At 64.4% G+C, this 57,671-nt stretch carries 47 protein-coding genes, 1 tRNA gene and 1 pseudogene (1 of these 49 running past the window's edge); 30 read left to right on the top strand and 19 right to left on the bottom strand.

Annotation, left to right across the window (positions count from 1 at the left end; translation table 11 throughout):
- The 5 genes from CFR71_RS08445 to bcsA all read right to left on the bottom strand — a co-directional run.
- Positions 1 to 1,558, bottom strand: partial view of an SGNH/GDSL hydrolase family protein gene (locus CFR71_RS08445; protein ID WP_239020319.1) — the 5' portion only. The gene continues 176 nt to the left of window position 1, outside the view; the window shows 1,558 of its 1,734 coding nt (coding positions 1-1,558); the start codon lies at positions 1,556 to 1,558; its stop codon lies beyond the left edge, outside the window.
- A 12-nt stretch (positions 1,559 to 1,570) separates the two neighbouring features.
- The gene (locus tag CFR71_RS08440; RefSeq protein ID WP_110530239.1) at positions 1,571 to 5,572 is read right to left on the bottom strand and encodes a cellulose biosynthesis protein BcsC; all 4,002 of its coding nucleotides are present in this window, start codon (positions 5,570 to 5,572) and stop codon (positions 1,571 to 1,573) included.
- Positions 5,573 to 5,659: 87 nt separating this feature from the next.
- Positions 5,660 to 6,820 (bottom strand): acyltransferase family protein, encoded by a 1,161-nt coding sequence (locus CFR71_RS08435; RefSeq protein WP_110530236.1) that lies wholly within the window; start codon positions 6,818 to 6,820, stop codon positions 5,660 to 5,662.
- A gap of 93 nt (positions 6,821 to 6,913) precedes the next feature.
- A complete protein-coding gene (locus CFR71_RS08430) occupies positions 6,914 to 7,585 on the bottom strand; it encodes an SGNH/GDSL hydrolase family protein (protein ID WP_110530043.1) in 672 nt (223 codons plus the stop codon).
- 128 nt (positions 7,586 to 7,713) lie between these two features.
- The gene (gene bcsA / locus CFR71_RS08425; protein ID WP_408891778.1) at positions 7,714 to 12,339 is read right to left on the bottom strand and encodes a UDP-forming cellulose synthase catalytic subunit; all 4,626 of its coding nucleotides are present in this window, start codon (positions 12,337 to 12,339) and stop codon (positions 7,714 to 7,716) included.
- Between the two features lie 952 nt (positions 12,340 to 13,291).
- Between bcsA and CFR71_RS08420 the strand changes: the two genes are divergently transcribed.
- From CFR71_RS08420 to CFR71_RS08370, 13 genes are all read left to right on the top strand, one after another.
- Positions 13,292 to 13,942 carry a TetR/AcrR family transcriptional regulator gene (locus tag CFR71_RS08420; RefSeq protein ID WP_165829161.1) on the top strand — a complete coding sequence of 217 codons (651 nt, stop codon included), beginning with the start codon at positions 13,292 to 13,294 and terminating at the stop codon, positions 13,940 to 13,942.
- Between the two features lie 434 nt (positions 13,943 to 14,376).
- On the top strand, positions 14,377 to 15,096 hold the full coding sequence (locus tag CFR71_RS08415) for a Crp/Fnr family transcriptional regulator (RefSeq protein ID WP_133251111.1): 720 nt from the start codon (positions 14,377 to 14,379) through the stop codon (positions 15,094 to 15,096).
- A 592-nt stretch (positions 15,097 to 15,688) separates the two neighbouring features.
- Positions 15,689 to 16,567 carry an aldose 1-epimerase family protein gene (locus tag CFR71_RS08410; RefSeq protein WP_110530230.1) on the top strand — a complete coding sequence of 293 codons (879 nt, stop codon included), beginning with the start codon at positions 15,689 to 15,691 and terminating at the stop codon, positions 16,565 to 16,567.
- A gap of 177 nt (positions 16,568 to 16,744) precedes the next feature.
- Entirely contained in the window at positions 16,745 to 16,939 is a 195-nt protein-coding gene (locus tag CFR71_RS08405) for a hypothetical protein (RefSeq protein ID WP_110530034.1), read from the top strand.
- 55 nt (positions 16,940 to 16,994) lie between these two features.
- Positions 16,995 to 17,771, top strand: a complete 777-nt coding sequence (locus tag CFR71_RS08400; protein WP_133251110.1) for a hypothetical protein — start codon at positions 16,995 to 16,997, stop codon at positions 17,769 to 17,771.
- On the top strand, positions 17,768 to 18,406 hold the full coding sequence (gene bluB / locus CFR71_RS08395) for a 5,6-dimethylbenzimidazole synthase (RefSeq protein WP_207781346.1): 639 nt from the start codon (positions 17,768 to 17,770) through the stop codon (positions 18,404 to 18,406). The genes CFR71_RS08400 and bluB overlap by 4 nt, the downstream gene beginning before the upstream one ends.
- Before the next feature lie 50 nt (positions 18,407 to 18,456).
- Complete coding sequence (locus CFR71_RS08390; RefSeq protein WP_110530028.1) at positions 18,457 to 18,888, top strand: hypothetical protein; 432 nt, start codon at positions 18,457 to 18,459, stop codon at positions 18,886 to 18,888.
- A gap of 134 nt (positions 18,889 to 19,022) precedes the next feature.
- A complete protein-coding gene (locus tag CFR71_RS08385) occupies positions 19,023 to 19,613 on the top strand; it encodes a hypothetical protein (protein ID WP_133251108.1) in 591 nt (196 codons plus the stop codon).
- A gap of 11 nt (positions 19,614 to 19,624) precedes the next feature.
- Positions 19,625 to 20,023: a GFA family protein gene (locus CFR71_RS08380; RefSeq protein WP_110530021.1), complete on the top strand. Its 399-nt coding sequence runs from the start codon at positions 19,625 to 19,627 to the stop codon at positions 20,021 to 20,023.
- A 198-nt stretch (positions 20,024 to 20,221) separates the two neighbouring features.
- On the top strand, positions 20,222 to 21,091 hold the full coding sequence (locus CFR71_RS16145) for a hypothetical protein (protein WP_133251107.1): 870 nt from the start codon (positions 20,222 to 20,224) through the stop codon (positions 21,089 to 21,091).
- Positions 21,092 to 21,252: 161 nt separating this feature from the next.
- Positions 21,253 to 22,209: a ribokinase gene (locus CFR71_RS08375; RefSeq protein ID WP_239020318.1), complete on the top strand. Its 957-nt coding sequence runs from the start codon at positions 21,253 to 21,255 to the stop codon at positions 22,207 to 22,209.
- 138 nt (positions 22,210 to 22,347) lie between these two features.
- Positions 22,348 to 22,551, top strand: a complete 204-nt coding sequence (locus tag CFR71_RS16140; protein WP_133251106.1) for a hypothetical protein — start codon at positions 22,348 to 22,350, stop codon at positions 22,549 to 22,551.
- A gap of 112 nt (positions 22,552 to 22,663) precedes the next feature.
- The gene (locus tag CFR71_RS08370; protein WP_110530222.1) at positions 22,664 to 23,002 is read left to right on the top strand and encodes a carboxymuconolactone decarboxylase family protein; all 339 of its coding nucleotides are present in this window, start codon (positions 22,664 to 22,666) and stop codon (positions 23,000 to 23,002) included.
- Between the two features lie 22 nt (positions 23,003 to 23,024).
- On the opposite strand, the gene CFR71_RS16135 is transcribed toward CFR71_RS08370, so the two are convergent.
- Positions 23,025 to 23,315 (bottom strand): hypothetical protein, encoded by a 291-nt coding sequence (locus tag CFR71_RS16135; protein WP_133251105.1) that lies wholly within the window; start codon positions 23,313 to 23,315, stop codon positions 23,025 to 23,027.
- Here CFR71_RS16135 and CFR71_RS08365 point away from each other — a divergent pair.
- The 3 genes from CFR71_RS08365 (at position 23,314) to amaB (ending at position 27,278) form a co-directional block, all read left to right on the top strand.
- A complete protein-coding gene (locus CFR71_RS08365) occupies positions 23,314 to 24,222 on the top strand; it encodes a DMT family transporter (RefSeq protein WP_110530218.1) in 909 nt (302 codons plus the stop codon). The two genes, CFR71_RS16135 and CFR71_RS08365, sit on opposite strands and share 2 nt — an antisense overlap.
- A gap of 212 nt (positions 24,223 to 24,434) precedes the next feature.
- Positions 24,435 to 25,721: an NAD(P)/FAD-dependent oxidoreductase gene (locus CFR71_RS08360; protein WP_110530215.1), complete on the top strand. Its 1,287-nt coding sequence runs from the start codon at positions 24,435 to 24,437 to the stop codon at positions 25,719 to 25,721.
- 42 nt (positions 25,722 to 25,763) lie between these two features.
- On the top strand, positions 25,764 to 27,278 hold the full coding sequence (gene amaB, locus CFR71_RS08355; protein ID WP_110530018.1) for an L-piperidine-6-carboxylate dehydrogenase: 1,515 nt from the start codon (positions 25,764 to 25,766) through the stop codon (positions 27,276 to 27,278).
- A 214-nt stretch (positions 27,279 to 27,492) separates the two neighbouring features.
- Here amaB and CFR71_RS08350 read toward each other — a convergent pair whose 3' ends face one another.
- The gene (locus tag CFR71_RS08350; RefSeq protein WP_110530014.1) at positions 27,493 to 28,416 is read right to left on the bottom strand and encodes a LysR family transcriptional regulator; all 924 of its coding nucleotides are present in this window, start codon (positions 28,414 to 28,416) and stop codon (positions 27,493 to 27,495) included.
- A gap of 342 nt (positions 28,417 to 28,758) precedes the next feature.
- On the opposite strand from CFR71_RS08350, the gene CFR71_RS08345 reads away from it, so the two are divergent.
- The gene (locus CFR71_RS08345; RefSeq protein ID WP_110530212.1) at positions 28,759 to 30,300 is read left to right on the top strand and encodes a carbohydrate porin; all 1,542 of its coding nucleotides are present in this window, start codon (positions 28,759 to 28,761) and stop codon (positions 30,298 to 30,300) included.
- 225 nt (positions 30,301 to 30,525) lie between these two features.
- Here the strand turns inward: CFR71_RS08345 and CFR71_RS08340 are convergent, their stop codons facing one another.
- The 6 genes from CFR71_RS08340 to rlmB form a co-directional block, all read right to left on the bottom strand.
- On the bottom strand, positions 30,526 to 30,966 hold the full coding sequence (locus CFR71_RS08340) for a hypothetical protein (protein ID WP_110530209.1): 441 nt from the start codon (positions 30,964 to 30,966) through the stop codon (positions 30,526 to 30,528).
- Positions 30,967 to 31,193: 227 nt separating this feature from the next.
- Entirely contained in the window at positions 31,194 to 31,628 is a 435-nt protein-coding gene (locus CFR71_RS08335; protein ID WP_165829159.1) for a CHRD domain-containing protein, read from the bottom strand.
- Positions 31,629 to 31,815: 187 nt separating this feature from the next.
- Positions 31,816 to 31,968, bottom strand: coding sequence for a hypothetical protein (locus CFR71_RS16480; protein ID WP_165832059.1), 153 nt, complete (start codon positions 31,966 to 31,968; stop codon positions 31,816 to 31,818).
- A 454-nt stretch (positions 31,969 to 32,422) separates the two neighbouring features.
- A complete protein-coding gene (locus tag CFR71_RS08325) occupies positions 32,423 to 33,445 on the bottom strand; it encodes an SDR family oxidoreductase (RefSeq protein ID WP_239020317.1) in 1,023 nt (340 codons plus the stop codon).
- A gap of 64 nt (positions 33,446 to 33,509) precedes the next feature.
- Positions 33,510 to 33,875, bottom strand: coding sequence for a RidA family protein (locus tag CFR71_RS08320; RefSeq protein ID WP_110530005.1), 366 nt, complete (start codon positions 33,873 to 33,875; stop codon positions 33,510 to 33,512).
- Between the two features lie 150 nt (positions 33,876 to 34,025).
- On the bottom strand, positions 34,026 to 34,901 hold the full coding sequence (rlmB, locus tag CFR71_RS08315) for a 23S rRNA (guanosine(2251)-2'-O)-methyltransferase RlmB (RefSeq protein ID WP_110530002.1): 876 nt from the start codon (positions 34,899 to 34,901) through the stop codon (positions 34,026 to 34,028).
- A gap of 109 nt (positions 34,902 to 35,010) precedes the next feature.
- Here rlmB and CFR71_RS08310 point away from each other — a divergent pair.
- From CFR71_RS08310 to CFR71_RS08305, 3 genes are all read left to right on the top strand, one after another.
- Positions 35,011 to 35,096 (top strand) — tRNA-Tyr (locus CFR71_RS08310).
- Positions 35,097 to 35,369: 273 nt separating this feature from the next.
- Positions 35,370 to 35,516 carry a hypothetical protein gene (locus tag CFR71_RS16475; protein WP_165832058.1) on the top strand — a complete coding sequence of 49 codons (147 nt, stop codon included), beginning with the start codon at positions 35,370 to 35,372 and terminating at the stop codon, positions 35,514 to 35,516.
- Positions 35,517 to 35,598: 82 nt separating this feature from the next.
- Positions 35,599 to 35,973 carry a hypothetical protein gene (locus CFR71_RS08305; protein WP_110529999.1) on the top strand — a complete coding sequence of 125 codons (375 nt, stop codon included), beginning with the start codon at positions 35,599 to 35,601 and terminating at the stop codon, positions 35,971 to 35,973.
- A gap of 120 nt (positions 35,974 to 36,093) precedes the next feature.
- Here CFR71_RS08305 and ctlX read toward each other — a convergent pair whose 3' ends face one another.
- Together ctlX and CFR71_RS08295 are read right to left on the bottom strand one after the other, a co-directional pair.
- Complete coding sequence (ctlX, locus tag CFR71_RS08300; protein WP_110529996.1) at positions 36,094 to 37,035, bottom strand: citrulline utilization hydrolase CtlX; 942 nt, start codon at positions 37,033 to 37,035, stop codon at positions 36,094 to 36,096.
- Complete coding sequence (locus tag CFR71_RS08295) at positions 37,032 to 38,072, bottom strand: ornithine cyclodeaminase (RefSeq protein WP_110529993.1); 1,041 nt, start codon at positions 38,070 to 38,072, stop codon at positions 37,032 to 37,034. Before CFR71_RS08295 ends, ctlX begins: the two co-directional genes overlap by 4 nt.
- Positions 38,073 to 38,202: 130 nt before the next feature.
- Here CFR71_RS08295 and CFR71_RS08290 point away from each other — a divergent pair, with 130 nt between their 5' ends.
- Positions 38,203 to 38,622 carry an Lrp/AsnC family transcriptional regulator gene (locus CFR71_RS08290; protein WP_110530202.1) on the top strand — a complete coding sequence of 140 codons (420 nt, stop codon included), beginning with the start codon at positions 38,203 to 38,205 and terminating at the stop codon, positions 38,620 to 38,622.
- Positions 38,623 to 38,805: 183 nt separating this feature from the next.
- Positions 38,806 to 41,103 carry a TonB-dependent receptor gene (locus CFR71_RS08285; RefSeq protein ID WP_110529991.1) on the top strand — a complete coding sequence of 766 codons (2,298 nt, stop codon included), beginning with the start codon at positions 38,806 to 38,808 and terminating at the stop codon, positions 41,101 to 41,103.
- Positions 41,104 to 41,240: 137 nt separating this feature from the next.
- On the opposite strand, the gene CFR71_RS08280 is transcribed toward CFR71_RS08285, so the two are convergent.
- On the bottom strand, positions 41,241 to 42,011 hold the full coding sequence (locus CFR71_RS08280) for a glucose 1-dehydrogenase (protein WP_110530198.1): 771 nt from the start codon (positions 42,009 to 42,011) through the stop codon (positions 41,241 to 41,243).
- A gap of 410 nt (positions 42,012 to 42,421) precedes the next feature.
- On the opposite strand from CFR71_RS08280, the gene CFR71_RS08275 reads away from it, so the two are divergent.
- Complete coding sequence (locus tag CFR71_RS08275) at positions 42,422 to 42,946, top strand: iron transporter (protein WP_110530195.1); 525 nt, start codon at positions 42,422 to 42,424, stop codon at positions 42,944 to 42,946.
- Between the two features lie 185 nt (positions 42,947 to 43,131).
- On the opposite strand, the gene CFR71_RS08270 is transcribed toward CFR71_RS08275, so the two are convergent.
- Positions 43,132 to 43,965 carry an FTR1 family iron permease gene (locus tag CFR71_RS08270; protein WP_110529989.1) on the bottom strand — a complete coding sequence of 278 codons (834 nt, stop codon included), beginning with the start codon at positions 43,963 to 43,965 and terminating at the stop codon, positions 43,132 to 43,134.
- A 3-nt stretch (positions 43,966 to 43,968) separates the two neighbouring features.
- Positions 43,969 to 44,334, bottom strand: coding sequence for a cupredoxin domain-containing protein (locus tag CFR71_RS08265; protein WP_110529987.1), 366 nt, complete (start codon positions 44,332 to 44,334; stop codon positions 43,969 to 43,971).
- A 97-nt stretch (positions 44,335 to 44,431) separates the two neighbouring features.
- On the opposite strand from CFR71_RS08265, the gene CFR71_RS08260 reads away from it, so the two are divergent.
- The 7 genes from CFR71_RS08260 to CFR71_RS08225 all read left to right on the top strand — a co-directional run bounded on the left by CFR71_RS08260 (position 44,432) and on the right by CFR71_RS08225 (position 56,093).
- The gene (locus CFR71_RS08260; RefSeq protein WP_110529985.1) at positions 44,432 to 44,953 is read left to right on the top strand and encodes a hypothetical protein; all 522 of its coding nucleotides are present in this window, start codon (positions 44,432 to 44,434) and stop codon (positions 44,951 to 44,953) included.
- 306 nt (positions 44,954 to 45,259) lie between these two features.
- Positions 45,260 to 46,441 carry a low temperature requirement protein A gene (locus CFR71_RS08250; protein ID WP_110529976.1) on the top strand — a complete coding sequence of 394 codons (1,182 nt, stop codon included), beginning with the start codon at positions 45,260 to 45,262 and terminating at the stop codon, positions 46,439 to 46,441.
- Between the two features lie 458 nt (positions 46,442 to 46,899).
- Positions 46,900 to 48,543 carry a carbohydrate porin gene (locus CFR71_RS08245; RefSeq protein ID WP_110529973.1) on the top strand — a complete coding sequence of 548 codons (1,644 nt, stop codon included), beginning with the start codon at positions 46,900 to 46,902 and terminating at the stop codon, positions 48,541 to 48,543.
- 652 nt (positions 48,544 to 49,195) lie between these two features.
- Positions 49,196 to 51,565, top strand: coding sequence for a TonB-dependent receptor (locus CFR71_RS08240; RefSeq protein WP_110529969.1), 2,370 nt, complete (start codon positions 49,196 to 49,198; stop codon positions 51,563 to 51,565).
- 38 nt (positions 51,566 to 51,603) lie between these two features.
- Positions 51,604 to 53,628, top strand: a complete 2,025-nt coding sequence (locus tag CFR71_RS08235; protein ID WP_110530193.1) for a phosphocholine-specific phospholipase C — start codon at positions 51,604 to 51,606, stop codon at positions 53,626 to 53,628.
- Positions 53,625 to 54,917, top strand: coding sequence for a haloacid dehalogenase-like hydrolase (locus tag CFR71_RS08230; RefSeq protein ID WP_110529967.1), 1,293 nt, complete (start codon positions 53,625 to 53,627; stop codon positions 54,915 to 54,917). Before CFR71_RS08235 ends, CFR71_RS08230 begins: the two co-directional genes overlap by 4 nt.
- A gap of 447 nt (positions 54,918 to 55,364) precedes the next feature.
- Complete coding sequence (locus CFR71_RS08225) at positions 55,365 to 56,093, top strand: aspartyl/asparaginyl beta-hydroxylase domain-containing protein (RefSeq protein ID WP_338042933.1); 729 nt, start codon at positions 55,365 to 55,367, stop codon at positions 56,091 to 56,093.
- A 185-nt stretch (positions 56,094 to 56,278) separates the two neighbouring features.
- Here the strand turns inward: CFR71_RS08225 and CFR71_RS08220 are convergent.
- Positions 56,279 to 57,568, bottom strand: a pseudogene (locus CFR71_RS08220) (OprO/OprP family phosphate-selective porin); the annotation flags it as partial.
- Positions 57,569 to 57,671 lie beyond the last annotated feature (103 nt).

Below are 57,671 nucleotides of genomic sequence, written 5' to 3'. Positions count from 1 at the left end.
TCATGTGGCTGTCGATCGCCTTCTGGATCTCCGCGCGCGGCGCGCCGGTGGTGTTCGCCTCCGCGATGATGACGACATGGAACCCCGCCGCCTTCAGCCGCCGCGTGATCTGCGCAAGGTTGCGCAGCGTCTCGTCCACCGGGATGTGGCTGTATGGCAGGTGGTCGTTCACCCCGCCGAACACCACCGCGACCCTGGACGACGCATTGCGTCCCGCCGCCTCCGCCGCGGGCAGCATGCCCACCATCTGCCGCGTCGTCGCCCCCGACACCCCGAAGTCATAGCTCTGGTACCGGCCGTGGCGCTGCATCAGGTAGGGCCAGTTGCGGCCATCGGCCAGCAGGTATCCCTCTGTCCGGCTGTCACCGATCGCAACGAACACCGAACGCAGCTGCGGCATGTAATCGCCCGCCACGGCGGCGGCGGCCTGGAACGCGCGGACCTGTTCGCGGCGCGGCGCGACATCGGCGATGACCATGCCCGTCCACTGCCCGGTGTTGCGGCCCTGGACAAACCATTCGCCCCCGTCGGCATTGTATCCGACATACCCGCCCGACAGCATCCCCGTGGGCATCGCGCCGCGCATGTACGTGCCGGTCGAATTGGCGGCATCGAGGTGATAGCCGTCATGATCGCCATACACGCTGACGGCGGCGGGGGAGTTCATGACCACAAGGTCCGTGCGGTGGTCGGGGTCCATCCCGTCGGCCACATGCGCGAACCCGTCAAGGCTATAGCTGCCGAAAAACAGCTTGAAGGTGTTCTTCTGTCCCGCCTCGCCCAGCAGGACGGGCACGGGAAATGCCGAGAACCCGGAATTGGAGGAGGCATAGGTCCCGGTCGTGCCGAAAAAGAAGCCATCGCCGCGCACCCGCACCCCGGCGGGCAGGATGAAGCCGCCGGGGCCGTTGGCCTCCCCCCACGAAATGGCGTCATGGCCCGCGATGCGGACCTCGCCCACATGCACGACATGCTGCGGCGTCGCCAGCAGGTGGTTGCCATGCCCCGACTGGTCATACACCCGCACGACATTGGCGAACGTCCCGCCGTCGCGCCGCGCCAGCGCCGCGCGCAGGGCGGCATGGTCCAGGTCCCCGTCCGCGCCGATGCCGATCGTCACCACGGCGGGCTGTCCGCCCTGCGTGACCTCCACATCCAGCGCGGGACCGTGATAGCCGGACACCATCCGCATCGGCCCGCCGGCGAACAGGGCATGCGCGCCGAACGTGTCGGCGGGGCGCGTGGGCGTCATGCGGGTCCAGCGCGCCTGTCCCGCCGTCACGGAGTCCGCCTGCCAGACCTGTCCGTGCGCCTGCCACAGGTCGCCCGCGCGATATCCCGCGCGCGCGTCGTCATGGGCGCCGGGTGCGCGGTCCATCCCGGCGGATGCCGCGTCGGTGGCGGGCATGCACAGGCCCTGCGTGCCGTCGCCCGCGTCGGGGCATGCCTGCGCCCACGCGACGCGCGGCAGCGTCGCCAGCGCAAGGGCGGCGAACAGGGTGGTCCGCCGGTGCGCCATCTTTTTCATCGCGGTGGCCTTTTTACGCGCGCGTGTCATGCAGCGGGCTCCTTACTGTCCGTCGAATGCGTAATGGAACAGTAGCATGCCATCCGATTCAGACCACGTTCCCGCACGGGTATATCCACCCTCCAGCCCGACGCGGAAACGGTGGTCCACCTGATAGACCACGCGCCCGCGCACGTTGCCCGCCAGTCCGCTGGCCCCGTACCCGCCATAGGAATTGGGGGCCGAGACCGCCGCCTGCAGCAGGGAGTTGGTCGGGTAATAGGGCGCGCCCTTGCTGTGGTAATTCTGGTATCCCGCCTCGCCCCGCAGGAACCACGTCCAGTTTTGGGTATGGCCCGACCATTCGACCGGCACCATCGCCCCGAAATAGTCACGCGGGGAGAAGTAGCCCCCCTGTCCCCATGTGAAGAAGTAGCTGTCGTGCTTGTAGCCGAAATACATCAGGTCCCCGCCGACACGCAGGCGCTGGCGACCCTTTTCCTCCCACACGGTGGCGCTGCCGCCGGCCCCGGCCTCGGTCTCGGTGTTGCCGATGACGTCATGCCCCTCCAGATAGGCAAAGCCGCCCCCGGCATAGGCGTTCCATCCCGCCTCGGACCATTCCAGCGCACCGTGGCCGAAGTTGCGCGTCACCCCGCCCCATGTCCGCCCGGTGCCGGGGTCGCGTTCCCCGGCATAGGACAGTTCGCTGTCGGTCACCATGCGCCGCCCGCCGCTGACACGCAGCGTCAGGTTACGCGTCAGGTGCGGGGCGAATTCCACCCCGCCCACCACGTTGGCGATGGGGAAGCCCAGCGGCGAGGACCCGACATCCGCGCTGAACCAGCGGTTGAAATAGCTGAGGTTCAGGCCCACGCCCTGCGTATAGTAATGATGGTATCCCCACGGCCGCGCGCCGTTGACCGCCACGGTCCCGAACTCCCGCGCAGAATTGGGGTTGCGCAGGGGGTCGCCGGTGAACAGCAGCGTCGGCGTCACGGAAAATGACAGCCGGTGGTCCCACGTCCCGAACGGGATGGTCCCGGTGATGGGAACGGCGAATTCCGTCAGCTGCCCCAGCCCGACGCGGCCGGTGCGGCTGCGCACGAAGGTGTTGGCGTCGATCTGCGGCGACACCGAATCCCGCAGGTAGACCATCTGCCGGGTGGTCGCCTGGATCTGGTCGTCCTGCTGCAGGTAATGGTACGTATCGGGCAGCGTCGCGCCACGCAGGTTGACATATTCGCTGTCGATGTCGGGCCAGCGGTAATCGGCGCGAAAGTTTTCATGCGGGGCGCAGTTCACGGTGCCGGGCATGTCGCACTGCTGTTCATGCACATGGTCAAGGTCCGCCAGCTGCGTGCGCGAATCGCGGTCGATGCGGGCCATTTCCGCGCGGATTTCCCACGTGACGGGGGCATCGGGCTGCAGGTCGGACAGATGCCGGGCATAGCCGCGCGCCGCCGCCACTTCGCCCGCGCCACCCGCGTCGCGCGCCGCCGACGCCAGCGCATAGACGTTGTTGGGCCGGATCGCCAGCGCGGCCCGGTCCTCGGCCAGCGCGCGCCGCGCCTCGCCCCGCGCCTGGTACACGCGGCCCATCGCAAGGTGCACGTCCACCGAATCCGGATACCGCGTCATCAGCGGGTCCAGCACCTCCTTCGCGCGGGCGGGATGGCCGTGATTGTCCATCTGGTCCGCCGTCAGGATCTGCGCCGCCAGCCCCAGCTGTTCACGCAGGCGCGCCTGGTCGGCGGTGATCTGCGCGCCGGGCTGCTGGCCCAGCCTGTCGAACGCGTCAAGGCAGCGCCGCGCGTCGGCAATGTCGTGTACCTGAAGGTACAACCCGGCATAGGACAGCATTTCCTGCGGCTGGGGCGCCTGTGTCATGCGCTCTTCCGATTGCAGCACCTCACGCACGGACTGGGGCATGTTGTGATCGATCAGGGCATTGCCGATCATCGTGCCGCGCACGCCGGTCGGGTCGGCGCGGTCCGCCAGCCCCATCAGCGCCTTGCGGTCGAAATGATGGGCCGCCTCGATATCGTGCACCTCCTGCGCAAGGTCGGCCTGCTGCGACAGCGCGTCGATATCCACCGTGCGCTGGCTGTCGGGGATGCGCGCCAGCAGGCGCTGCGCCGTGGCGGTGTCATGCTGGCTCAGCGCATAGATCACGCCCGCCTGCAACGCCTGCACGCCCGCGCGCGGCGGGGCGGTCAGGTCGTCCATGATCCGTGCGGCCTCCGCCCGGTTGGCGGCGTCTTCGGTGTTATACAGCGTCTGGGCAAGGCGCAGGCGCAGCCACGGGTTGCGCGGATCGGTCGCCACCGCGCGGCGCAGCAGGTCGATGCGCGCCGCGTCGGTGGGCGCGCGCGATGCCTCCGACGCCAGCAGCTCGGCCTGCAGGTGGTCGACCATCGTGCGATGCCCGCTGCCAAAGCGCGGCAGCATGGCGCGCGCCTCCTCGTCATGGCCGCTGGCGATCAGCAGGTCGGCAAGGTTGAACAGCGCGTCGGTATTGCCCGGCCAGCGGGCAAGGATCGCGCGGTAGGCCATCATGGCCTCCGCCGTGTTGCCCTCGCGCCGCGCCAGCGCGCCCTGCAGCGACAGCAGCGTCAGCGCGCTGTTGCGGCGACGCGCCAGGCGTTCCAGACCGGCATGCGCCTGGGCGAAGTTGCCCACGGCGATGTCATGGGCGATCCCCGCCACCAGCGGGTCGCTGCGCACGCCGCCGCCGGACATCTTCCAGCTGTTCAGCCCCTGGATCGCCTTCTGCCAGCGGTCGGCATGGTCGGGGTCAAGGCTCATCGCCTTTTCGAAATAGGTCCGCGCCTGGTCGCGCTGCCCGCGCGCCTGCGCCACGAGGCCCATGCCGCCCAGCGCGTCAACATCGTTGGGATCGACCGCCAGCGCCTTGCGGAACAGGGATTCCGAATCCCCGAACCGCCGCTGCGCCATGAGGGTATAACCCTCCATCCGGTCATTGGCCGCATCGAACGTGGCCTGCGTCTGCAGCGCCTTGATCAGGCGGGTATGCACCTCCTCGTCATCGGGGTGGATCGACAGCCATTCCTTGTACAGCGGGACCGTCTGGCCCACGATCGGCTCCCACAGCAGCGCCTCGCGCCAGGCGCGCAGGGCCTCGTCATGGATGCCGGTGGGGACATGGCCGTTGATCAGGCGCTCCAGCCCGGTCATCCCCTCGGTACGCGAGGTCACGCGATAGGTCAGCACCCGGTAATAGGTCAACGCCGCGTCAAGATCGTGCGGGTTGTGCGCGACATAGGCCGCAAGCTTGGTCCGCGCCTCCTGATAGCCAAGGATGGTCGCGCCAAGGACGCGGTAATATTCCAGCGCCATGTCCGGCGGCGGATCGCCGTTCTTGAACAGGGCCTTGTACTTGAACATCGCGGGCATCATCCTGCCCGACCCGGCCAAGGCGCGTGCCTCCGCCAGCAGCTTGGGGTCCACCGGACCGGCCTTGATCATCCCGCGCAGCTGCGCCACCTCGTCCGACATGCGGCCCGACTGCGCCAGCCGGTCCGTCAGCGCCTGCGCCTGCGCCATCTGCCCCATCGAAATGTCGATCCGTGCCTGCAGGTACAGGGCCTCGGGGCTGGTCGGGTCGATCTGCAGCGCGCGGCTGACGGCCTCGTGCCCGCGGCGCAGGTCATGATGCGTCAGCCAGTAACTGCCTTCATCCAGCAGCAGGTCGAACACCTCCGTCGCGTGTTCAAGGCGCTGCACGCTGGAATCGACCGCCTGCGTTTCCGACGGGCTGGACGGGGCCAGGTCGGTCGGCGGCGCGGCCACCGGCGCGTCGGCGGGTTCCTCCACGTCGGACACGGCATAGGGATGGGCCGCCTCCTCATCCTCGGGGGTGGGATGGGAAGCGCGCTCGATCGCCTCGTCCTCCGCATCGGTGGCGGGGGTGGCGGGCGATTCGACCGGCGGGGCGGCGGCGGGCTGCGAACGCGCCCACGCGCCATGCGGCACGCAGAGCAGCCCGACCGTCGCCACCCCCCACAGCGCCGTAACCCCAAGCAGGCCGGCGCGGCCGGGCATGGACCTTATGCAGGGCAGCCCTGTCATGGCTTTATGTTGCCGCATCATGTCCCCGCCCGCAGGCATTGCACGATAGAAAGATGTGTCTCAGTGAACACGCGAGATATACGAAACATAGGCAAGCACGCTGGCGAGCAGCCCGCAGGCCGCGACCAGCGCGACCGCGCCGCGATTGCGCACCGCAGGCGTCACCCTGCCTTCGTAATCAAGGAAGACACGTTCGACGAAAACGTAGCTCAGCAGGCTGATGACCATGACAAGGCCCAGCACGCCGGCCATCGTCGCGCCAAACACCTGGAACGACAGCAGGTAGTTCGCCATCACGATGGCGGGCCAGTGCCACAGGTAGATCGAATAGGAAATCACCCCCACCGGCGATACCGGCACAAGGGTAAAGCGCGCGACATCCGTCTGCGGCAGCATGATGATCCCCACCACCGCAAGGCAGGGGAACAGCATCATGTAGGACGGGCAGGCGAATTCCAGCACATAGAACAGGCACGACCCCACCAGCACCGCCAGCGCCAGCAGGTACAGCACGTTGGCAAGCGCGCGCGACAGCTGCGGGCGGGGGAAGATCCAGATCATCGTCCCCATGGAAAACTGCCACATGCGGTCAAGGATGTTGTAATATCCCTGCGTGTCGCCCATCACATGGCTGTAGATGCTGTAGCCCAGCGACAGGGCGAAGATGCTGCTGATCGCAAGCTTGCGATGCCGGGTGAACGGCAGCACCAGCGCCATGATGAAAATGATCGTATAGAACTGCATTTCCAGCGACAGCGACCATGTATGCAGGAACGGGTAGGCAATGGCCTGCCCCTGGAAATATCCCACATGGCCCGATGCCCAGAAATTGGACAGGTACACCAGCGCGTACGCCCCGTTGATCGCGATGTCGGCGCGGTCGCTCTGCAGCACCCACCACAGCATGCTGGCCGATACGATGGCGATCATGCAGAACAGCGCGGGTAACAGGCGGTACAGGCGCCGGCAGACAAAGCGCGCGGGCTGGAACGGCTGCTGCATCAGGGCGGAGCGCCCCATGAAATAGCCCGAAATGACGACAAAGATGTCAACGCCGACGAAACCGCCCTTCAGCCAGCCGGCATGAAACAGCACGACCGCGATGATCGCGAGCGCGCGCAGCCCGTCGATGTCGCGGCGGCGGTCCTTGGGAAAGAACTCATGCTGAAGCATGTGTTGCCATTTGCTCTGGGCGGGCATGACGGCTGTAGTCTGTTGCATCGGGCAGTTTTCCACGTGTGATGCCGCAAATACCATCGGCATCTGCGTGGCGGCATACCGGATACCGCCACGCATCTCAGTTCTATTGAATGATTACTGTGCCGCGGCCGGGGCCGCGTCCTTCATCTTTTCCAGTTCGGGGGTCGTCGCCTTGACGATCGCGTCACCCCATTCCTTGTAGCTGGCGGGCGTCGCATGGATGCCGTCGATGGTGTTGACGCTGCCCTGCTTCATCAGCTGCGTGCCATCGATATAGGTGCACGGCGCGACCTCGCTCTTGAGCAGCGTCGCCATCTCGGTCGCGCGCTGGTCGGTCTTGCCATAGCGGGGGCTGTACTGACCCCATGTCGGGCCAACCCAGATGCACGACGTCTTGCCAATGGCATAGGTCAGGGTCTTGACCTGTTCGTCCAGCCAGTCCTTGGACACCGCGTTCTGACCGTAGGAGGCCATCGTGTCGCCAAGGATGACCATGACCACGTTCGGATGCCACTTTTCAATCAGGCCGGTGACCGGCGGCGGCGACGCGGGCTTCATGTTCGGCGCGCCGATCGGCTCGTCACCGACGCGCTGCGCCGCGCCACAGCCGTTGTTCGGGTTCGGGACCACCCAGTCCGCCGCCGTCGACGAACACACGCCATAGGTCACGACCTTGGCGCCCTGCTTGGAAAATTCATCAGGCAGCACGGACAGGAGCGAGTCCTTGAAGGTGACATGGCTGTCACCAATAATCAGCAGCGTAAGGCCGGCAAGAAGTGCACTCATTTCTATAAAATCTCCATAAATACGTACGAATGACGTCAGTTCCGGCGGCAGCCATTTCTTCGGAAGTGGCAGGGATACTTACATCCCCGCGCCACAGTTCCGGTGGCATGCCGCCCCTGCACCGGTTTCTAGTCCGTCTCGGACGGGGTTTCCTTGATCTGTTCCCCCTCTTCCATCCGTTTACGGGCACGGCGACGCAGCATGCGCACCACGGCGGCGGCCAGCATCCCCGCGCCGGCAAGGCCAAGCACATAGACGGTCAGCGGACGCGTCCCGAGGTACCAGTCCATCCACATCCACCAAGGCAGCGACCCCATCGTATAGGTCGGCGCCGTGCGGTAGCTGGTCAGCTTGTCGCCGTTGCGCAGCACGAGGTCACCCTGGATATGCGGGACGTCGTCCTTGTTGCGCAGGCCCATGACAAGGTCATGCATGCGCGCGGGCGTGTCCCCCATCAGCGCCACGACCGAACGGTGCGACTGGAACGGCGACTGCGCGCCAAGCAGCACGCCCGCCCCCGCGATCGGCGCGTTCAGGTCGGCCTGCACCCCGTCCTTGATCCCGTTATGGTCATGATCCTGGAACAGGTACCAGATCCCCTGAAGGCCCATATGTTCGCCCACGCGGATGTGCCCGTCCGACAGGACATAGGGCGAGCGCGACAGCAGGTCGTCGAATTTCGGGGCGTTCGACGCGGTCGAAAGCACCAGCACGTCGCCATCGGGCGGGTGGGACGACACTTCGTCCACGTCCATCAGCTGCACGCCGGCGGCCGGATACCATGTCGTCGCGCCGAAAAAGCCCATCAGGTCCATGAAGGTGCCCGCCGTGCCCGCATCCATCTGGTGCGGCAGGACCATCGTGGTTTCCGACAGGTCGGCCATGCGGGTGAAGGGAAAGCCCGCCTCCGCGAAAAAGGACAGGTTCGGCAGCGTGGTGAAGTGATAGGCGCGGCGGAAATCCAGCGTCGAATCCGAATCCACGCTCATGTGGATGTCGCCGGGTGTGCGGCGGCAGACGCCACGGTCGATCGGACGGGCGTCAAAGCCGAACTGGACCTGGTTCTGACCGAACAGGAGCCATGACGGCAGGGAGGCCATATGCTCCACCGCGCCAGCATGCTGGTTGACCATGCGTTCGGACCACGAGGTCCACAGCCCCGGCGGCTTGAGGGTAAAGCTGGTGAGGTAGTTGTTGTTCAGGCTGACATCCAGGCGCGACGTCTCCAGGTCGACCACGGGGCCGCCCGGCGCGCGGATCCACAGGTCCATCGGGTACGGGCGGTTGCGCCAGGTATAGAGGTCCGGCGGCATGTGGAACGGCAGCGCCATGACCGGCGGGGCGAACCCGCCCGCCTGCAGGTCGCTTGCGGTCACAAGCTCACCAAAGCGTACCGGGCGGTTCGTGGGCACGAAGGCGGGCGCGTCATAGGGCTGGCGCGCCTCCAGCGTCACGTCGTTGACCACCTTGGTCCCGACCGCGCCCAGCGTATCGGACGCAAAGGCCAGCACGCGGGCCGCGACCTCGACCTCGGCCGCGTTGCGCCCCGTCACCACAAGGATGGTGCCCAGGCGGTCGTTGGGGTTTTCCACTTCCGACAGGGTCGGACCTGTCGGGCGGCTGTTGCGCGCGTTGATCGGCAGGTTCTCGCCAATCGCGATCGCGTTGCCCGATGCCGGCAGCGTGGTGGAAACGGGGAAGGACACCTTGCGGAAATCGGCCAGCTTGCCAAACCACGACGCCACCAGCGCGGACGCCTTCAGCGCGCCGTGCGAATTGGGATTGGGCAGGACCACCGGCACGCGCAGCGGCGTGCGCAGGTTGGGGTCATAGAACGGCGCGGGCAGGTACGACAGCTTGCGGTCGGGCGCGATGCGCGTGGTCGTCAGCGTCACGGTGGAAAAATCCGAGATCCGCGCCCACAGGACCTCGTTGTACAGGTCGTTGCAGTCACGGCGGTATTCGCCGGCGAAATGGAAATTCAGCTTGTTGTCGCCAGTGAAATACAGCGGGTCGACGTCAAAGGTGATCGGCCCGAAACGCGGATGTTCGGGATCGACCTTGATCGTGCCGACATACTGTTCATTCAGCGTGACGCTGACCGCGCTCGCCTCCGGCAGGAGGGACGGCGACAGCGCGCCCGACAGGGTGATCTTCGCATGCGTGACGACGCGGTTGGCCGGCACGATGACATCCAGCCCCTGCAGCGGGGAGAAGCCGCGCAGCGTCAGCGGCCCGGTGGACAGGCCAAGGTCGCGGAAGGTGGAGGTCCGGGTGATTTCGCCATCCGCGACGCGCGCCGCGTCCGCCGGGTCGATCGGGGGGGCACCCGGGTCGGCGGGCAGCGCGCCGGTATTGGTGTCGCCAAAGGGGGCCGCGGGCGACACCCCCGTCCGTTCGGACAGCCGTTCGCGCGCCTGCAGCGTCGCGGGGCCGGGCGGCAGCGCGACGGCGGGCGACGGGGCCGCGTCGGCGGGGGCGGGCGTCGCCGCGCCCTGTGCATCCCCGCCGCCCGTCGCAACAGGCGCGGCGTCCGGCGCCGCGGCCACGGGCGCGTCATGGGAAGGAACCTGCGCAAAGGAAGGCGCACTTGCGATCGGCAGTCCCAGCAGCACGATGAGGGAGGCCGTGGCGCCACATTGAGCGCCCCGTCGGACGGGTTTCAGCACGAGGCTCTTCTTCTCCAGTTTCTCTTCTTTGACTTGGGGGGCCGTGGACGGCGCTTCCTGCGGGGCCTGCCAGCGGAACGGCCTTTCGCCCCGGCGGAACAGGCCACCGATGCTGCGCAGGACCATCAGGAAACTGCGCAGGGGACGGTCGGGCTGGAAATCGTCCCAGTTGCTCCACGCATCGTTGCGGCCGAACATGAACTCGACGATCTGGCGTTCGACTTCCAGGTTGTCGACGCACCACTGCAGGTGAAGCTGGTCGGCCTTGGCAAACAGGATGACGGCCGGGATGCGCACGTCGATGCCATCCTTTTCATCATGGAACAGCATGGTGACGCGCGAATGCGGCGCCAGCGCGTGTTCCACCGACACATGCGCCGCGATGCCGCCAAGCGAGATGTCGCTTGTATGGGCGTGGTAATGCTTCCCGTCCTCGTCCACCAGGGTGATCGGCAGGCGGGCGCGCACGCGCGGCTTGTGGCGGATCTGGCGCGTCTCGCGCCCCACGGCGATGGAGGCGAGGACGATGATCAGGCTGATGGCCACCCACAGCGTGTTGAGGATGAAGGACTGCAGCGCCAGCTGGTCATGGAATTCCCAGAAGATGCCGCCGATCCCGCGCAGCAGCGCCAGCCCCAGCACCCCGGCAAGGAAAACGTTGGGATAGACCGCGTTCAGGTCGAAATACCCGCTCTGCAGCAGGCCGCCCTTGTCCGTCACGTTGAATTCCCCCTTGTGGGGGTTCAGCAGCGTCATGATCGTCACGCGCACGAGGAACAGCGCCAGCGTGGTTTCGTAAATCTCGCTCCAGAAGGAATAGCGCCAGCGTCCCTCGATCCGCGAAAGCGTCGCGATGGAGTGGTAGATGTGCGGCAGCGCATAGACCATGATCGCAAGCGGGGAGGCGGCGATGATGTTCTGCCCCAGGAACAGGTACGCCAGCGGCGAGGCGAGGAAGACCAGCCGCGGGATCGCAAACAGGAAGTGCGACATCGCCGACAGGTAACACAGGCGCTGTTCCCACCGCAGACCGGGGCCCAGCAGCGGGTTGTCCACGCGCATGATCTGCAGCATTCCGCGCGCCCAGCGCACGCGCTGCCCGATATGCAGCATCAGGCGCTCGGTCGACAGGCCGGCCGCCAGTGGTTCGCGCAGATAGGCCGTCCGCCATCCCTCGCGCTGCATCTTGAGCGCGGTATGCGCGTCCTCGGTCACGGTTTCGGTGGCGAACCCGCCGATGCTCAGCACCGCCGAGCGGCGGATCGCGGCGCACGACCCGCAGAAGAAGGTCGCGTCCCAGAAATCGTTGCCGTCCTGCACCAGCCCGTAAAACATGTTGCCCTCCGGCGGGACATGCTGGCCGGAGGCGAGGTTACGCTGGAACGGGTCGGGGGAATAGAAATGGTGCGGCGTCTGCAGCAGCGCCAGCTTGGGATCGGCCATCATCCAGCCGATCGTCTTTTTAAGGAATCCGCGCGTGGGAATGTGGTCGCAGTCGAAGATGACCACGAATTCCCCCTCGGTCACGCGCAGGGCGTGGTTGAGGTTGCCGGCCTTGGCATGGTTGTTCTGCGAGCGGATGATGTAGCCCGCGCCAGCCTCCATCGCGAATTCGCAGAAGCTTTTGCGGCGCCCGTCGTCAAGGATGTAGACGTTGAGCTTATCCTCCGGCCAGTCGAGGGCCAGCGCCCCCAGCACGGTCGAACGCACCAGCGACAGTTCCTCGTTATACGAGGGGACATAGACGTCGACCACGGGCCAGTCGGCGGTGTCCTGCGGCAGCTTCAGCGGCTTGCGCCCCAGCGGCCAGGCCATCTGGAAATAGCTGAGGCACAGCGTCATCAGCGCGTAAAGTTCCGCCAGCACCAGCAGCAGCGACAGCGCGGCCTGCAGCGGCGAATGCAGCTGCAGCGTGGAACTCAGCCGCCAGAACATGTAGCGCAGCGACACCATCAGCGACAGCATCATCAAAAAACAGGTGATGCCGCGTCCCTTGCGGCGGTTCAGTACAAGGAACAGCCCGACGGTGCCCACCGACACGATCGCCTGATGTCCGGGCGACATCGTGACGCCACCGACCATCATCAGCAGGAAGATCCCGCCCGCCATCAGCAGCGCCGTACCCCCGACAATCGCCAGCGACGAATGGGCCAGTGACTCAAGGTGCAGGCGTTTCAGGATCGCCTTGTACATCGTTGCGAAATTCCAATAATCCAAAACAGACGGACGCTCCCGGCCCATCATGGGGCTGGCTGCCGGCTTCCATGGCCGGGAACACCCCACATGGCGCCGGCGGCGCTTCCCGGATCAGCCAATAGACATCACGCTGGAATCAGGGACGATTCCATCACCAGAAATCTCAATTACAACAGGACGTCGAAACAGGTTGGGGACGTTCACGATCCATAATAAACGGTTGTGAACATCGTTAATATTGCACGCAAAATCATCTACCGATCGTCTCGAAACGTGTCAAGCACCAGCCCCCCAAAAAAGGCACCTTGGCCATAGTGTGAACACAATTCGTCATCATTCTGAAAGGTATCCCTGCGATGATCGCACCGCGCCGTGCCGGAGAGGCCGATGGTCGCGCATGGTGTGAGGAATATATTCCTCAATCCCCTCATGGACTTTGGGGTGATGACCATGCTTAAAGGATGAATAATTATGTTTCAGGACTTATCTCTCCCCGGCGCGGGCCAGGCTTCTCATGTTTTGTGATGACAGGATGTGCATTCATGGCCCCGCCTGCCACAATTCCGCCACGATATCCATCAGGAAAAGCATCTTGCATGCCACAGATCAAACTTAACCATTTTTTACGGGAGTAAGGCGTAGGAACCATGAGGTTCCCGACAGGCGACGGCCGCCCATATGCTGACATGGAAAATCAGGACAAGACGCAGGCAAACATCCGTCCCCGCAGGCGTTAAGAGGATACCCGGACGCGAGGTCACGCAAAGTTACCGACATGCAAAAATCCGCCGCCAGAGATGTGATATCTGAAAAAAGCCCGGCTTCGTCATGGCCGCGCCCGATGGCGCGCGCCTATCACAAGGGGAACGTGGCGGAAGATCTGCGGCTGACGACGCTGCGCATCCTGCAGACGGAACGGCTGGAGGACCTGTCGGTGCGCCGCCTGACGCGCGAGGTACGGGTCGCGCCGGCCAATTTCTACAATCATTACGATTCCCTGAACACGCTGCTGCTGGAAATCGCGGCGGACTGTCTGGAGGATTTCGCCACCACGATCGGCCATATCGCCCGCCGCAGCCCCAGCCGGCATGACGCCCTGAAGCGCACGGTGACGCATTACGTCGAATTCGCCTGCCGCCATACGCAGCTCTATCGCGTCACGTTCGGCTACCTGGCCGATTCGGCGCAGCACCTCCGTTACGACGCGGCGATGCGGCGCACCTTCGAGCGCCTGCGCGCGCTGGTGGCGGGGGATGAATTCCCCCACGTCGAATCGGACGAGCCGGAGCTGCCCGCCCGGGACACGGCCCATATCGGGCACTGCATTTTCGCCATGGCCCACGGCCTTGCGGGGATGATCGCCCACGGCCATGTCGACGTGCCGCACGAAACCGACACGAAAATCCAGGATTTCGTCGAACGGATCATCGACCTGTTCACCCATGCCCCCCTGGGCCGCCACCAGGCCACGGCCTGCGCGTTCGGCCACTGAGGGCCACGGGCCAGAGGATACCCCCGCAGCCGGTCCGCGCGGCCGTCGCCGCTGCCATTGCCACTGCCATCGCCACAGGCCGCGCGGCCTGATAATCGCGCGGATGTAACAGCACGTTACCGGGCGGAGGCTGGAAAAACGGCCTTTTTCTTAAAATCCGTTTTATCCGTTCAGGTATGTTCCGAAATCCCTTAAATAAAAATACATATTTTATTGACACATTACAGGCACGATGCTGATATCCAGAGGTCTGTCCGTGGTCGAATTTTTCCTTTTCCTGCCGCCAGTGGAGCGACAGGGCGGCCGGGACGGTTGCGATGTCCGGCATGGCGCGCCCCGCGGGTCCGCGCCATCCCACGACAGCAGGAACAGAAGACGCGCCACCGCCATGAAAGGCATGTTCCCCCTTTCCCTAGGCAGAAGAAGACAGCATCGTGACGCCTCCCCTTTCCCATCACCACTCCCCGGCGGATCACACCGGCCTGCCGTTGCTTTCCCCCATGCCTGACCGCCTGTGCCACGACATCGTGAATTTCTGCACCAAGCACCATGCCACCTGCCGGGAGGCACGCTTTGCCCCGCGCAGCCTCATCATCGAGGAAAGTGCCACCGCCCATTACACCTTCCTCGTGCGGCGCGGCACGGTGAAGCTGTCGAAATCCATGCCCAACGGGCGCAGCCAGATCGTCGGCTTTGTCGGCGCGGGGCACATCCTGGGCACCAGTTCGCAGGAACTTTACATGTTCCGGGCGGAGGCGATTACCGATGTCACGGTCAACCGGCTGAGCCGCGCGATGTTCGAGGACATACTGGTCAACGCGCCCGACATCCTGTCGCGCCTGCTGGAGGAAACGACGGCGCAGCTGGTGACGATCCAGGAACGCCTGCTGGCGCTGGGGCGCAAGACCGCGCGGGAGAAGCTGGCCTCCTTCCTGCTGCGCGAGGCCACGCGCAACAACGGCCCCAACATCCACCTGCCGTTCTCGCTCCAGATGTCGCGCGCCGACATCGCCGACTATCTGGGCCTGTCCACCGAGACGGTGTCGCGGCTGATGAGCATTTTCCATCAGGAAAAGATGATCCACCGCTCCCGCCAGGAAGTGCGGCTTCTCGCGCCCTCGCGCCTTGCCTCCATGGCCTGCACGATCCTGTAGCCAGCGCGGCCGCCGCGCGCCTGCCGGGCCGTCCACGAACACAGGTGGAACACCGCCGGGGAACAAAGCGGGAAATACGGCGCGACACCCGCCGCGATCCCCATGACCGACAAACTATGCACAAAGTTATCCACAGACCTCTCCCGGAATCTGTGGGAAACGGATGGGCGGCGGCTGGAAACGCGACTCTGAAAAATGGCGGAAAACAGCCATGGAATCGTATCGCCTACGAAAAAGCGAACGGTTATATGGCCTGACAGGTCAATAGACGAGTCCCCATTGTCAAAAAGAATCCACACCCATGGCGCGATGGCTGGCGGCGTGGCAACGACTCGTGATGGCAGCTATGTCCACCCCCTTTCGCGCGGGGTGAAAAACACGTGGCGCGCCACCCGTTTTCCCATCCCCTGCATCATCCCCCCGTCCCTGCCGCATGGTCCCGATGGCAGGGCCGGGGCACGCGCACGCCGCCCTTCATGCACGTCACCCCTCATGCACATCACCCCTGCCGCGACGGTGCTGGCGAGGGAACGGGGGAATCGGGCATCCTGTTCCCGACGCGCGGGATGCGCATGACAGAAGGAAACACATGATGAACCACGATGTCAGTCACAGCTTTGGCGACACCCGCCTGCGCGCCACGGTGAACGTGCATGGGGCGGAACTGTGCGCCCTGCGTGACGAGGTGGCGGGATGCGACCTGCTGTGGGATGCCGGGCCGGCCTGGAAACGCCATTCGCCGGTGCTGTTCCCCATCGTGGGGCGGCTGGACAATGACACGGCGATGTTCGATGGCCGTCCCTATCGCATCACGCAGCATGGCTTTGCCCGCGACATGGATTTCCGCTGGATCGAACGCAATGCCGACAGCTGCGTGCTGGAACTGTCGGACAATGACCGCACGCGCGCCCTCTTCCCGTCCGCCTTCAGGCTGAAGATCGGCTACCGCATCGCCAATGGCGGGCTGACGGTGACGTACCGCGTCATCAATCCCGACCCGACGCGCACGCTGTCGGCGTCGCTGGGGGCGCATCCCGCCTTTGTCTGGCCGCTGCGTCCCGGTGTGGCAAAGACCGACCATGTCATCGAATTCGACCATCCCGAACCCGAAAAGGTCCGCCGGATCAGCGGGGGCCTGCTGTCGCCCGACCTGTTCCCCACCCCGATCCGGGGCCGTGAGTTGCCCCTGTCGGAGGACCTGTTCACGGCGGACGCGCTGATCCTGGACCATCCCGCCAGCCATGGCCTGACCTATCGCATTCCCGGCGGCCCCGGCCTGCGCGTGACGTGGAAGGGATTCCGCCAGCTGGGCCTGTGGATGAAGCCGGGGGCGGATTTCCTGTGCATCGAACCGTGGTACGGCATGACCAGCCCGCAGGATTTCAGCGGCGAATTCGCGAAAAAGCCCGGCCTGTTCCACCTGCCGCCCGGACAGGAATGGCACGCGGAATGGTCTGTCGCCCCGGTCTGAAAATCGCTCTGAAAACCGGTCTGAAAAAGGGTCCGGCGACAGCCCTGCAAAAACATCATGGGACGGGGCTGATCGCTGCGAAAATATCATATTGCGCGGGGCTGAATCAGGCGTAGCGTCCGCCGGAGGAGCAGCTTGCGGCAATCGTGCCCGCCAAGGCTCATGGAAATCACTCAGATGGGTACTTTTCACCTTGTCCCCGCCACCGGCCTCCCCCCCGGCACGCAGCAGACCCGCCATGCGGGCGACAGCATCGCCACATGGTTCGCCGCCGCCTTCAAACGCCGCGGCATGATGGAAATCGCGACGCTCAACAGCGTCGCGGTCCCGGACTCCGCCCGCACGGAGATCGAGGCGACCGGACGCGCCTGAACGCCGCGTCCGGCGTCCCCGACGGGCACGCCGGCGCGATATGGCGCATCGGATAATGCTTTTCCCTGTCCATGATGCCATAATGGTGGCGGCGCAGCGATGCGCCGCCACATCTGTTTTTGCAATCTGCATCGGGGGAGGAGAAAACCGGCGTGACCGATCGACACAGGCACGGGCGCACCTGATGGGACAGCCCTTTCGCCACCGCCCCGCCGCGGGCGCGCTGACGCTGTTCATGGGAAGCGTCCTGATCACGGGCGCATCCATGCTCTGCCCCCCCCACGCCCGCGCGGCGAGCGAGATCCCCGGACTTGGCGAATATGCGCAGTTCGGGATGTCCGTGACCGGCAACGGGACGTTCGGGCGCTGCACGGTGCGCGTCAGCTTCGACGCCGGGCGCTTCGCCAGCAGCGCCAGGGTGCTGGACAGCATGGGCATCCTGGATAACGTCGATGCCACCCTGCTGCGGCGGCGGACGAATTACTACATGCGCGTCACGGCCGAGGAGCTTGCCCCCATCGTGGTTGACCATGCCTTTCAGCGTTTTGGCCATTCCGACCTCTGCCACTTCGAATTCGCCTCGCAGGACAGCTTCATGTACGGCGGGGGTCAGAAGACGATCTTCATGAAATTCGTCATCACCGGCCGCACCGCGACGCAGGTGGACTGGTACAAGGCCAGTTTCGACGAACTGCACGAGGTAGCGAGCGGATTCTGGGAAGATGCGGAGTTCACCGGCCCGGCCCCGACCGACCCCGCCCAGGGCGAGGAGACGCCCTATGGCCATCGCGGGCTTGCCGGGTCGGATCCGCTGCTGGGGATGCGGCCATGATCCCGTCCGGATTTTCCCCCGCCTTTGACGCCGAATTCCATGACCTGCTGCGCTGGCGGCGCGACGTGCGGCATTTCCGGCGCGACCGCGTCCCCGCCCCCGTCCTTGACGGGCTGCTGGCGACGGCCTGCCTTGCCCCGTCGGTGGGGCTGAGCGAGCCATGGCGTTTCGTCCGGGTAGACGACCCGGCGCGGCGGCGCGCGGTGCGTGACGATTTCGCGCACTGCAACGCCCGCGCCCTGGCCGCGCGCGCGGGGTCGGACGCCAGCGATTACGCGCGGCTGAAGCTGGCGGGACTGGACGATGCGCCGCACCATGTCGCGGTGTTTTCGGACAACGACCCGGCGCAGGGACGCGGGCTGGGACGCGGCACCATGCCGCAGACCACCACATGGTCCACCGTCATGGCCATCCACACCTTCTGGCTGGCGGCGACGGTGGCGGGCGTGGGCGTGGGGTGGGTTTCCATCATCGACCCCGCGCGCGTCAGCGCCATGCTTGACGTCGATCCGGGCTGGGAACTGGTGGCCTACCTGTGCGTGGGATATCCGCAGGACCCGTCCGATACGCCGGAACTGCAACGGCGCGGGTGGGAACGCCGCGCCCCCGAACGCCAGCACTGGATCGAACGCTGAACGCGCCGCGCACATGCCGCGCCCGACGTCGCGCCCCCTGTTCCACCGGCATGGTGTCCATCGGCGCCATCGCGGCCCTTGCCACGGTGCTGTCGGCCTGCGCCACCGCCGCGCGGGCGCAGGCGTGGGGGAATCCCGGATGGCCTGGCGCGGTTTCCTCCCCCATGGCGGGCATCATGCACCAGCAGTCGCAATCGGGCGCGGGCGCGTGGGGGGACACCCTGTCGCACATGCGCGCGCAACGTGACGGCGCGCGCGCGTCATGGGCCGCCGGGGCCGCCGCCGACCGCGCGGCCCGCGCCGACATGAACCGCCCCGCGCCCGAGCTGGAGGACCCGCACGCCACCGGCGCGGAAAGGCGCACGGAAGAGGGCGGCCCGGTGCAGCGGGGCGAGGACCCCTATGCCCGCGACTGGTCGCATTTCGAGCGGGAGGAGGCGCGCGTGCGCCAGCAGATGCAGGCGGGGCGTTCCGCGCCATGAGTGGGGGGTTTGGGAATAACCTGCTGATATGAATAAAAGTTTTTGGGTGTCGCCTTTTTCAAAAAGGTGACGTCTTTCGAAGCTTTTTGCAAAAAGCTTCACCAAAAACTTCTTTACAATATAGCGGATGTTTCATGGGCGACCGTGAAGCAATGCAGGTGGGCGCGACGCCATCGCATATCGATCACAGGTATGATACGCTGAAATGCTCGCGCCCGGCCCCCCGCCGGTCCTGCCCCAGCCTGGAGAGTTCCCGCGTGTCGGCTGCCGTTCCGTCCTGCCACCCGCCTTCATTCTCATCATCATGCCTGCCGGATGTCGCGGCGGTCTATGACAGGCGTCCCGCGCTTGCGGCGTTGCGGCGCAGCGGGGCCATCGCGGACGCGCACGCCATCACCGCCGAATTCTGGGCCACCGATTACATGATCGGGTTCATGGGCCGCAACGACCCCTTCATGGAACGCGACCCGCATGGCCGCACGACACATGATGGACCGTCCCGCAGCCGGCTGGGCGCGATCGAGCGGTACAAATACATCCGCGCCGCCATCGGTGGCCGGTGCGAGAAACTGCTGATCCTGCTGATGGTGGAGGGACGTTCCATGCCCGCCATCGCCAGCCATTTCGGCACGGAACAGACACATGTCGCCGGCGCGCTGGCGCTGCTGCTGGACATGCTGATGGACCATTACGATGAAATGCCCGGCCCCCTGTGGAAGGGATAGGACACAACGCCATGGCCACGACCATTACCGGAAGCTGCCTGTGTGGCGGCGTCGAATACGAAATCACCGCGCCGCCGCTGGATTTCGTGCTGTGCCACTGCAGCCGCTGCCGCAAGGCCAGCGGTTCGTCCTTTGCCGCCAACCTGATCGTCCGCCCCGGCGACCTGCACTGGCGCACCGGCGCGAAACAGGTGCAGCGATGGGACCTGCCCACGGCCCGCAGCTTCGCCACCGCGACATGCGCCACCTGCCACACGCCACTGCCACACCGCACGCGCGACGGAACGCGCATGATCGTACCGGCCGGTACTCTGGACACCGACCCGGGCCTGACGCCACGCCACCAGATCTTCACCACGTCAAAGGCACGCTGGTGCATCGACGTGGAGGACATCCCCGCGACGTCATGACGCGCCGTCAGCCGGCTGCGGGGATCGTGGCGTTCGCAGGCGGGGCAGCTTTGGCGGGGGTGAGCGGAATGTCCGGTTTGGTGCGAGGCTGGTCTAAAAGAGAATAACTGTTTAAGTGAACGAAAGACGTAGCGTTTGGGGCTCATGTCAATTTTCATTACATGAGTAATTTACTATTATAATAAATGAGAGTGTCATATGCCAAAATTCTCCTTATTTAATTTCGACAATCGAACACGCCGTCCATTAGAATTCGAAGATTTTATAGGGCTGGTAAAAGGAGGTCGCATATCTAGCGCGGCCGCGCGTAGAAAGGGTAGTAAAGGAGAAGATTTTATAGAATTCGGAATAAGCGAAATGTTTAATTTGAGAATTTCGACGTATAATAAGTCTCTTCAAGTAATGTTAATTCCTTTGTCAGCGCAGGAATTTCCTCCTGTTCAAATGAAAATTATAGAAGATGGAGAGAACGTCACTGCTGAGCTACTAGAACGTAGACTTCATAGTGTCCGACAAATATACGCTATTGCGTTATTGATCGAAAATGGGAAAGAGAACGAACTCTCCTCTTTCTTGGAAAAGAATAAATCCGGAGATATCGAACGAGAGTTAATACCAGAAAATGATAAGCTCTTAGTTAAAGAGGCTATCCCAGGCTCTCTATGGATCTCATTTATCGCCAAGTCAAAAGCCACGTATAAAGCTCTTTTATATGTTTGTGCTGTTCCGTATGCCCGAGGAAGAGATGCGCTCCTTGGCCGCCTAGAAGCAGGCACAGAATTGGCGCGCCTTGAAGTGGAAGCCAAAAGACAAGATCAAATTTTGAAAAACGCTCATAGCATGGTGGATCTAGCTCAAAAAATTAGTAAAATCAAAGATCCAGAGGCAAAAAGCTTAATTCTTTCTAGACTTGAATCTGACATGAAGTCACTTGTCGCTACTGACGGAAAGCATAATAATACACACCTTCTTGATAATGAAAAAACTATTCCAATACTAACAAACAAGCGTGATCCTAACAATTCAGTAAAAATCTTGCCCAATAATATCGATAATGGGAACGTGTGAAATTTACCTGTTTCTATCATGTAAATTACATCTACACACGAACAGTCCGCTTTCTGACCAAATGCGAAAGAGAGTGGTGTCCGGGATGAGGGCGCAAGCAGACATCCCTGCCAATGGTATATGATCCCCTATCCCCTTATCCCATGACAGGACCTTTTTTCATGACCATGTCCCCCATGGACGCGCGCCCGCCGGGCCATGTCGCCATTGTCGGCAGCATCAATGTCGATTTCGTCTGTCGCGTCGCGCATTTCCCCCACCCGGGGGAGACGATGCATGTCCGCGACACGACGACCGGGCCGGGTGGCAAGGGCGCGAATCAGGCCATTGCCGTGGCGCGTCTGGGCATGCCGGTCGAACTGGCGGGACAGATGGGCGATGACCCGCTGGCGCAGGTGGCGCGCGACGCCCTGTCGGATGCAGGGGTCGGCACCCGTTTCGTGCGGGTGCAGCAGGGGGGCGGGACGGGACGCGCCTTCATCACCGTCAACGACGCGGGCGAAAACCAGATCCTTGTCCATGGCGGCGCCAACATGGCCCTGCATCCCGATGACGTGCCCGGCCTTGCCCGCGTGCTGGATGGCGCGCGGGTGCTGATGGTGCAGATGGAAATCCCGGCTGACATCGTGGTGCGCATCTGCGATCAGGCGCGGGCACATGACATCATCATCATTGTCGATCCCGCCCCCGTCCCGCCCGATGGCATCCCCGACGCGCTGTTCACGCTCACCACCGTCATGACCCCGAACGAGACGGAGACGCAGGCCATGACCGGCGTGCTGCCCACCGATGCCGGCAGCGCCCGCGCGGCGGCGGATATCCTGCACGGCCGGGGCGTGGAATGCGCGATCATCAAGATGGGCGCGCGCGGCGTGTTCCATTCCACCCGCGACGGCGCATCGGGGTTCGTCCCACCCTTTGCGGTCACGGCCATCGACAGCGTCGCGGCGGGCGACTGTTTCGGGGCGGGGCTGGCGCGGATGCTGGCGGCGGGCGCGCCGATGGACCGGGCCGTGCGGTACGCGGCGGCCTGCGGCGCGCTGGCGACGACACGCCCGGGTGCCGCGGACGCCGCCCCCTCGGCGGATGAGGTGGAGGCACTGCTGGCGCGGGGATAGGCAGGCACGCGCGCCATGCGGCCCCACGGGTTGAGCCATGGGCCGAAGTCGCGGGCGGGTCGCACGCCAAAGTGAATTCCCCCTCCCCCCCACCGCCGATAGGCTTGGCGGGATGAAGCACGCACCCGCCGCATCCTGATGCAACGGACCGGACGCCCGATCCTCGCGCGTGGCGGTTACGTCGCCAGCCACGCCTGCCCGGCACGGGCGGCGGATGTGGGCAGGGCAGGCGTCCACTCCCCTTTCCCACGCAGGAACCGCCGGGATGCGCGGCATGCCGCATCGGTGGGCGGCGCGACGGCTGGCGACGTTTCCATTGCCCCGGCCGGACTGTCGCCATGATGGCGGCATGGCGGGAAACCGCCATGGACGTGCCTTAACGATGTCCCGCCCGGCCACGCGCGGGCGGGATCGCAACCACCACACCCCGACCACCAGAGGAACAAGCCCCATGATGATGGACTGGAACACCTATCGCACGCAGCTGGAACAGGGATTCGGCAAGGTCGCGACCCTGTCGCCCGGCACGGTGGAAGGCGTCGTCACCGCCAGCGAGGCCGGGGCGAAGACCGGGCACCTGGATGCGAAAACGCGTGAGCTGATCGCCCTTGCGGTCGCGGCGACGACGCGTTGCGATGGCTGCATCACCGTCCATTCGGCCGAGGCGGTCAAGGCCGGCGCCACGCGCGAGGAAATTGCCGAGGCCCTGGGCGTGGCCGTGGCGATGAACGCGGGCGCGGCCCTTGTCTATTCCGCGCGCATCCTTGACGCGGTGGACGCGCTGAAGGGCTGATGCCGCCGTCCTGAAAACCGTTTCAGGACAATCTGTCGATGAAAGTTTCCGGATGCCGCCCTTTTTTCAGGAAGGCGGCATCCTTTTCAGGAAACCGTTTGAAAACAACAAAAGTTTTTGGGTGTCGCCTTTTTTCAAAAAGGTGACGTCTTTCAAAGCTTTTTGCAAAAAGCTTTACCAAAAACTTCTTTACGACCACACGACGAACCGGCCGGTCCCGTCCTGCTATCACGATCGTGCGGGCATAAACATGGCGGCGGGCGCAGATGGCCGGTTGCCTGCGGGCGGGCGCGGGCATATCCCTGTACGCCATGACCACACGCCTCCGCCATCCCCGACTGGTTGCCCTGTGGGCCAGCGTGGCCCTGCTGTCATGGGGCAGCGCCTATCCCATCGTGCGCATCGTCATGCACGATATCGCGCCGGTTCCCCTGGCCGCCGTGCGTTACGCCATCGCCGCGCTGCTGTCGGTGGTGTGGCTGCTGGCAAAGCGCGCGCCGCTGCCGCGCATGGCCGACATCCCGCGCCTTGTCGCGTGCGGGGGCATCGGCATCAGCCTGTACAACGCGCTGTTCAATACCGGCGAGCTCAGCGTTTCCGCCGGGGCGGCCAGCCTGCTCATCAGTTCCGCGCCCCTGATGGCCGCCGCCATCGCCGTGGCGGTGATGGGCGAACGGCTGACGCCGTGGGGATGGGCAGGCTCGCTCATCAGCTTCGCGGGCGTCATCACCATCGCGGGGGGCGAACCGGGGGGACTGTCCTTCGGGTCCGGCACGACGCTTGTCCTTGGCGCGGCACTGGCAAGCGCGCTTTACACCACGATGCAGAAACGCCTGATCCAGACATATGGCGCGATGAACACGACGGCGTACGTGCTGATCGTCGGCGCGATTGTCCTGCTGCCGTGGCTGCCCCGGGCGCTGGCGACCGTGCCGCACATGCCGGTGATGGGAAAGCTCGGGATCCTGCAGCTTGGCGTCCTGCCGGCCTTTGTCGGGTACGCGGCATGGACATGGGTCGTGGGCGAAATGGGCGTCGCGCGGGCGTCGGGGCTGCTGTACCTGCTGCCGCCTGTTACGCTGGTGGAATCGTTCGTGCTGGTGCACGAGGTCCCGGAACCGCGCACCCTGCTGGGGGGCGGCGTGGTGATGGCGGGCGTGTTCCTTGCCAACACGCTGGGCCGCGCGCCGGTGCGACGGCTGCCGCCCGGGGGCGAATGACGCGCCCCGCCCGCAACCGACGGGCCGCGATGCGATGCGCGGTCGATGACAGGTCATTCCGGATTGGAATGACTACAGTTCCGAATATCGTTTTGCGCCGCATCCGATCGAAAATACCCTCCCCCCGCCGCGGCCATGAAACCGGCGGGGCCACAGGAAAACCGGCCCCCGGGCTCATGGCCTGAACATCACGGGCCACAGGGGGAATGTGCATGCAGAACGACCCGCGCAGTCACGGTCTTTGGGAACTGACCGCGCCACCCGCGCCACCGACGACGCTTCTGTACGGACATGTGGATACCGATGTCGCCATCATCGGCGCGGGCTATACCGGGCTGTCGGCGGCGCTGCACCTTGCGCAGGAATCGCGCGACGTCGTGGTGCTGGAGGCTGAGGAAATCGGCTTTGGCGGGTCGGGTCGCAATGTCGGGCTGGTGAATGCGGGGCTGTGGGTCATGCCGCAGGACCTGATGGCGACGATGGGGGCGACGATGGGCCGGCGCGTGCTGGACCTGCTGGGCAACGGGCCGCGTATGGTGTTCGACCTGGTGGAAAAACACGCCATCGCGTGCGAGGCCACGCCAACCGGCACCCTGCACTGCGCCGTGGGGAAAGGCGGGCTGGAAAACCTGCGCGAACGCGAACGCCAGTGGCAGGCGCTTGGCGCGCCGGTGCGCCTGATGGACGCGACCGAGGCCGCGCGCCATATCGGCAGCACCGCCTATTCCGGCGCGCTTCTGGATGAACGCGCGGGCACGATACAGCCGCTGGCCTATGCCCGGGGGCTGGCGCGCGCCGCGATCGGGGCGGGGGCGCGCATCCACACCCATACCCGCGTCACCGGGGCGCAGCAGGCGGGCGGATGGTGGCACCTGCGCACCAGCGGCGGCGGGTCGGTGCGCGCGCGCTGGATCATCGTGGCGACCAATGCCTATACCACCAACATGTGGCCCGAACTGCGCACGGAACTGGTCCACCTTCCGTATTTCAACCTTGCCACGCGTCCCCTGCCCCCCCGGCTGCTGGAGACGATCCTGCCCCAGCGGCAGGGCGCATGGGACACGCGCGAAATCCTGACCTCGTTCCGGCTGGACCAGGCGGGCCGCATGGTCCTTGGCAGCGTCGGCGCCCTTGACCGCGCGGGGCGGGCCATCCACCATGCATGGGGACGCCGGGCGCTGGGCCGGATTTTCCCGCAGCTGAAGCACGAACCCTTTGAAACCGAATGGTACGGCAGCATCGGCATGACCACCGACGCGGTGCCGCGTTTCCATCAGCTGGCGCCCAACGTGGTGTCCATCAGCGGCTATAACGGGCGGGGGATTTCACCGGGGACGGCCTTTGGCATGGTGCTGGCGCAACTGATATGCGGCAAGATGACCATGGCCCAGATGCCCCTGCCCCGCAGCACGGCGCAGCCGGCCCGCGCCCGCGCCGCGCGCGAGGCCTTTTATACCGTGGGCTCGGCCGTTGCCCACGCCGGGACGGGATGGCTGTAGCCGCCGCGCATCCCGCACAGGACTGAAGAAACAGGAAGACATATGACCATCGTATCCGACGTACATGCCCTTTTGCAGAAGCTCGGCGTCCCGCGTGAGGCCTATACCGGCGGCGACCTGATCGTGCGCACCCCCATCACGGGGGAGGAGATCGCGCGCGTTCCCACCGTGTCCGCCAGGGAAGTGGAGGGCGTGATCGCCCGCGCCGCCGACGCCTTTGTCGCATGGCGCAGGGTACCCGCCCCCCGGCGTGGCGAACTGGTGCGCATCCTGGGCAACGTCCTGCGTGAGAACAAGGAGGCGCTGGGCCGTCTCGTCTCGTTCGAGGCGGGCAAGGTCCTGTCGGAAGGACAGGGCGAAGTCCAGGAAATGATCGACATCTGCGACTTTGCCGTCGGCCTGTCGCGCCAGCTTTACGGCCTGACGATCCAGTCCGAACGCCCCGACCACCGCCTGATCGAACAGTGGCACCCCGCGGGCGTGGTCGGCATCATCTCCGCCTTCAACTTCCCCGTCGCCGTGTGGTCGTGGAACGCGGCGCTGGCGCTGGTGTGTGGCGATCCGTGCATCTGGAAGCCGTCGGAAAAGACCCCGCTGACCGCGCTTGCCACCCACGCCCTGTTTGACGAGGCCCTGCGCCGCTTTGGCGCGGACGCGCCGGCCGGGCTGTCGGCGCTGGTCATCGGTGACGGCGCGATCGGGCAGATGCTGGTCGATGACGGGCGCCTGCCGGTCATTTCCGCCACCGGATCGACCCGCATGGGCCGTATCGTGGGCGAACGCGTGGCGCGCCGCTTTGGCCGCTCCATCCTTGAACTCGGCGGCAACAATGCCTCCATCGTCACGCCGTCGGCCGACCTTGACCTGACGCTGCGCGCGGTGGCGTTCGGCGCGATGGGCACGGCGGGACAGCGCTGCACCACGCTGCGCCGCCTGATCGTGCATGAAAGCGTGTATGACGCCCTGATCGGGAAGCTGAAGCAGGTGTACGCGAACATTTCCGTCGGCTGCCCCGTCACCGGCGACGCGCTGGTCGGTCCGCTGATCGATCAGGCCGCGTTCACCGCGATGCAGGACAGCCTGAAAGCCGCGAAAGCCGCCGGCGGCACCGTCCATGGCGGCGAACGCGTGGACGTCAACGGCCCGGGGTCGTTCTATGTCCGTCCCGCGCTGGTGGAAATGCCCGCGCAGGTCGGCCCGGTGGTGGAGGAAACCTTTGCCCCGATCCTGTATGTGCTGAAATACAGCGACCTTGACCAGGCCATCGCGCTGCAGAACGACGTGCCGCAGGGCCTGTCCTCCTCCATCTTCGGCACCAACCTGCTGGAGGTGGAGCAGTTCCTGTCCGCCGCCGGGTCCGACTGCGGCATCGCCAACGTCAATATCGGCCCGTCCGGCGCGGAAATCGGCGGGGCGTTCGGCGGGGAGAAGGAGACCGGCGGCGGCCGCGAATCCGGGTCCGACGCATGGCGCGGCTATATGCGTCGCCAGACGAACACCATCAATTACGGCCGCACCCTGCCGCTGGCGCAGGGCGTGAAGTTCGACGTGGGCTGAGGCCATACGCAGGGGCGCCGGCCCTGCACCCCGCCAGAGGTCGCGGACCTCTGGACACCATGACCTGAAGACAGCAAAAACTCCCGGGCCTGCCCTTCAGGTATCAGGGTGCAGGGAGCCACGCTCCCTGCCGGGTCCGGGCAGCGCCCGGATATCCCACGCACGCAATGACGTCACACATTCAGGGGCTTTGCCCCCGAACCCCCACCAGAGGTCACGGACCTCTGGACACCATGACCTGCCGGGGGGTTGCCGCTTCGCCGCGAAGCCAGTCGCGGAACGCCACCAGCGGGGCATAGCGTGCGCGGTTGACGGGCCAGACGAGGTAATAGGCTTCCTCCGCCATGTGCGGCGCGGGGGGCGCGACCTCCACCAGTTCGCCGCGCGACAGTTCCTCCGCGATCAGGAAGCGCGGCAGCAGCGCCAGCCCCGCGCCCGCGCGCGCCGCCTGCGTGATGGTCGCGAACTGGTCGCACAGCATGCCATGGATCTGGCGCGCATCGACATCATGGGCATGGAACCAGCGTTCCCACGCATCGGGCCGCGACACCAGATGCAGCAGCGGCGCGCGCAGCAGGTCCGCCGGGGCGCGAAAGTCGAAACGTCCCGCCATGTCGGGGCTGCACACCGGGACGACCTGTTCATGCATCAGGAATTCCATTTCCGCCCCCGGCCAGTCGGCAAGGCCGTAATGAATGGCCGCATCCAGCATTTCCGCCGCGAATTCAAACGGGACGGGACGGGTAAACAGGTTGATGGTGATGTCCGGATGCAGCCGCTGGAACGCGGGCACGCGCGGGGCCAGCCATCGCGCGCCAAAGGTCGGCAGCACCGCAAGGTTGAAGGTGCCGCCGCTGGGACTGGCGCGAAAGCCCAGCGTCGCGGTGGAGATGTGTTTCAGCGCCTCGCGGATTTCACGGGCATAGACCTCGCCCGCGATGGTCAGGCGCACGGTCTGGCGTTCGCGGATGAACAGTTCCGCGCCAAGCTGCGCCTCCAGCGCGCGGATATGGCGGCTGATGGCGCTTTGCGTCAGGTGCAGTTCGGTCGCCGCCGTGGTGAAATTCTGGTGACGGGCCGCCGCCTCGAACGAACAGAGCAGCGAAATCGAGGGGAGAAACCGTCTAGCCAGCGCCACGTCGCCACACCGTCCACGTCAGGAACACCGGCGGCGATGATATGGCATTCCCGCCCGCCCGTCACGCCGGACCATCAGGGATACATCGTGGAAGCATCGGCTGGCGCGATGGCTGGTGCCATATATTACACACTGTTGCCTGTCGCGACGATGGGATATAGGTGCGCCCCATCATGTCACTGCCCGCCCTGCCCGCGCATCACAGGACACGTTCCGGCGACCCTGACGCCGCCGGAAACTGCGCGACGGCCATCGGGGCACGCCAGAGGTGAAACCGCGCCCATGACCCGCCGCCTGCCCCCCTGCCCGCGCGGCGACGTTTCCCGCGTCGTCCGGCTGACGATGCTGGCAGCAGCCTGCGTGCTTGTGCCGCCGGGCATGTCCGCCCATGCGCAGGTCCCGCGCACGCAGGTTGCGCAGGGACGCGCGCGGCTGGGCAATTCCACCCCCCTGATTTCACAGATCGATCCCGCGACGGTGCACGATTCGACCACCGCCCCGGCGGAAGGGGACGCCGACACGCTGGATACCAGCGGCAACCTGCTGGGCGACATGGGGGGATTGCGGCCGTGGCTGTACAAACACGGCATCACCTTCGGCCTGCAGGACGTGGAGGAGCTGTGGGGCAACGCGACCGGCGGCGCGCCCAGCATCAACGACGCCGGCAGCGGGTCGGGCACCGGCCCGGCCTATGACGCGGTGACCGCCCCCACCCTGACGGTGGACCTTGAAAAGCTGTTCGGGCTGCGGGGCGGGCTGTTCAATGTCAGCGCGCTGCAGACGCGCGGCCGTTCGATCTCGCAGGATCACCTTTACGACTACAACCCCGTCAGCGGGTTCGAGGCCGACCGCTCCACCCGCCTGTTCGAACTGTGGTACCAGCAGTCCTTCCTGAACGGGAAGCTTGACGTGAAAATCGGGCAACAGGACCTCGATACCGAATTCCTCATCAGCGATTACGGGTCGCTTTACCTCAACGCCAGTTTCGGCTGGCCGATGGGGCCGTCGCTCAACCTGTATTCGGGGGGACCGTCATGGCCGCTGGCCTCCCCCGCGATCCGGCTGCGTTACCGGCCGACCGATGCCTTTACCTTCATGTTCGCCGCCGCCGACGACAACCCGCCGGGCAACCGATACAATTCCTTTGGCATCCAGGATGGCGGCAATACGGCCGACCCGACAAACCAGACCACCAATGACGGCAGCGGCACCCGCTTCAACATGGGCACCGGCGCGCTGCTGATCACCGAACTGCAATACGCGCTCAACCCGCAGCCCACCGACATGGCGCATGCCACGAAAGACCCCGGCCTGCCGGGGATCTACAAGCTTGGGGGGTATTACGACACGGGGGATTTCCCTGACTACCGCTACAATACGCAGGGGCAGTCGCTGGGACGCGCGGTACTGGCGGGGGGCGACACCACGCCACGGTGGGACCGGGGGAACTGGCTGATCTATGGCATCATCGACCAGATGCTGTGGCGGCCGTCGCTGACATCGCCGCAATCGGTGGGCGTCTTCGCGCGCGCCACCGGCAACAGCGGCGACCGCAACCTCATCAGCTTCGCCATCGACGCGGGCATCAACCTAAAGGCCCCGTTCAGGGGACGCGACAACGATACGGTGGGACTGGGCTGGGGAATCGGGCGGACCAGTTCGGGCATGCGCGATTACGACCGCGCGTCGCACTCCCTGAAACAGGGAAGCGAAAACCATCTGGAACTGACCTACCAGGCACAGGTAACGCCGTGGCTGGTGCTGCAGCCCGATTTCCAGTACGTCTGGCATCCCTCGGGCGACGTGCAGGACCCGCGTTACGCCACCCCCCGCCGGGTTGGCGACGAAGCGGTCTTCGGAATCCACACGAACGTCACCTTCTGAGGTGGCTGCCCGAAGGCTGCTGATAAAAGACATGAAAGGTTTTTGGTGAAGCTTTTTGCAAAAAGCGTCACAAGACGTCGCCTTTTTAAAAAAAGGCAACACCCAAAAACTTTTATGATTTCAGGGTATTATCAAATCACCCCGTTCAAGAAGCCCCCAATTTCACCGGGTCGGAAACAGCCGGAACCGGGAGGAAACGCCCCCCCGTTCCGGCACGTGGGGGTTCTAGTTACGCAGGCGAATGGTCAGGCGCTCCACCGAGAAGGCAAGCCGCGCGCCCGTGCTGCGGGAGGTGAACTTGATCCGCACGCCGTTATTGTTTTCCATGACCGCGCCGCCCGTGCCCGCGCCTATCGTGGCCTCCCCCTGGACGGACCAGTACGTGCCCTCCAGATCCTGCGCGCGATAGAGGTTGAAGACGGTCCCCTTCGCATGGATATGTGAAAACCCGATGGCCGCGCCGGAACCGCCGCGAATGCCGAAATTATAGGTATGTCCCTGGAATGTCAGGGTTCCCTTCCCCCATGACATGCCCGCGCCAAGGTCGGCGGCCGACAGGGTGAAGGCGACTTCGCCCGTGCGTTCGCCAAGGGCGTCGGTGGCGGGCGCGGGGGCATCGGTGGCAGGGGCGGCGGCATGGGCATGAACGGGAAAGAGGGCAGGCAGAACAGCGACGGCCGAAAGGGCGGCAACAGATGCAAGACGCAACGTAAACTCCTTCTTCACGCGGTGTCGCCCGACAGTTTCAGCTGGTGGGCCACCAGCCTGGAAACGCGCACGGGGAGTGGGTCAATCCGGTCCGGGCCATGCGGATATGCGATATCATACATGTAATCCGCGAAACGCGAAGCGGATTGTTCCGCCTGCGGTTTCATCCGTTTCGCGCGGTTTCCTCACCGTGACTGCGCCGAAAGCTGTGCCCGTGCCTCCCCATTGGGATAGGCGTCGGTATGCAGGTTGACATAGACCTGTCCCGCCATCAGGGCGTGCGCCTGTTCCGACGACAGCAGCACCGACCCGCGCAGGGGGGAGACATACGGCCCCTCCACCGGGGCCAGCACGTCGGCCTCCTGTCCCGGGGCGGCGGGGCCGTGGAAATGGATCGCCGTGACCTTGCCGCTCAGCCCCGTCCACTTGATCGTATAGGTCACGAGGTTGGTCTTGGGATTGAGCCACGCCATCACCCCGCCCGACGGCGTGGTGGTCGCGCCATGTTCGGTCGCGAACTGGCCCGATACATGCACGCTGCGGGCCTGTGCCGGGGCGATGGCGGCCACCGCGATGGCACAGCCCAGCCCCATCGCGGGCAGGATGGATGAACGCAACATCAGCGCTTTACTCCGTCATGGGCGTTGGCCGCCCTGTTATTCCACGCGCCCCGCAACGGGAACGGAACGCGGCACCCCGTTCCCGCGCGGGGATGGTGCGCCACCCATCAGATGCCGAAAATACGGCCCCGCGCAACCCGAATCATGACCCTGCCCCACGCCATGGGCCGATGACCCGATATCGTGATCAGATATCCAGCGGGCGCGGCCGTTCCAGCGCCGCCATTTCACGCGCCATCCACCCGGCATGCCGCCGGCCCGGCGCGCGCGACAGCAGCGCGCATGCCCGGCCCAGCCCGATACCCGCCACCAGCGCCACCGCCATTGCCATCGTGCCCATGTCCATCCCCGTTTATCCATTCCCGTTCCGGGCCATCATGATCGCGATCGTCAGGCGCGGCTGTGATGAAATGATGGCGGGAATGTTACTTTTGTGCAGCACGTGGCGGGGATGGCGGGCGGTTCACCATGGATGCGAATTGGCGACGTCGCGGCCCGTCTGCATCGCCATGTCAAGGACCATGTAGCAGAACATCGCCGCAAGCAGCATCACGCAGATCATCAGGACATAACGCATGCCCCCTGTGTGCCAGCATGCGCGGCGATGCGAAAGCCCCGATGCCGCGCCCCGGCGGCGGTCTGAAAAGGCGGGTCCGGTATTGTCCCCGGGATCAATGACAGTTTCCCGGGACGCTTTTTTTCGGGAAACGTCGCCAGGGACGTCGCCTTTTTGAAAAAAGGCGACACCCAAAAACTTTTATCCGTTTTCCAACTTATTGTTTTCTTGCTATTTTTCATCCCACGCCGGTACCGCCCGACGCGGCATAGACCTGTCCGGTGATGTAGCTTGCCTCCGCCGAGGCGAGGAGCACATAGACCGGGGCCAGTTCGGCGGGCTGTCCCGCGCGGCCCATCGGGGTTTCGGCCCCGAACTGGTGGATATGGTCCTGCGTCTGTCCGCCACTGACCTGCAGTGCGGTCCAGAACGGGCCGGGGGCGACGGCGTTGACGCGGATCCCCTTGTGCACCATCTGCTTCGCCAGCGATTTGACCAGCGCCACGATCGCGCCCTTGGTCGCGGAATAATCCAGCAGGATTTCCGACGGGCTGAAGGCGTTGACCGACGCCGTGGCGATGATCGCGCTGCCGGGCGGCATCAGCGGAATCGCCGCGCGGGCAAGAAAGAACAGGGCATAGATGTTGGTGCGGAACGTCTCGTCAAACTGTTCCGTGGTGATATCGACGATGGATGCCTGATGCACCTGCCGCCCCGCGTTGCTGACCAGGATGTCCAGCCCGCCCAGTTCCGCATGCGCCTTCGCCACCAGATCCTTGCAGTACTGTTCGTCGCGCAGGTCGCCCGGAATCGCCACCGCCTTGCGCCCGGCCTCGCGGATCAGGGCGATGACTTCCTTTGCGTCGGGTTCCTCCTGCGGCAGGTAGGCGATGGCGACATCCGCCCCCTCACGCGCATAGGCGATGGCCGCCGCCCGCCCGATGCCCGAATCGCCGCCGGTAATCAGCGCCTTGCGCCCGGCCAGACGGCCGGAACCGCGATAGCTTTTTTCCCCGTGGTCGGGACGCGGGTCCATCTTCCCCGCGAGGCCGGGCCACGGCTGGGACTGTCGCGGGAAAGGGGGACGGGGGTACCGGGTTTCGGGATTGACCAGCGGCGCCGCCGTGGGGGCCGTATCACCGGGGCTGTCGGCGGCCCCTGCCGCCGCAGGTGCCGCCGCTGCGGCGGTGACAAGGCCCGCCGCCATGCCCTGAAGCATGGTGCGACGCGAAGAAGGGGGGGAACTGATATCGTCGGCCATGGGACGCCGTCTCCTGTTCATGTATCGCCCCAACATAACAGCCCCCGTGCGCCGTGGTTGCCTCCTACGTCCGCGCGACGGGCGGCAGAGCGGCGATTCCGGTCATTTCCACCCGCCAGCGCGGATCGGCCAGCCGTGCCTCCACCGTCGCACGGGCGGGTTTGTTCGCCGTGTCCAGCCACGCATCCCATGCCCGGTTCATCGCCGCCATGTCGCCCATGTCGGCAAGGAAAATCTGCATGGAAATCAGGCGGCTCTTGTCCGTGCCCGCCTCCGCCAGCAGGGCATCGACCTGGCGCAGGATATCGGCGGTCTGGCCCTCGGCATCGGCGTCCGGGTCATCGGCGACCTGCCCGGCAAGGTGGACAAGGCCGTTATGCACCACCGCGCCCGTCAGGCGTGCCTCGGGCTGCAGGCGTTTGATCGACATGTGGCAACTCCTTGGTGTTCAGGGAAAGAAGTTTTTGGTGAAGCTTTTTGCAAAAAGCTTCAAAAGACGCCGCCCTTTTTGAAAAAAGGCGACACCCGAAAACTTTCATATGTTTATCAATGACTTGTTGCAAAACCCATAGCCGGGATGTCACTCCCCCCGGGGGCGCGACATTTCATACAGCGCGACGGCGGCGGCGTTGGAGACGTTGAGGCTTTCCATATCGCCCGACATCGCAAGGCCCGCGATTTCGTCGCAATGTTCGCGCGTCAGGCGGCGCAGGCCCGCGCCCTCCGCCCCCAGCACCAGGGCCACGCGCCGCTGCCGGAAGGACGCGCCGTCAAGGATGCCGCCCCCCGCGTCCAGCCCCACCGTCCACATGCCATGGGATTTCAGCGCGTCGATCGTGCGCGACAGGTTGACCACGCGCACCAGCGGCACGACCTCCAGCGCGCCGGACGCGGCCTTGGCCAGCGCGCCGGTTTCCTCCGGCGCATTGCGGTCCTGCACGACGACCGCCGCCGCGCCGAAGGCCGCCGCCGAACGCAGGATCGCCCCGATATTGCGCGGGTCCGTCACCTGATCCAGCAGCAGGACCGGGCCGGGACGTTCAACAATATCCTCCAGCGCCGGGACCTCCAGCAGGTCCGCCAGCAGCGCGACCCCCTGATGCACGGCATCGCGGCCGCAGATTGCGTCGATGCGCGCGCGATCCACCCGCTGCGGCTGGATCGGAAGGCCGCCTTCCACCCGTGCCTCCAGCGTTGCCTGCGCCTCGCCCGTCACCAGCAGCTGGCGCAGCCTGCGACGCGGATTGGACAGCGCGGCCACCACCGCGTGCGTGCCATACAGCCAGCATGTCCCGCGCGGCGCGACCTCCGCCCGGCCACCACGTTCCGCCCCCCGCTCGGGCGCGGGCCTGCGGCCACGCGGCGGGGTGGGCGGAGTGGCGGGGGCGGCGGAAGGCTGCGAATCGGATGCCCCCACGGGGCGGCCCGGGCGACGGCGGGAAGGACGCATGTTCATGCGGCGGTTTTAGGCATAACCACGCCGCGCGTCATCCGTAATTCTCGCACCCTTTTTGGTCAGGGGCATTGACACCCCGGCGACGAATGATTATCCACGCCGTCAACCCGGAGGGATGCCCGAGTGGCTAAAGGGGGCGGACTGTAAATCCGCTGGCGTACGCCTACGTTGGTTCGAATCCAACTCCCTCCACCAGGGTCCTTTCCCATACAGCATCATCCTGTCGCACAATGCCGGTTTTCCGGCGTTCTTGTGTGTCGTCCGTTGCGGCCTGCCGGGAAGGCACGTCGTGAAATGCCTGGGGACCCAATGCCCGGACCGGGCGGTTCCGTCCCGTCCCGACATGCGCCGGAACTGTTACCGGCCTGGTGCGATATCGTCATGACAGGGAAATCCTGACACATGAACGCCAGCGGATCAGGAGCTTCGCCCATGACGCGGACCCGCAAAAGACAGACCTTGCCTCTTATGCTTGTTCTCCTGCCCATGGGCGTGGCGCTGTCCCTTGCCGGGTGCGGCAGCGACGATACGCATGACCGGACGGTCATCGTGGTGCCGCAGGGATCGAAAGTCGTCTGCGCCGATGGCAGCGCCCCGCCCTGCCCGACGGAGTGACACCGCCCGCTGCCCCTGACACGCAGGATCTCATCGTGCCGGATATCATGATGCCATTCGGGTTCTTTATGGATATCGCGCCATGCAACATGTTCGCGTGCACTATCCGGCCCGCCGCCCGGTCGCGGGTTGGCCGGTCGTAACCGTCCTCGTGCTGTCGTGCCTGTCGCTTGCGGGCGCGACGGCCCCGGCATGGGCGCAGAAACATCCCGACGACCCCAGCGTGGACCGGCCGGGCGATGATTCTCCCTCGGCCCTGCAACGGCTCCAGCCCTATTCGCGCAAGACGGAGCCACTGCCCGCCAAACCGACCCACCCGCTGCCGCGCATGCCCGCGACACAAAGCGCACCCACCGAAGCGCCCACCGAAAGCGCGCCCCGCACGACACCGCCCGCCACGACAGGGACGTCCCCGCCCCGGCCGGAAAGCCAGACCCCGGTGCCCGAAGCCCCCTGAACGGGGGCGCATGACCGGCCGATGAAATCATAAGACGTTTTGGGTGCCGCCTTCTCCCTAAAAAGGCGGCGTTCTTATGAAGCTTTTTGCAAAAAGCTTCACCAAAAACTTTCTTAGGATTTACAGGGTGTTGCGCGGGCGGGGGGTAAGGTGGATTCCCGCCAGCATGCAGCGCACCGAACCGCCCGCCAGTTCGATCGTCGGGACATCCAGCGCAAGGACATGGGCAAACCGTTCGATCACCGCCTGCTGCGACGGGGTCAGGGACGCCCATGCCCGACGCGAAAGCGCCAGCACGGGTCCGTCCCGTCCTGCCAGTTCGATGGCGTTGCCCGCGAACTCCGCCACCTGTTCATGCGACAGGTCCACCAGTTCACGCCCGTTATCGCACAGGCGCTGCGCGATTTCCGCCCGGCGCGCGGGATCGGTAATGGATGACAGGCCCACCATCGCGAAACCGGTGCCAATGCACATCAGGACATTGGTATGATAGATCCGGCGTCCGGCCGCGTCCGCCGCGTCGAACACGATGGGTTCGAAATTGAAGTGGGTGCAGAACCGTTCCAGCGCGACTTCGTTCGTGCGGTTGGATTTCGCGGCATAGGCCACGCGTTCGATATGGTCGAGGACCATCGCCCCCGTGCCCTCAAGGAAGACATTGTCCTGTTCCAGCCCGGAATAATCGATCACGTCCTGCACCCGGTACCGGTGCTTGAGCATCTCGATGATATCACCGCGCCGTTCGCGGCGGCGGCTGGGCGAAAACATCGGATACAGCGCGACATGCCCGCCCGCATGGGTTGAAAACCAGTTGTTGGGAAAGACGGAATCCGGCGTCTGGCGGCCTTCGTCCTCGAACATGTGCACGCTGACGCCCGCGTCCTGCAGACGTTGCGCGACCTGCGTGACCTCGGCATGGGCCTGGGCCGCGATGCGTTCGGCCGTGCGGGTGGCGTCGCGGGACTGGAACGCGTTGTCGGATTCGGTTTCCGGGTTGGGATGGAAATGATGCGGGCGGATCATCACCACGCCCCGGGGGGCCTGCACGGACATTGTTTTCATATGGAACTCCCTGCCACTGGTTCATGAAGGTCAAGCAGGCCGAACAGGTCGCGCGGATCACGCGGCGCCGTCAGAAGGTCGATGTCGGCACAGAAATCCGTTCCCGCCACGCCATCGCGGACATAACGCAGGGCGGAAAAATCCTCGGTCGCGAATCCCACGGAATCAAAGATGGTGATGTCGTGGTCCGATACGCGCCCCGGTTCGTACCCGGCCAGGACCCGCCATATTTCCGTGACGGGAAAATCATCGGGCATCTGCTGGATCTCCCCTTCCACGCGCGTCTGTTCCGGCAGTTCCACGAACACCCGGCCCCGCGACAGGATCCCGGGCTGCAGCTCCGTCTTGCCGGGGCAGTCGCCGCCCACCGCGTTGATGTGGACGCCGGGGCCGACCATATTGTCCGACAGGACCGTCGCCTGCTGCTTGTCCGCCGTGATCGTGGTGATGATGTCCGCCCCCATCACGGCGCCGGCGCTGGTGGGCATCAGCACGACCTCCATCCCCGCGCGGGCCATGTTGCGCATGAACTTGCGCGCCGCGGCCGGGTCGGTGTCATGGACCTGAAGGCGGCGCACATCCGTCAGCGCCCGGAACGCCATCGCCTGGAATTCGGATTGCGCGCCCAGCCCGATCATCGCCATGACCCGCGACCCGCGCCGCGCAAGGCGGCGTGCCACCAGCGCCGATGTCGCCGCCGTGCGCAGCGCCGTCAGCAGCGTCATTTCCGACAGCAGCAGCGGATAGCCCGTCGCGACATCCGACAGGACGCCAAACGCCGTGACCGTCTGCAGCCCGGCGGCGGTATTGCAGGGGTGACCGTTGACATACTTGAACGCATACAGCGCGCCATCGCTGGTGGGCATCAGTTCGATCACGCCACTGGCGGAATGGCTGGCAAGGCGGGGTATCTTCTCGAATTGGGGCCAGCGGCGGAAATCGTCCTCGATATACCCGGCCAGGCCGCGCAGGAACGCCTCCAGCCCGACATGCCTGACCAGCCGCGCAAGGTTGGCCGTGCCGACATACTGGACCATGCTTCACCCACCCCATCATCGCCATTCCATGCGATCGTGCCCTGCCAGGATGTCAGGGGGAATACCAACATTATCATGATTTTTGCCAAATTCCTTTCATATTGCGCACCGCTGCCTTACAGATCGCCGCATGCATACGCCCGACGCCCTTGACCGGAAGCTGATCGCCCTGCTGCGCGCGGACGGGCGCGCGCCCATCGCGCAGCTTGCCCTCGCGCTGGGGATTTCACGCGCGACGGTGCAGACGCGCCTTGACCGGCTGCTCGACAGCGGGACGATCCTTGGCTTCACCATCCGCGCGCGGCGCGAACATGACGAAATCCGCGCCGTCATGCTGATCGAGGTGGCGGGTAAGTCCACCACCGAAATCATCCGCCAGCTGCGCGGCATGCCCGAACTCCATACCCTGCACACGACGAACGGGGCGTGGGACCTGATCGCGGAAATCCGGGCCGACAACCTGCGCGATTTCGACCGCGTCCTGCGCGAGGTGCGCATGATCGACGGGGTCCTGAACTCCGAAACCAGCATCATGCTGAGTTCGGTCTGACGGGCCTTTCCCCACCATTCCGCCCCCCGCCGCGCACGTCCTGCCCGCGCATGGTGTGGCTTTCATGTCACGATTTCGCAATGAATCGGGGGGATCCTCTCATCGCGCTATTGATATAATATAACATTACAAATAGGGTGCGTCGCAGAAGCCATTCCGCATGTCCCTAACGCAGGCCTTACAATGAACGTTTCCGGTTGCGCCCTGTCATTTTCCACGCTGCCACTGTCCTGCCTGCTGGCGGGAACGGTATGCCTGCCGGTCGTGCTGTCGGGCGTGGCCCGGGCCGCCGACGTCACGCCGCAGGATGCCCGTACCTCCTTCGACAGCGCACAGCCCGCCGACACCGCGCAGCAGCCCACGCACCCGAAACAGACCGTCACCAGCTTTTCCGACAGCAAGGGCGAACATATCAACGTCAATGCGCGGCTGGACCGCATGCGTTCGGCCCTGCAGCCGGCGACGGGGGCGACCACCTACCGCTTTTCGCGCAAGGATATCGAAACCATCCCCGGTGGCGACAACGCCCCGATGAACGCCGTCCTGCTGCAGGCGCCGGGCGTGGCGCAGGACAGTTACGGGCAGATCCACATCCGTGGCGACCATAACGAGGTGCAGTTCCGCCTTGATGGCGTGCAGCTTCCCGAGGGGCTGAGCGTCTTCGGGCAGACGCTGATGACGCGCTTTGCCCATTCCATGTCGCTGACGACCGGCGCGCTGCCCAGCGAATACGGCTTCCAGCAGGCGGGCGTCATCGACATCACGACCAAGAACGGCAGCGCCGATCCGGGGGGCGAGGTCTCGATCTATGGCGGGGCGCGGGATTACTTCTTTCCCTCGCTGCAATATGGCGGAAGTCATGGGAAGTGGGATTACTTCGTCACCGCCGATTTCGTGCATGACCGCGTGGGCATCGAAAACACCACGCCAAAGTTCAATGCCCTGCATGACCTGAGCAACCAGTACCATTTCCTTGGCCACCTGCGGTACACGGTTGACGACACCACGCGCATCAGCTTTACCGCCGGTGTTTCCAACGCCTATTACCAGCTTCCGAACAATCCCGGACAGCAGAGGCAGTTTGCGAACCCCGACTTCCTCAACAGCCAGCTTGCGCAGCAGGTCTATGGCACGGGCGACAGCGCCAGCCTGAATGAACGGCAGAAGGAAATCACCGATTTCGCGATCCTGTCGCTGCAGAAGGAAATCGGGAATTTCAGCCTGCAGTCATCGGTTTTCTCGCGCTACAGCTCGCTTGGCTATTCCCCCGACCCGCTGGGGGACCTTGTCTATAACGGCATCGCGCAGAACGCGCAGCGATCGGTGATGTCCACCGGATCGCAAAGCGACGTGACATGGCACGCCGCCCCCCACCATACGGTGCGTTTCGGATATCAGGCCTATGTCGAACGCACGGTGTCGCAGACGGATTCCACCGTCTATCCCCAGACCGGGACCGACAGCGACGGAAATGCGACCTTCAGCGGCGCGACCGAGACCATTCACGACGGCAATGGCCGGACCGGGTGGATGTACGGCCTGTATGCGCAGGATGAGTGGCAGCCGGTGCGCAACCTTACGATCAATTACGGCCTGCGTTTTGACGGCGTGGACGAATACACCCATTCCAAGCAGGTCAGCCCGCGCATCAACGTCGTGTGGCAGCCCTGGCATGGCGGCACGCTGCATGCGGGGTATTCACGTTACTTCACCCCGCCGCCGTTCGAACTGGTGGGGGGCACGTCACTGGACAAATTCGCCAATACCTCGGCCGCACCCGGCACGTTGCAGGACACCACCGTCAAGGCGGAGCGCGACCATTATTTCGACGCGGGCATTTCACAGATGCTGCTGCCGGGATGGCATGCGTCCTTTGACGCGTATCTGAAGCTTGCGCGCAACATGATCGACGAAGGGCAGTTCGGTTCCCCCATCATCCTGTCGGCCTTCAATTACCGCAAGGGCAAGGCCCATGGTTACGAATTCGCCACCGATTACACCCGTGGCCCCTTTTCCGTTTACGGCAATTTCGCATGGTCCCGCGCAATGGGGGAGGACATTACCAGCGCGCAGTGGAATTTCGATCCCGCCGACCTGTCCTATATCCGCAACCACTGGATCCACCTTGACCATGACCAGCGGTGGACCGCCTCCGCCGGGGGAAGCTATACCGCGTTTTACCAGACCGGGCACCCGACGCGCCTGTCCGCCACCATGGTGTATGGCAGCGGCCTGCGTGCCGATGGCGCCATCCCCAACGGGGCAAAGGTTCCGCAATACGTGACGTTCAACCTGTCGCTGGTGCAGTCGTTCCAGGACCTTTTCCATGTCAGCTTCCTGAAACGCACGCAGCTGCGGCTGGATGTCATCAACCTGTTCGACCGGCGCTATGAACTGCGCGATGGCAGCGGGATTGGCGTCGGCGCGCCGCAATACGGGCTGCGTCGCACCATCCTGACGGGCCTGTCACAGCGGTTCTGACGGCCCCGCGCGCCCTTGGGCAAATCGTAAAGAAGTTTTTGGTGAAGCTTTTTCAAAAAGCTTTAAAGAACGCCGCCTTTTTAGATAAAAGGCGGCACCCAAAAACTTTTAATCAATGATTTCTGTCAGGACCAGTTTTACTGCGCGGTATAGCCGCCATCGATCACCAGTTCGCTGCCGGTCATGAACTTTGATTCGTCAGAGGCAAGGAACAGGATGCCATAGGCGATGTCATCCGGCTCCCCCAGATGGCCCAGCGGGTGCAGCGCGATCAGCTTCTGGCGCGCCGCCTCCTGATCGGGGGTGTCATGGGTCAGCCCCTGGACCATCGGCGTCCAGATATAGCCGGGATGCACGGAATTGACCCGGATCCTGTAGCCGGATTTAGCGCAGTGCAGGGCAGCGGATTTCGTGAACAGCCGCACGCCGCCCTTGCTGGCGTTATAGGCGGCAAGGGTAGGATCGCCCACCAGCCCCTCGATGGAGGACAGGTTGACGATCGAACCCGACCTGTGCGGTTTCATCGCCTCCACCGCGTATTTCGTGCCAAGGAACACACCGTCAAGGTTGATCGACTGCACCCGCCGCCATGCCGCGAGGTCCGTGCTTTCCACCGTGCCCGACCACGCGATGCCCGCGTTGTTGACCGCGATGTCCAGACGCCCGAAACGCGCGATGACGGCCGCCATCGCCTTTTTCCAGTCCTCCTCGTCCGCCACGTTCAGTTCGACGAACATGGCCTCCCCTCCGGCGGCTTCTATTTCCGCGACGGCGGCCTGCCCCTCCGCAGCCTTGAGGTCGGCGATGACGACCTTCGCCCCCTCTTTCGCCAGAAGCCCCGCCGTCGCCCTGCCGATACCCAGCGCCGCGCCAGTCACCAGCGCAACTTTTCCCGATACGCGCATCATCATGTTCTCCTGCTGATGTGGGGCAATCCTATACCGTCCGGCGGAAATGGGGGACCATAACCTGCATCACCGTCCGTTGAACGCGACGCCCCGGCTGACGGTTTTTCCCATACACCGGCACGGCCGGGTCATGACGCAAATGTGGGGAAAATGTCGCGGGCTTTTTCACCGGGCGGTCGTGCCCTTATATTGACATTGATAATTATTCTCATATTGTTGGGACGTTCATCGGAACCCGCCCCGCGCCCGCCGCGCCGAGGCTGCGCGGGCAGGTCCCATTATTATCACATGTTCGTATCTTCATTGGTGATTCCACGACTTTTCCGCGCGCCATCGCCGGATGACGCCGGGGGGCATGACCGGTCGCGGATGTTCCCCATCCCCATTCCTGCTGACAGAGGTTGAAAAACATGCAGTTCGCAAAAGGTCTTCTGGCCGCCGGCCTTGTGACGGGCCTTGCCGCGACGGTTTCACAGGCGCAGGCCCGTGAATACCCGATCGGCGGGCCGGTGCAGGCCCATGACATGGAAATCGCCGCAAGCTACCTGATCGGGGTGGACATGGCGCCCATGCCCGCCGGCATGCCGATGGGCAATGACACGATCCACCTTGAAACCGATGTCCACGCCACGGCGGACAATGTCTGGGGTTATCCCGATGGGGCATGGATCCCCTACCTGACGATCGACTACACCCTGACGAAGGAGGGATCCTCCTTCAGCAGCAGCGGCACGATGCGCGCGATGACGGCCAAGGATGGCCCGCATTACGCCAACAACGTGCGCATGGGCGGCCCCGGCAGGTATACGGTGGAACTCCGCTACTCCTCGCCGGAACATAACGGCTTTTTGCATCACGTGGACAAGGAAACCGGCACCCCGGGCTTCTGGGAGCCGTTTACCGAGAAGTTCACATTCTCCTATCCCCAGAAATAGGATCGCGCGGAGCGGGCCGGGACATGGGCGACCATGCCCGGCCCGTGCGCATCAGGAAAAGAAGTTTTTGGTGAAGCTTTTTTCAAAAAGCTTCGAAGAACGCCGCCTTTTTGGAAAAAGGCGGCACCCAAAAACTTCTTTATCAAAAGGTTATTTTCAAACGGTCCCTTATCAACGGGCCGTCTTCAGGCCGTCCCCTGCGGCACGCGCCCCGCCGGCCTGCGTTGCGCAAGCCGGGTGGCGACGACCATCACCACCAGCGTCACGACCCACGCGATCAGCTGGACGCCCATGGGGCGGTCGGAATACCCGAACAGCGCCTTGGCCGCGCGGCCGGTCATGCTGCCATCGGACAGCAGCCACGACGTGTCCCACATTTCATACCCGCATGCCGGGATCAGGTCGTCCCCCGCCAGCAGCGCCGCCGCCTGACTGGCCATTCCCGCGGCAAGGAAGGCGATCAGCATGGCGGTCACGCCGAACAGGCGATGCAGCGGAATGATGATCAGGCCGCGATACAGCAGCCACGACACCCCGCCCCCCGCGACAATGCCCAGCAGCCCGCCCGTCAGCATCGCCAGCGGGCCGGAATGGGTGGAAACGGCGATGCCGTACAGGAACAGCACGACCTCCATCCCTTCACGCAGGACGGCGACCGCGACGACCACCGCCATCGCGCTCAGGGAGCGTTCGCCCGATGCGACCTCCGCCCCCAGCACGCGCATGTCGCCCGCCATTTCGCGGCCATGGCGCGTCATCCATACGGTGTGCCAGCCCAGCATCACGACCGCGAGGCACAGGATGGACGCCGAAAAGACATCCTGCCCGTTGCCCGACAGCGCCTGCGACAGGCGACCGGCGAACAGTGCGACAATCCCCGCGCCGACGGCGCCCGCCGCGATGCCCCCGGCGACCCAGCGGCCGCGACGGGGAATGCCCTGGGTTGCGGCCAGCACGATCCCCACGATCAGCCCCGCCTCCAGCACCTCACGAAAAACGATGAGCAGACTTCCCAGCATTGCCTATGGTCCCTGCGTGGCGGTTACGGTGCCGGTCGCCTGATCCGGATGGTAATCGTCGAAGAATTTGTAGGTCCCCGGATGCAGCGGCCCCGCATGCACGGTAATCGTGCCGCCGGGGACGACGATCTTTTCAAACTTCAGGTCATAGCTTTCGAATTCGTCGGTCGTATCGTCCTGATTGGTCAGGGAAATCAGGAAACGCTGTCCGGCGGGCACGTCAATGTGATCGGGGACGAAATGATGGTCCCTGACGATCAGGTGGACGGGTTCCTGCGCCCGTGCCGGCGCAACAGGCCAGCCGGGGACCCAGCCGGGGACAAGGACGGCAAGGCCGACACATGACAGGAGGGGCGTCGCGTGGCGCATGTCAGTCGTGAACTCCGCTATTGGCGCGATACTATGCGACTTATTCTCATTGTCAACCGGATGTGCTACAGCCCCCTTCACGGCAAGTGAGGTTCCTATGATTTCCCATCCCCTGGCGTTCATGCGGCTGCCCTATGACCTGCTTGTGGCGCTCGACAGCCGCATGTTCCATTTCTGGATGCAGCCCGTCCATTATCTTGTCCGACTGGTACACATTCTTGCGATGGCGGTCTTTTTCGGCATGGACGTGCTGTTTGACCTGTCCCTCATGCGCCGTGATTACCGCGCGGAACGCGCCATCGTCGCGCGGCTGGCATTCTGGTGGATGCACTGGCTGTTCGCCGTCACCATGGTTTCCGGCGTGCTGCTGTTCTTCTACGACCCGGTGCATATCGGCAGCCGTGGCTACCTGTCGCCAAAGCTGCTGCTGATGACGCTGGCGCTGGTCAATGCCGCGATCTGCCACAACCGCCTGTATATCCCCGCCCTGCGCGGACAGGCCGTCAGCCTGACGCGCGCACGCACGGGGGCGGGCATTTCGCTGGCGCTGTGGACCGGGGTCATCATCATGTCGTGCCTCAACAGCGAAGGCGTGCCCAAGGTTTTCCTGCGTGGGTGACGCCCCGGCGGGCCTGTGATCGACACGGCATCCCTGCATAAGGAAACCCGGTTTCCATTCCGGCGCCCGGGATATGGTGCAATCCCCCGCCCCATCCTGTAAGAGACAGCTTGGAAACAGGCTGTTGATAAAAAACAATAAAAGTTTCCGGGTGTCGCATTTTCCCCAAAAGGCGGCGTTTCCAGAAGCTTTTTGAAAAAAGCTTCACCAAAAACCTTTACGATTTCTGGGTATTATCGGGCCTGCCTTTTCAAACGGCCTCCAATCCGGCCTGTCACTTCACGTTTCCATCCAACGGAGCCTTTCATGACCCAGCAGGATGCTCCCCTTCATCCCCTCATGCGGCCACCGGGCGCGGACAATGCCCGCGTGATGAACGAGGAGCTATTTTTTGACCTGGTCTATGTCTTCCTTGTCACCCAGATCAGTCATGGCCTGCTGCACCACCTGACGCCGACCGGCGGGATGCAGACCCTTATCCTGTGGTTCGCGGCATGGCTGGGATGGCAATATACGGGCTGGGTCACGAACTGGTTCGATCCGCGCGTGCCGGCCCTGCGCGGGGTCCTGTTCCTGACCATGGCGCTGGCCCTTGTCTGCGGCGCCGCGGCGCCAGAGGCATTCGGCGCGCGCGGACTGGCCTTTGCGCTGTGTTACGCCGGCATGCAGGTCGGGCGTTCCGCCTTTGTCGTATGCAGCCTGCCGGCATCCCACCCGCTGGCCCCCAATTACCGCCGCATCCTGGGCTGGGGCATCGTGGCCGCCTGCTTCTGGATCGCCGGCGGCCTGGCCCCGCCACAGGCACGCGTGCCGCTGTGGGCTGTGGGCGTGGCATGTGAATATGTCTCGCCCATGTTCGGGTTCTGGCTGCCGGGGCTGGGGCGGTCGCACACATCGGACTGGACCATTTCAGGCAGCCACATCGTCGAACGCTGCCAGCTTTTCGTGATCGTGGCGCTGGGTGAAACGATCATGGCCTCCGGCCTTTCCCTTGCGCAGAGCGAGCACTGGTCATCGATCGAACTGGGCGGTTTCGCAGCCAGCTTCCTGTGCACCATCGCCATGTGGTGGCTTTATTTCGAAACCTCCAGCGAGGAAGCGGAGCACGCCATCACCAGCTCCCCTGACCCGGGGCGGATGGGCGCGTATTTCCATTACCTGCATGTCGTCCTGATCGGCGGGATCATCGTCACCGCGGTTGCCATGGACCTGCTGCTGGAAAACCCGCTTGAGGAAGCACGGGGCGCACCCGCGCTGGTCATGACGCTTGGCCCGGTGCTCTACCTTCTGGCCAGCACCGCCTATCGCTGGGTTGCGACGCGCCGCCTGATGTCGGGCCAGGTGGTGGGCGCCGGCGTGCTGCTTGTGGCGGGATTCGCCGGGCAGGACCTTCCCATGTGGGGGCTGGCATTCTGCGAAACGACGCTTTTCCTGATCATCAGCATCCTGTGTTCCGGGAAAATCCCCCGCAACAGGGCATGCATCTGAACGCCCGCATGTGACGCCCCCCGGACCGGGCGATGGCGAAACAGGCATCGCCCGGTCGGGTCAGGACGGCGGGTGGCCGGCCAACAGCACGGCCACCGCCCTGTCCATCGCGATACCCGCGCCTGCTGACACACATCACCGCAATCCACCCCTGCGGGCGTGAAAGGCGCGATCCATCGCCATTGCGCCCCGGCCAGTCCGCAACATCTGCCCCCATCCCGTATTTCCTTATGATATTCAATTGGTTATCCACCATGGACAGGCAATCCCGGATGTCACGATCGCACCCGTCCCTGTTGCTCCGCCCCTTAGATTCGGCATGGCCGGGAAATATTTCTTCCGAACACAATCCAGTCACAAATGACATCCGGCGGGTTGTCATAACAGGAAATGCCCTGTAGATGCGAATCACTCTCATTACGAATGAGACTGGCATCCACCGGAGAATCAGCACAGTGATGGCGATATCCAGCCCGACGGCACGGCCTTCCGAATCGCGCGGCCATATCGTTTCACGCCCCCCCGCCACCACGCACCGCAGGCTTCGCCCATCGGTCCTGGCGCTGATTGGCATGGTTCTCGGCCTGCTGGGCCATGGCATCCCCGCCATCGCCCGCGCGCAGGACATTCCCCCCACCGAAATCCAGAAGGAACGCCGCGAACTGGGCAATTCCGGCCCCGCCGTCAATGAAACCGACATCGTGACGGTGGAAGAGTCGCAGGCCCCGGCCGGCTCAGGCGATGGCGGCGCGCTGGACACCAGCGGCAACCTGCTGGGCGACATGGGGGGATTGCGGCCATGGCTGTACAAACACGGCATCACCTTCAACCTTCAGGATGTGGAGGAGCTGTGGGGCAACGCGACCGGTGGCGCGCCCAGCGGCAATGATGTCGGCCGCGGGTCGGGCACCGGCCCGGCCTATGACGCGGTCACCGCGCCCACCCTGACGGTGGACCTTGAAAAGCTGTTCGGGCTGCGGGGCGGCCTGTTCAACGTCAGCGCGCTGCAGACGCGCGGCCGTTCGATCTCGCAGGGTCATCTTTACAACTACAACCCGATCAGTGGGTTCGAGGCCGACCGCTCCACCCGCCTGTTCGAGCTGTGGTACCAGCAGTCCTTCCTGAACGGGAAGCTTGACGTGAAAATCGGGCAGCAGGACCTCGATACCGAATTCCTCATCAGCGATTACGGATCGCTCTACCTCAACGCCAATTTCGGCTGGCCGATGGCGCCTTCGGTCAACCTGTATGGCGGGGGGCCGTCATGGCCGCTTTCCTCCCCCGCGATCCGGCTGCGTTACCGGCCGACCGACGCCTTTACCTTCATGTTCGCCGCCGCAGACGACAACCCGCCGGGCAACCGGTACAATTCCTTTGGCATCCAGGATGGCGGCAATACGGCCGACCCGACGAACCAGACCACCAATGACGGCAGCGGCACCCGCTTCAACATGGGCACTGGCGCGCTGCTGATCACCGAACTGCAATACGCGCTCAACCCGCAGCCGGAGGACATGACGCACGCCACGAAAAATCCCGGCCTGCCGGGGATCTACAAGCTCGGCGGTTTTTACGATACGGCGAGATTCCCCGATTACCGCTATAACCGGCAGGGCGGCTCCCTTGGCGCGCAGGGGGGCTATCCCCGATGGGACCGGGGGAACTGGATGGTCTATGGCATCATCGACCAGATGCTGTGGCGGCCGTCGCTGACATCGCCGCAATCGGTGGGCGTCTTCGCGCGCGCCACCGGCAACAGCGGCGACCGCAACCTCATCAGCTTCGCCATCGACGCGGGCATCAACCTCAAGGCCCCGTTCAGGGGACGCGACAACGACACGGTGGGCGTGGGCTGGGGCATCGGCCGGTCCAGTTCGGGCTGGCGGCAGTACAACCGCGCGGCGGGGTCGATGGTGCCGGGCAACGAAAACCATCTGGAGGTCACCTATCAGGCGCAGGTAACGCCGTGGCTGGTGCTGCAGCCCGATTTCCAGTACGTCTGGCACCCGCAGGGGGGCACCCCTGACCCGCGTTACACCAGCGGCCTGAAGCGCGTTGGCAACGAAGCGATTTTCGGAATCCACACGAACATCAATTTCTGAATTCCGCCCGAACGGGGGCCGCGACAGGCATGCCATGCAGGGCGCCTGCGGTTTTCACCCGCCCTATGGCCCGGAAACAACACATCGCATGCGCCGTCCTGTCCCACCACGAAGGACATCGCGCGGAACAGGGATGATGTTTTCCAATATCCGTTGATCCCATCAACGCTTTTCCATTTCATGTCCATCCCGCATTTCCCGCATGCCGCGACATGACGGGCGCGGATGCATGCTGTCCGGCATCGCGACGGGACAGGGTATTTTCATTGTCATTCTGTAATTTTCAGGAATCCGGGATGGGTTGCGTAAATACGCAACGCCCTTTTTCGCCGCCATCCTGACGGGTTGGGAAATACTGGGCGCCCGTTGGCGGCGGACCGTGTCGTGAAAACACGCCACCCTGTGGAAACAGGGGACGGTTGACTTTGAAAACCGCCATCACCGTTTCGCAAAATACCAAATAACGGCAAAGTATATATGTGATGACATGGTGTCATAATAATGTAACATGAGTGTCATCAAAATATAACGAGACACCCTGAAACCCGAAACATAGGGTGCGCAGCGTCATCACCGATCGAAACAACCGGGGCCTCTTCACGAGGGATCACGCTGCATGAAAAAGAGCAAATTTCTTCTTCTGACAACATGCATGAGTTCCGCGCTCATCCATGCCGCACATGGCGCGAATACGACGTCCGCCCCGACGCCCGCGCGGCATGCGAAGCAGGCAACGGCCACCCCGGCCGCGACCGCCGCCACGCGCCCTGTTACGACGAAAACAGCAGGCCGGAAAACGGCGGACCAGGCGGATTCGGTGCGCGCGACCCAGCCGGAATCGATCATCGTGCTGGGCGCGGGCGCCGCGCGTGAAACGCAGACGCTGTCGCATACCGACATCCAGCAGACCACGCCGGGCACCAGCCCGCTCAAGGCGCTGTCGAAGCTTCCGGGGGTGATGTTCACGTCATCGGACCCGCTGGGATCGTATGAATGGTCGCAGCAGATCATCATCCGTGGTTTCGACCAGAGCCGCCTTGGCTTCACCATGGATGGCGTCCCGCTGGGCAACCTTGCCTATGGCAATGACAACGGGCTTTCGATCGGGCGCGCGCTGCAGACGGAAAACAACGGTCCCGCGACGCTGGCGCAGGGGGCCGGGGCGGTGGGTGTCGCCGCGTCGAACGACCTTGGCGGCGCGCTGGAGTTCACGTCCATCGACCCGACGAAGCAGTTCGGCGTCGATGTCGCGGGCACCGTCGGGTCGTATGGCACATGGCGCACCTTTGCCCGGGTCAATACCGGCACGATGAAGGGCGGCGGGCGGCTGTACCTTTCCTACGACTATCAGGACGCGAACAAATGGAAGGGCGACGGCATCCAGCAGCAGCAGCAGGCCAACGCCAAGTTCATCCAGCCACTGGGCAGCCATGTCAAACTGACGCTGTTTGGCGATTACAGCCAGCGCGCGGAAAACGATTACCAGGACCTGTCGCTGCACCTGATCAATACCAAGGGGTACAACGTCGATAACGTGACCGGCAATTACGGGCTGGCGCAGCGGATCGCCACGGCGTACCAGAACGGCACCGCCATGCCCGCGGGCATCGAAAACCAGGACCAGTCCTATTACAACTCCGCCGGGCTGCGTCAGGACATCCTTGGCTATGGCAAGCTGGATTTCAACATCACCAGCCGGCTGAAGGGCGCCTTTACCTTCTACGGCCATACCAACACGGGCGAAGGCGTATGGGTCACGCCCTATACCCCCACGCCGGCGTCGCTGGGCGGATCGCCGCTTTCGACGCGCACCACGGAATATGACATCCACCGCGAGGGCCTGATCGCCAGCCTGTCCTACAATATCGGCCACCACACGATCGAAGGCGGCTTCTGGTTTGAAAACAACGATTTCGAACAGGCCCGCCGTTACTATCCCCTCGGCATGGACAAATATACCGGCAGTTCGGTGCACTGGTTCGGCAACGATGCCTTTGAAACCCAGTGGCAGGGCAATTTCAACACCCGGACCTATCAGTTCCATATCCAGGACACATGGCAGATCACCCCACGCCTGAAGCTCAATTACGGGTTCAAGTCGCTGGTGGTGGACAATACCGCGCAGGCCCTGTCGGGCAATTACATGGGCACGCCGACAGCCAACCCCTACGCGTCGGGCTCCATCACCTCGGCCAACGGGTTCCTGCCGCAGATCGGGGCGAATTACCGCATCAACCACAATAACGAAATCTTTGCCGACTTCTCGCGCAACATGGCGGCGTTCGACAACTCCTCCACCGGCGCGACCAGCCCGTTCGCGACCACGGTCGCGGGATATGCCGCGATCCGCAACAAGATCCACCCCGAAATGTCGTATAGCGAGGAAATCGGCTACCGCTTCCACAACAAGCGCATCCAGGCCTCCCTGACCGGCTATTACGTGGAGTTCGAGGACCGGCTGCTGTCGATCACGCAGGGCGTGGGCATCCAGGGCAATCCCTCCGTCCTGACCAACGTGGGGGGCGTGACCGCGCGCGGCATCGATGCTGCGTTCAATTACCGCTTTGCCGACAACTGGTCGGTCTATGCGTCCTATTCGTTCAACGACTCACGCTATGACGACAACCTGACCACCGGGGGCGTGACCTACAGCACGAAGGGCAAGCAGGTGGTGGCGATGCCCAGCAACCTTGCCAACGTGCAGGTCAGCTATGACGACGGCACCATCTGGGGCAATTTCCAGATGCAGTACCAGGGACGCCGCACCTATACCTATACCAATGACCAGTGGGTCAAGCCGAACGACATCTTCAACCTCAACCTCGGCTACCGTTTCCACAGCCACAACTGGGCGCTGCATGGGCTGGATGCGCAGATCAACGTGACCAACCTGTTTGACAAGCGCTATGTCGCGACGGTCGGCAGCAACGGGTTCGAGGTTTCCGACCCCAAGGGCACGTTCCAGACCCTGCAGGCCGGCGCGCCGCGCATGGTGTTCTTTACCCTGCGCAAACATTTCTGACATTGTCGCGCACCACAACAGCCACGGATGACACCGCCATGCCCAATTCGTCCAGCCGCCGGCAGTTCCTGAAATTCGGCGCGGCGGCGGCAGCAGGCGCCGCCCTGCCGGACAACCTGCAACGCGCCCTTGCGGTGGCCCCCAACCGGGTCACCGGCACGATACGCGACGTGGAACATGTCGTCATCCTGATGCAGGAAAACAGGTCGTTCGACCATTATTTCGGCTGCCTTCGGGGGGTGCGCGGATATGGCGACCCGCGCGCGGAAACATGCCCCGACGGCCACAGCGTCTTTTCACAGCCCGACGGCAGGGGCGGGCGCGTCATGCCGTTTGCGCTCAGCACCGCCCAGACCTCGGCCGCGTGCATCGCAAGCCTCGACCACAGCTGGAAGGGCACGCAGGCGGCATGGAACGACTGGAACACATGGGTGCCACACAAGACGCCCATGACCATGGGGCATTTCACCCGCGCGGAAATCCCGTACTATTACGCACTGGCCGATGCCTTTACGATCTGCGACGCCTATCACGCCTCCATCTTCGGGCCGACCAACCCCAACCGCCTGTTCCTGTTCACCGGGACCAACGGGCTGGCGGTGGGTAACGCGGGCCCGCAGGCGATCCGCAATGTCGATGACGGCAACTGGTCGGCGGACATGGCCCATGACCGCGCGGATTTCCAGCCCTTTGACTGGACCACCTATCCCGAAAACCTCCAGGCGGCGGGCGTGTCGTGGAAGGTCTATCAGGAATATGACAATTTCGGCGACAACCCGCTGGCGTCATTCGCGCGGTTCCGCAACATCGACCGCAAATCGTGGGCGTACCGTCGCGGGCGCATGATCGTGGCGGGATCGAACGCGGCAAACCGGCAGGAGTCGGAGGGACGCTACCTCATCTCCGCGTTCGAACGTGATGTCGCGCGCGGCACGCTGCCGCAGGTGTCATGGATCGTGCCGCCCGCCGCCCTGTCGGAACATCCCGACGCGCCGCCGGGATATGGCGAATACCTGATATCGCAGCTGATGGACGTGTTCGTGCGCCATCCCGACGTGTGGGCAAAAACCGTCTTCATCCTCAATTACGATGAAAATGACGGCTTTTTCGACCATGTGCCCCCGCCCGTCCCCGCGCTGGACGCAACGCAGGGCGCGGGCACGGTGCCGACCGATGGCGAATCCTTCGACGGCATTCCGGTCGGGCTGGGCCCGCGCGTGCCCGCGATCGTGGTGTCCCCGTGGACCAAGGGCGGATGGGTCAATTCGCAGGTGTTCGACCATACCTCCGTCCTGCGCTTCCTTGAGGCGCGCTTTGGCGTGGCGGCCCCCAACATCACCGCGTGGCGACGCGCCGTGTGCGGGGACATGACCTCCATCTTCGACTTCGCGCAGGCCGACCGCCGGTGGGTCGCGCAACTGCCGCGCACCGAAACCTACCTGGCCGACACCCGCAAATCGTGCCAGCTGCCCAAGCCCGTCATTCCCGCCCGACAGGCCCTGCCCCGGCAGGAAAGCGGCCAGCGCCCCGCCCGCGCCCTGCCCTATGACATGCAGGCCGACCTTGTCGGCGCCGACAGCCTGCGGATCGCGAATGCGGGGGCGCAGGGCGTCGTGCTGCGGATCCGCGATACAGGCGGCGCGCGGCATTACACCCTGGCGGCGGGGACCGCCATGGCGGTGCGCGTGGCCACCCATGGCGCGAAGCCGATGACGGTGCACGGGCCGAACGGGTTTTTCCGCCAGTTCCACGGCGCGGACCTGCCACAGGCGACCCTGCGTTACGACCCGGCGGGCGACATGATCGTGCTGTCGCTGCGCCATCAGGGGACGGGAACGCACAGGCTGCGGGTCGAGGACGCGTATGACGGGACCATGCGGGAGCTGGTGCTGCCGCCGGGCAACACGGTCGAGGCGACATGGCCCGCGGCGGCGCATGACCACTGGTATGACCTGATCCTTCACGATCTGCGCCACGCGCACGCCATCGTGCGGTTGGCCGGACACATGGAAAATGGCAGACCAAGTCAGACCGATCCACATATGGGACAGATACAGGCATGACGTTTCTTGGCCGCCGCGGTGCCCTCGGGCTGGGTATGCGATTTGGCATGGGACTGGGCATGGGGCTGGGCATTGCGGCCACCATGGCCCCGACCCTGTCCGCCCGCGCCGCCACGGCAGGGTGCGGGCGGCTCGCCCCGCTGAAATGGGCGCCGCGCACGCGCCGGGTGATGGAAAACCTGATCGCCGCCCACGGCAGCGCCAGCCCCGCCTATGACCCGGCCCGTCCGCCCTATGCCGTGTTCGACTGGGACAATACCTGCATCACGGGCGATTGCGAGGAAACGCTGCTGCATTACACCGCCAGCCGTTTCCTGTTCGCCATGCCGGTCGAAACCTTTGCGCAGGCGACGGCGCGCGACGTGCCGCATCGCACGTTTTCCGCCTTTCGCACCGTCGATGGCCACGACGTGCGCTTTGCCGACCTGCATGCCGACCTGTGCGCGGATTACGCCACGCTGGCGACACGGGGGCGCACGCCCGCGCCGGACGACCCGGCCCTGCTGAGCCTGCGTTCCAAGCTGGTGTACGCCTATGACGCCATCAGCGCGACATGCGATGGGGAGGTGGCGTGCCGCTGGATCATCCGGCTGCTGGCGGGATATGACGCGACGGGCCTTGCCGCGCTGGCGCGGGCGTCGAATACGTGGCACCTGGGACAGGCCATCCGGCGCGAGACATGGATAACGCCGGCCACGCGCCCCGGCCGCGCGGGCATCATCGCCCGCCCCGTGCGGATGGGGCTGCGCCTGTCACCCGAAATCGCGGACCTGCAGTCGGTGCTGCGCGCGGCGGGGATCGAGGTGTATGTCTGCTCCGCCTCGCTGGAGGAGGTGGTGGCGGTCTTCGCCACCGATCCCGATTACGGCTATGACCTGCCGCGCGCCAATGTCCTTGGCGTGCGCATGCAGTGGCCCGATGGGCGGCTGGGCCTGGGGGCCGCGCCGCACTGGCCCGTGACCTATCACGCGGGCAAGGTCCGGGCGATCCGCCAGGCGCTGGCGCGGCGGCACGGCCGGGGCCCCCTGCTGGTCTGTGGCGACAGCAGCGGCGATTACGACATGCTGACGGCGTTTCCCGACACGCGGCTGGGCCTCATCATCAACCGGCTTTCCTCCGGACCGATCGGTACTCTGGCGGCGCGGGCGGTCGCGCAGATGTCGTCGGACCAGCCGCGCTTCGTCCTGCAGGGGCGCGACGGCAATACCGGCGAATGGCGTCCCTCCGAACAGACCATCCCGCTGGGCCATGACGTGGCGCAGTTGTCGGGACCCGTGCGCGCGACATAGCATCGCTATTCCGGGGAACCGGTAGAAGGCATGAAAGTTTCAGGGTGCCCTTTTCCTAGGAAAATAGGGCATCGTGATGAAGCTTTTTGCAAAACGCTTCACAAAAAACTCCCGCGATGAATATGGTGCGCCGGACGCACGGAATATCCACGTCGACAGGACGTGATATTCCCCTCAACATCTGCATCAGGTTCAATCCTGATATGCCGCACCTGCAATTAATATTGCTTTATCCTGTGCCGCGCCCCACATCCGCCCGAAAATTACCTTATGTATCCACCATCCATTTCGCATGTTCCTGCGTTATGGCCACAATCCAGCGACAGGTGGGTCCCATGCCCCCGGACACGGCCTGTCCGGGCATTATCCGGAAGCGCGACGGCATGTCCGCAGAAACATTGAAGGAAAGTCATGAAACTGAGTGATAGAGGGTGGAAAGTTCCTTTCGTGCGCAAATCCCTCTTCCAGATCGGCAAGGATCTGCGCCCGAAGATCGACCGGCTCATCATGCGTCATTCGCTGTTGCCAGATCAGGCCATTATCGAAAAAGACTATTTCCCGTGGATCGATGTCCTCGAACGCAACTGGGAACATATCCGCGACGAGGCGGTGCGCATCCGCACGCAGGAAATCCCCTCGCTTGGCGAAATTTCGCCCGATCACGGCCGGATCGCGGCCGACAGGCGGTGGCGTTCCTTCTTTCTGGAGGGGTATGGATACCGCCGGGCCGAAAACTGTGCCCGCGCGCCCTTTACGGCGTCGCTGCTGGACCGGATTCCCAATCTGGTGACGGCGTGCTTTTCCGTGCTGGAGGCCGGGTGCCACATCCCGCGCCATTACGGCATGACCAAGGGGATGCTGACCTATCACCTTGCGCTGCAGGCCCCCACGGACCGCGCGAACTGCCACATCAACATCGAAGGCCCCGACAGGCTGCATGTCATCTCGTGGGAAAACGGCAATTCCTTCATGTTCGATGACATGTACAATCACGAGGTCTGGAACGACACCAGCGAGGACCGCTATATCCTGCTGATCCAGGTGCAGCGCCCGTGCCGGGGCGTGGCGAGGCTGATCCAGAATTTCTTCCTGTTCTGCGTCAGGCATTCCCGCTTCGTCCAGGATATCAAGCGCCAGCTCGACCATCAGGCCGACCGCCACCACGCCCCGGCCTAGGGACTGGCTGAAGACAGAAAATAAAGGTTTTTTGGTGAAGCTTTTTGCAAAAAGCTTCGAAAGGACGCCGCCTTTTCAGATAAAAGGCGGCCCCCGGAAACTTTTGAAATTTCAAGGAATGACCGGACTGGCCTTCCCCATCGCGGCGGACGCGGGATGGGAAAGGCCATGCGTGGCCGCAGGGATCAGAACGCGGCCTGCAGGCGGCCCGCCACCGAATTGCCGTCGCGGCCCATCAGGTTATACAGTTCGCTGTTGCGGGTGACGATGAAGTGGTTGAAGTCCAGCATGAAGCGGAAATGCCGGTTGGGATACCAGTTCAGTCCCGCCGACCATACCGTCTGCTGCCCGCCACGCACCGCGCTGGCGGTGCCAAGGTTGCTGTTCAGGTCCGCCACGCTGTAACGGGCCGACAGTTCCAGCGCGCCCCAGTATCCGTGCACCGGGTCGAAGGGATGTTCCACGCCGGGGGCGGAGAACGCGCCTTCCTTGATGTTGTAGGCGCGTCCCTTGCCGAACAGGGTATAGTTGGCCGCGCCGTAATACCCTTCGAAGTTCGTGGCGGGCATGTTGCCGGTGTCGGCCCCGCCCTTGCGCTGCACGCCGATGTGGTAATATTCGCCCTTCAGCACCAGCCGCTTCCACCGGAAGCCCAGTTCGGGACCGGCCGACCAGACAGTGCCCGCATCACCCACCGTGGCGCTCAGCAGCTTGGTCGTCGTCAGGTTGACCTCCGGCGCCTCGCTGGGGGAATAGACGCGGCCCTGCGCGCCTTCGTTCACCTTGAACGCGCTGATGGCCGACAGGCCGACATGCACGTCGATGTCACGCGACACGTAAGGCCGTCCCGCGACGCGGAAGGTCGCGCCCGTCTGGCTGTCGCTGATGGGATTGGTGGAGGACGAACGGTTGCCATAGGTCTGGCCCGTCAGGTATCCCGCGATCCACCAGCGCTTGGCATAATGCAGGCCGCCGATGCTGAACCGGGCGTCGCCTGCGGCGATGTTGCGCACGATGTCGGTGATGGCGGGACGTTCCATCATCTCGAATTCGTTGGAGCTTTCGGAATCCTCTTCCGTCACGCGCGGCTGGAAGTAACCGGCGGTCAGCACCGTGTTGTGGATGCCGGCGTAATTCAGGTTCGCCTCATACAGCGTGACCGAGCCGTCGGCGCTGCCGGACCCGAAATCGGGCGTGATGTTCGCGATCCAGTTCTTGTAGCGGAAGGAGATGGGAATACGCAGCCGGCGCGCATTTTCCGTCAGTCCGGGGAACAGGCCCTTCGTCTCGCCCGCGCGGGGGGACATGCCCATGAACCCGCCGACATCCTCGTGGAACGCCAGGCCGATCTGCACGGCATAGGCGCCGTCATCGGACGAAATGGTAAAGCGCCCGCCGGGGAAGCCGACCATCATGCCGCCGAAATGCAGGCTTTCTTCCTTTTCCGTCGCGGCGCGGAACGACTTCCACGAGGAATCGACGCGGAAATCTCACAGAAGGGTTGTACATCGGGTTAGATTATGAAAAAGTCTGTTTTGCACAAAAGAAATTTTCGTAAGCTATAAGAAAACCCGATGC

Source organism: Novacetimonas pomaceti (assembly GCF_003207955.1).
Taxonomy (GTDB): Bacteria; Pseudomonadota; Alphaproteobacteria; order Acetobacterales; family Acetobacteraceae; genus Novacetimonas; species Novacetimonas pomaceti.
The sequence above is the reverse complement of the archived record's forward strand: the minus strand, read 5'-3'. Positions and strand labels throughout refer to the sequence as shown.

What these genes read in the sequence shown, in the direction of transcription:
- CFR71_RS08290 (WP_110530202.1), top strand. Translation starts at nt 38,203, where the DNA reads ATGCATACGCCCGACGCCCTTGACCGGAAGCTGATCGCCCTGCTGCGC.
- bluB (WP_207781346.1), top strand. Translation starts at nt 17,768, where the DNA reads ATGATCCCGTCCGGATTTTCCCCCGCCTTTGACGCCGAATTCCATGAC.
- CFR71_RS08365 (WP_110530218.1), top strand. Translation starts at nt 23,314, where the DNA reads ATGACCACACGCCTCCGCCATCCCCGACTGGTTGCCCTGTGGGCCAGC.
- CFR71_RS16480 (WP_165832059.1), bottom strand. Translation starts at nt 31,968, where the DNA reads ATGGGCACGATGGCAATGGCGGTGGCGCTGGTGGCGGGTATCGGGCTG.
- CFR71_RS08370 (WP_110530222.1), top strand. Translation starts at nt 22,664, where the DNA reads ATGATGGACTGGAACACCTATCGCACGCAGCTGGAACAGGGATTCGGC.
- CFR71_RS08325 (WP_239020317.1), bottom strand. Translation starts at nt 33,445, where the DNA reads ATGGCCGACGATATCAGTTCCCCCCCTTCTTCGCGTCGCACCATGCTT.
- CFR71_RS16135 (WP_133251105.1), bottom strand. Translation starts at nt 23,315, where the DNA reads ATGGCGTACAGGGATATGCCCGCGCCCGCCCGCAGGCAACCGGCCATC.
- CFR71_RS08265 (WP_110529987.1), bottom strand. Translation starts at nt 44,334, where the DNA reads ATGCGCCACGCGACGCCCCTCCTGTCATGTGTCGGCCTTGCCGTCCTT.
- CFR71_RS08305 (WP_110529999.1), top strand. Translation starts at nt 35,599, where the DNA reads ATGCAACATGTTCGCGTGCACTATCCGGCCCGCCGCCCGGTCGCGGGT.
- CFR71_RS08440 (WP_110530239.1), bottom strand. Translation starts at nt 5,572, where the DNA reads ATGCCCGGCCGCGCCGGCCTGCTTGGGGTTACGGCGCTGTGGGGGGTG.
- CFR71_RS08360 (WP_110530215.1), top strand. Translation starts at nt 24,435, where the DNA reads ATGCAGAACGACCCGCGCAGTCACGGTCTTTGGGAACTGACCGCGCCA.
- CFR71_RS08295 (WP_110529993.1), bottom strand. Translation starts at nt 38,072, where the DNA reads ATGGTCCAGTATGTCGGCACGGCCAACCTTGCGCGGCTGGTCAGGCAT.
- CFR71_RS08230 (WP_110529967.1), top strand. Translation starts at nt 53,625, where the DNA reads ATGACGTTTCTTGGCCGCCGCGGTGCCCTCGGGCTGGGTATGCGATTT.
- CFR71_RS16145 (WP_133251107.1), top strand. Translation starts at nt 20,222, where the DNA reads ATGCCAAAATTCTCCTTATTTAATTTCGACAATCGAACACGCCGTCCA.
- CFR71_RS08250 (WP_110529976.1), top strand. Translation starts at nt 45,260, where the DNA reads ATGACCCAGCAGGATGCTCCCCTTCATCCCCTCATGCGGCCACCGGGC.
- CFR71_RS08335 (WP_165829159.1), bottom strand. Translation starts at nt 31,628, where the DNA reads ATGTTGCGTTCATCCATCCTGCCCGCGATGGGGCTGGGCTGTGCCATC.
- CFR71_RS08320 (WP_110530005.1), bottom strand. Translation starts at nt 33,875, where the DNA reads ATGTCGATCAAACGCCTGCAGCCCGAGGCACGCCTGACGGGCGCGGTG.
- CFR71_RS08270 (WP_110529989.1), bottom strand. Translation starts at nt 43,965, where the DNA reads ATGCTGGGAAGTCTGCTCATCGTTTTTCGTGAGGTGCTGGAGGCGGGG.
- CFR71_RS08400 (WP_133251110.1), top strand. Translation starts at nt 16,995, where the DNA reads ATGCTTTTCCCTGTCCATGATGCCATAATGGTGGCGGCGCAGCGATGC.
- CFR71_RS08280 (WP_110530198.1), bottom strand. Translation starts at nt 42,011, where the DNA reads ATGATGCGCGTATCGGGAAAAGTTGCGCTGGTGACTGGCGCGGCGCTG.
- ctlX (WP_110529996.1), bottom strand. Translation starts at nt 37,035, where the DNA reads ATGAAAACAATGTCCGTGCAGGCCCCCCGGGGCGTGGTGATGATCCGC.
- CFR71_RS08275 (WP_110530195.1), top strand. Translation starts at nt 42,422, where the DNA reads ATGCAGTTCGCAAAAGGTCTTCTGGCCGCCGGCCTTGTGACGGGCCTT.
- rlmB (WP_110530002.1), bottom strand. Translation starts at nt 34,901, where the DNA reads ATGAACATGCGTCCTTCCCGCCGTCGCCCGGGCCGCCCCGTGGGGGCA.
- CFR71_RS16140 (WP_133251106.1), top strand. Translation starts at nt 22,348, where the DNA reads ATGCAACGGACCGGACGCCCGATCCTCGCGCGTGGCGGTTACGTCGCC.
- CFR71_RS08345 (WP_110530212.1), top strand. Translation starts at nt 28,759, where the DNA reads ATGCTGGCAGCAGCCTGCGTGCTTGTGCCGCCGGGCATGTCCGCCCAT.
- CFR71_RS08260 (WP_110529985.1), top strand. Translation starts at nt 44,432, where the DNA reads ATGATTTCCCATCCCCTGGCGTTCATGCGGCTGCCCTATGACCTGCTT.
- CFR71_RS08245 (WP_110529973.1), top strand. Translation starts at nt 46,900, where the DNA reads ATGGCGATATCCAGCCCGACGGCACGGCCTTCCGAATCGCGCGGCCAT.
- bcsA (WP_408891778.1), bottom strand. Translation starts at nt 12,339, where the DNA reads ATGATGGTCGGTGGCGTCACGATGTCGCCCGGACATCAGGCGATCGTG.
- CFR71_RS08390 (WP_110530028.1), top strand. Translation starts at nt 18,457, where the DNA reads ATGGTGTCCATCGGCGCCATCGCGGCCCTTGCCACGGTGCTGTCGGCC.
- CFR71_RS08420 (WP_165829161.1), top strand. Translation starts at nt 13,292, where the DNA reads ATGGCGCGCGCCTATCACAAGGGGAACGTGGCGGAAGATCTGCGGCTG.
- CFR71_RS08375 (WP_239020318.1), top strand. Translation starts at nt 21,253, where the DNA reads ATGACCATGTCCCCCATGGACGCGCGCCCGCCGGGCCATGTCGCCATT.
- CFR71_RS08405 (WP_110530034.1), top strand. Translation starts at nt 16,745, where the DNA reads ATGGGTACTTTTCACCTTGTCCCCGCCACCGGCCTCCCCCCCGGCACG.
- CFR71_RS08430 (WP_110530043.1), bottom strand. Translation starts at nt 7,585, where the DNA reads ATGAGTGCACTTCTTGCCGGCCTTACGCTGCTGATTATTGGTGACAGC.
- CFR71_RS08240 (WP_110529969.1), top strand. Translation starts at nt 49,196, where the DNA reads ATGAGTTCCGCGCTCATCCATGCCGCACATGGCGCGAATACGACGTCC.
- CFR71_RS16475 (WP_165832058.1), top strand. Translation starts at nt 35,370, where the DNA reads ATGCTTGTTCTCCTGCCCATGGGCGTGGCGCTGTCCCTTGCCGGGTGC.
- amaB (WP_110530018.1), top strand. Translation starts at nt 25,764, where the DNA reads ATGACCATCGTATCCGACGTACATGCCCTTTTGCAGAAGCTCGGCGTC.
- CFR71_RS08380 (WP_110530021.1), top strand. Translation starts at nt 19,625, where the DNA reads ATGGCCACGACCATTACCGGAAGCTGCCTGTGTGGCGGCGTCGAATAC.
- CFR71_RS08385 (WP_133251108.1), top strand. Translation starts at nt 19,023, where the DNA reads ATGGGCGACCGTGAAGCAATGCAGGTGGGCGCGACGCCATCGCATATC.
- CFR71_RS08285 (WP_110529991.1), top strand. Translation starts at nt 38,806, where the DNA reads ATGAACGTTTCCGGTTGCGCCCTGTCATTTTCCACGCTGCCACTGTCC.
- CFR71_RS08235 (WP_110530193.1), top strand. Translation starts at nt 51,604, where the DNA reads ATGCCCAATTCGTCCAGCCGCCGGCAGTTCCTGAAATTCGGCGCGGCG.
- CFR71_RS08410 (WP_110530230.1), top strand. Translation starts at nt 15,689, where the DNA reads ATGAACCACGATGTCAGTCACAGCTTTGGCGACACCCGCCTGCGCGCC.
- CFR71_RS08435 (WP_110530236.1), bottom strand. Translation starts at nt 6,820, where the DNA reads ATGCAACAGACTACAGCCGTCATGCCCGCCCAGAGCAAATGGCAACAC.